This is a genomic window from Candidatus Manganitrophus morganii (assembly GCA_021651055.1).
Classification (GTDB): Bacteria; Nitrospirota; Nitrospiria; order SBBL01; family Manganitrophaceae; genus Manganitrophus; species Manganitrophus morganii.
The window spans coordinates 1,325,573-1,383,243 of record JAJHOH010000001.1 but is presented as its reverse complement, the minus strand read 5'-3'; the positions used below and the strand labels follow the sequence as shown (position 1 = coordinate 1,383,243).

50 protein-coding genes and 1 tRNA gene (2 of these 51 running past the window's edge) are annotated in these 57,671 nt (G+C 57.3%); 17 read left to right on the top strand and 34 right to left on the bottom strand.

From position 1 onward, the window contains the following. The 8 genes from MCM46_06100 to MCM46_06065 form a co-directional block, all read right to left on the bottom strand. Window positions 1–397, bottom strand: the start of a protein-coding gene (locus MCM46_06100) for a hypothetical protein (protein ID MCG3111381.1). The gene continues 1,826 nt to the left of window position 1, outside the view; only the first 397 of its 2,223 coding nucleotides appear in the window; the start codon lies at window positions 395–397; its stop codon lies off the left edge, out of view. Then, window positions 372–671, bottom strand: coding sequence for a hypothetical protein (locus MCM46_06095; protein ID MCG3111380.1), 300 nt, complete (start codon window positions 669–671; stop codon window positions 372–374). The genes MCM46_06100 and MCM46_06095 overlap by 26 nt, the downstream gene beginning before the upstream one ends. Beyond that, entirely contained in the window at window positions 671–1,315 is a 645-nt protein-coding gene (locus tag MCM46_06090; protein MCG3111379.1) for a hypothetical protein, read from the bottom strand. Before MCM46_06090 ends, MCM46_06095 begins: the two co-directional genes overlap by 1 nt. 21 nt (window positions 1,316–1,336) lie before the next feature. Continuing rightward, window positions 1,337–1,969, bottom strand: coding sequence for a transcriptional repressor LexA (lexA, locus tag MCM46_06085; GenBank protein ID MCG3111378.1), 633 nt, complete (start codon window positions 1,967–1,969; stop codon window positions 1,337–1,339). A 136-nt stretch (window positions 1,970–2,105) separates the two neighbouring features. Then, window positions 2,106–2,279, bottom strand: coding sequence for a type II toxin-antitoxin system HicA family toxin (locus tag MCM46_06080; protein ID MCG3111377.1), 174 nt, complete (start codon window positions 2,277–2,279; stop codon window positions 2,106–2,108). Window positions 2,280–2,326: 47 nt separating this feature from the next. Further along, a complete protein-coding gene (locus MCM46_06075) occupies window positions 2,327–2,527 on the bottom strand; it encodes a type II toxin-antitoxin system HicB family antitoxin (GenBank protein MCG3111376.1) in 201 nt (66 codons plus the stop codon). A gap of 129 nt (window positions 2,528–2,656) precedes the next feature. Continuing rightward, a complete protein-coding gene (rsmI, locus tag MCM46_06070) occupies window positions 2,657–3,337 on the bottom strand; it encodes a 16S rRNA (cytidine(1402)-2'-O)-methyltransferase (protein ID MCG3111375.1) in 681 nt (226 codons plus the stop codon). Between the two features lie 14 nt (window positions 3,338–3,351). Then, entirely contained in the window at window positions 3,352–3,936 is a 585-nt protein-coding gene (locus MCM46_06065) for a D-sedoheptulose 7-phosphate isomerase (protein ID MCG3111374.1), read from the bottom strand. A gap of 149 nt (window positions 3,937–4,085) precedes the next feature. Here MCM46_06065 and MCM46_06060 point away from each other — a divergent pair, with 149 nt between their 5' ends. After that, window positions 4,086–5,390, top strand: a complete 1,305-nt coding sequence (locus MCM46_06060) for a UDP-glucose/GDP-mannose dehydrogenase family protein (protein ID MCG3111373.1) — start codon at window positions 4,086–4,088, stop codon at window positions 5,388–5,390. Window positions 5,391–5,442: 52 nt separating this feature from the next. Here the strand turns inward: MCM46_06060 and MCM46_06055 are convergent, their stop codons facing one another. The 4 genes from MCM46_06055 to MCM46_06040 form a co-directional block, all read right to left on the bottom strand. Continuing rightward, entirely contained in the window at window positions 5,443–6,567 is a 1,125-nt protein-coding gene (locus tag MCM46_06055) for a hypothetical protein (GenBank protein ID MCG3111372.1), read from the bottom strand. A 10-nt stretch (window positions 6,568–6,577) separates the two neighbouring features. Continuing rightward, complete coding sequence (locus tag MCM46_06050) at window positions 6,578–7,390, bottom strand: hypothetical protein (GenBank protein ID MCG3111371.1); 813 nt, start codon at window positions 7,388–7,390, stop codon at window positions 6,578–6,580. Between the two features lie 105 nt (window positions 7,391–7,495). Beyond that, complete coding sequence (locus MCM46_06045) at window positions 7,496–8,173, bottom strand: hypothetical protein (protein ID MCG3111370.1); 678 nt, start codon at window positions 8,171–8,173, stop codon at window positions 7,496–7,498. 76 nt (window positions 8,174–8,249) lie between these two features. Next, window positions 8,250–8,621, bottom strand: coding sequence for a hypothetical protein (locus MCM46_06040; protein MCG3111369.1), 372 nt, complete (start codon window positions 8,619–8,621; stop codon window positions 8,250–8,252). Window positions 8,622–8,908: 287 nt separating this feature from the next. On the opposite strand from MCM46_06040, the gene MCM46_06035 reads away from it, so the two are divergent. The 8 genes from MCM46_06035 (at window position 8,909) to MCM46_06000 (ending at window position 19,593) form a co-directional block, all read left to right on the top strand. Further along, window positions 8,909–9,715 (top strand): cytochrome c3 family protein, encoded by an 807-nt coding sequence (locus MCM46_06035; GenBank protein ID MCG3111368.1) that lies wholly within the window; start codon window positions 8,909–8,911, stop codon window positions 9,713–9,715. A gap of 64 nt (window positions 9,716–9,779) precedes the next feature. Beyond that, complete coding sequence (locus MCM46_06030) at window positions 9,780–10,820, top strand: hypothetical protein (GenBank protein ID MCG3111367.1); 1,041 nt, start codon at window positions 9,780–9,782, stop codon at window positions 10,818–10,820. Then, entirely contained in the window at window positions 10,817–12,007 is a 1,191-nt protein-coding gene (locus MCM46_06025; protein MCG3111366.1) for a hypothetical protein, read from the top strand. Before MCM46_06030 ends, MCM46_06025 begins: the two co-directional genes overlap by 4 nt. Before the next feature lie 12 nt (window positions 12,008–12,019). Beyond that, window positions 12,020–12,586: a SurA N-terminal domain-containing protein gene (locus MCM46_06020; protein MCG3111365.1), complete on the top strand. Its 567-nt coding sequence runs from the start codon at window positions 12,020–12,022 to the stop codon at window positions 12,584–12,586. A gap of 84 nt (window positions 12,587–12,670) precedes the next feature. Then, a complete protein-coding gene (locus MCM46_06015; GenBank protein MCG3111364.1) occupies window positions 12,671–14,512 on the top strand; it encodes a hypothetical protein in 1,842 nt (613 codons plus the stop codon). Window positions 14,513–14,538: 26 nt separating this feature from the next. Further along, window positions 14,539–15,603 carry a 6-bladed beta-propeller gene (locus MCM46_06010; GenBank protein ID MCG3111363.1) on the top strand — a complete coding sequence of 355 codons (1,065 nt, stop codon included), beginning with the start codon at window positions 14,539–14,541 and terminating at the stop codon, window positions 15,601–15,603. 114 nt (window positions 15,604–15,717) lie between these two features. Then, a complete protein-coding gene (locus MCM46_06005; GenBank protein MCG3111362.1) occupies window positions 15,718–18,771 on the top strand; it encodes a cytochrome c3 family protein in 3,054 nt (1,017 codons plus the stop codon). A gap of 3 nt (window positions 18,772–18,774) precedes the next feature. Next, window positions 18,775–19,593, top strand: a complete 819-nt coding sequence (locus tag MCM46_06000) for a formylglycine-generating enzyme family protein (protein MCG3111361.1) — start codon at window positions 18,775–18,777, stop codon at window positions 19,591–19,593. 17 nt (window positions 19,594–19,610) lie between these two features. On the opposite strand, the gene MCM46_05995 is transcribed toward MCM46_06000, so the two are convergent. The 16 genes from MCM46_05995 to MCM46_05920 form a co-directional block, all read right to left on the bottom strand. Further along, entirely contained in the window at window positions 19,611–22,850 is a 3,240-nt protein-coding gene (locus tag MCM46_05995; GenBank protein MCG3111360.1) for a beta-propeller fold lactonase family protein, read from the bottom strand. A 15-nt stretch (window positions 22,851–22,865) separates the two neighbouring features. Further along, window positions 22,866–26,462 carry a hypothetical protein gene (locus MCM46_05990; protein ID MCG3111359.1) on the bottom strand — a complete coding sequence of 1,199 codons (3,597 nt, stop codon included), beginning with the start codon at window positions 26,460–26,462 and terminating at the stop codon, window positions 22,866–22,868. 59 nt (window positions 26,463–26,521) lie between these two features. Continuing rightward, complete coding sequence (gene panC / locus MCM46_05985; protein MCG3111358.1) at window positions 26,522–27,388, bottom strand: pantoate--beta-alanine ligase; 867 nt, start codon at window positions 27,386–27,388, stop codon at window positions 26,522–26,524. Window positions 27,389–27,412: 24 nt separating this feature from the next. Then, complete coding sequence (locus tag MCM46_05980) at window positions 27,413–28,048, bottom strand: deoxynucleoside kinase (protein MCG3111357.1); 636 nt, start codon at window positions 28,046–28,048, stop codon at window positions 27,413–27,415. Window positions 28,049–28,085: 37 nt separating this feature from the next. Further along, a complete protein-coding gene (gene folK / locus MCM46_05975; protein MCG3111356.1) occupies window positions 28,086–28,721 on the bottom strand; it encodes a 2-amino-4-hydroxy-6-hydroxymethyldihydropteridine diphosphokinase in 636 nt (211 codons plus the stop codon). Continuing rightward, entirely contained in the window at window positions 28,714–29,895 is a 1,182-nt protein-coding gene (locus tag MCM46_05970) for an LL-diaminopimelate aminotransferase (protein ID MCG3111355.1), read from the bottom strand. Before MCM46_05970 ends, folK begins: the two co-directional genes overlap by 8 nt. Window positions 29,896–29,995: 100 nt before the next feature. Further along, entirely contained in the window at window positions 29,996–30,808 is an 813-nt protein-coding gene (gene dapB / locus MCM46_05965) for a 4-hydroxy-tetrahydrodipicolinate reductase (protein ID MCG3111354.1), read from the bottom strand. Window positions 30,809–30,835: 27 nt separating this feature from the next. After that, window positions 30,836–31,717 carry a 4-hydroxy-tetrahydrodipicolinate synthase gene (gene dapA, locus MCM46_05960; GenBank protein ID MCG3111353.1) on the bottom strand — a complete coding sequence of 294 codons (882 nt, stop codon included), beginning with the start codon at window positions 31,715–31,717 and terminating at the stop codon, window positions 30,836–30,838. Between the two features lie 20 nt (window positions 31,718–31,737). After that, complete coding sequence (gene dapF, locus MCM46_05955; protein ID MCG3111352.1) at window positions 31,738–32,562, bottom strand: diaminopimelate epimerase; 825 nt, start codon at window positions 32,560–32,562, stop codon at window positions 31,738–31,740. Window positions 32,563–32,637: 75 nt separating this feature from the next. Continuing rightward, the gene (locus MCM46_05950) at window positions 32,638–32,958 is read right to left on the bottom strand and encodes a hypothetical protein (GenBank protein MCG3111351.1); all 321 of its coding nucleotides are present in this window, start codon (window positions 32,956–32,958) and stop codon (window positions 32,638–32,640) included. Between the two features lie 121 nt (window positions 32,959–33,079). Next, on the bottom strand, window positions 33,080–34,342 hold the full coding sequence (gene lysA / locus MCM46_05945) for a diaminopimelate decarboxylase (GenBank protein MCG3111350.1): 1,263 nt from the start codon (window positions 34,340–34,342) through the stop codon (window positions 33,080–33,082). Between the two features lie 39 nt (window positions 34,343–34,381). Then, the gene (locus MCM46_05940; protein MCG3111349.1) at window positions 34,382–36,283 is read right to left on the bottom strand and encodes a cobalamin-dependent protein; all 1,902 of its coding nucleotides are present in this window, start codon (window positions 36,281–36,283) and stop codon (window positions 34,382–34,384) included. A gap of 236 nt (window positions 36,284–36,519) precedes the next feature. Next, window positions 36,520–38,001, bottom strand: a complete 1,482-nt coding sequence (gene argH, locus MCM46_05935; GenBank protein MCG3111348.1) for an argininosuccinate lyase — start codon at window positions 37,999–38,001, stop codon at window positions 36,520–36,522. Then, a complete protein-coding gene (locus MCM46_05930) occupies window positions 37,985–39,217 on the bottom strand; it encodes an argininosuccinate synthase (protein ID MCG3111347.1) in 1,233 nt (410 codons plus the stop codon). Before MCM46_05930 ends, argH begins: the two co-directional genes overlap by 17 nt. A 34-nt stretch (window positions 39,218–39,251) precedes the next feature. Further along, window positions 39,252–40,175, bottom strand: a complete 924-nt coding sequence (gene argF, locus MCM46_05925; GenBank protein ID MCG3111346.1) for an ornithine carbamoyltransferase — start codon at window positions 40,173–40,175, stop codon at window positions 39,252–39,254. Further along, entirely contained in the window at window positions 40,162–41,379 is a 1,218-nt protein-coding gene (locus MCM46_05920; protein ID MCG3111345.1) for an acetylornithine transaminase, read from the bottom strand. Before MCM46_05920 ends, argF begins: the two co-directional genes overlap by 14 nt. A gap of 312 nt (window positions 41,380–41,691) precedes the next feature. Here MCM46_05920 and MCM46_05915 point away from each other — a divergent pair, with 312 nt between their 5' ends. Further along, complete coding sequence (locus MCM46_05915; protein MCG3111344.1) at window positions 41,692–44,469, top strand: PKD domain-containing protein; 2,778 nt, start codon at window positions 41,692–41,694, stop codon at window positions 44,467–44,469. Here the strand turns inward: MCM46_05915 and MCM46_05910 are convergent. The 5 genes from MCM46_05910 to MCM46_05890 form a co-directional block, all read right to left on the bottom strand. Then, window positions 44,466–45,128: a YqgE/AlgH family protein gene (locus tag MCM46_05910; protein MCG3111343.1), complete on the bottom strand. Its 663-nt coding sequence runs from the start codon at window positions 45,126–45,128 to the stop codon at window positions 44,466–44,468. The genes MCM46_05915 and MCM46_05910 overlap by 4 nt on opposite strands. 17 nt (window positions 45,129–45,145) lie before the next feature. Beyond that, window positions 45,146–46,372 carry an HDOD domain-containing protein gene (locus MCM46_05905; GenBank protein MCG3111342.1) on the bottom strand — a complete coding sequence of 409 codons (1,227 nt, stop codon included), beginning with the start codon at window positions 46,370–46,372 and terminating at the stop codon, window positions 45,146–45,148. 82 nt (window positions 46,373–46,454) lie between these two features. Beyond that, entirely contained in the window at window positions 46,455–46,778 is a 324-nt protein-coding gene (locus tag MCM46_05900; GenBank protein ID MCG3111341.1) for a hypothetical protein, read from the bottom strand. Next, the gene (locus MCM46_05895; GenBank protein MCG3111340.1) at window positions 46,775–48,787 is read right to left on the bottom strand and encodes a diguanylate cyclase; all 2,013 of its coding nucleotides are present in this window, start codon (window positions 48,785–48,787) and stop codon (window positions 46,775–46,777) included. The genes MCM46_05900 and MCM46_05895 overlap by 4 nt, the downstream gene beginning before the upstream one ends. A gap of 479 nt (window positions 48,788–49,266) precedes the next feature. Then, window positions 49,267–49,343: transfer RNA gene (locus tag MCM46_05890), tRNA-Met, on the bottom strand. A 57-nt stretch (window positions 49,344–49,400) separates the two neighbouring features. Here MCM46_05890 and MCM46_05885 point away from each other — a divergent pair. Continuing rightward, the gene (locus MCM46_05885; protein MCG3111339.1) at window positions 49,401–50,777 is read left to right on the top strand and encodes a glucose-6-phosphate isomerase; all 1,377 of its coding nucleotides are present in this window, start codon (window positions 49,401–49,403) and stop codon (window positions 50,775–50,777) included. Between the two features lie 93 nt (window positions 50,778–50,870). On the opposite strand, the gene MCM46_05880 is transcribed toward MCM46_05885, so the two are convergent. Then, window positions 50,871–51,482: a hypothetical protein gene (locus MCM46_05880; GenBank protein ID MCG3111338.1), complete on the bottom strand. Its 612-nt coding sequence runs from the start codon at window positions 51,480–51,482 to the stop codon at window positions 50,871–50,873. Between the two features lie 280 nt (window positions 51,483–51,762). Between MCM46_05880 and def the strand changes: the two genes are divergently transcribed. The 6 genes from def to MCM46_05850 form a co-directional block, all read left to right on the top strand. Further along, window positions 51,763–52,293, top strand: coding sequence for a peptide deformylase (def, locus tag MCM46_05875; protein ID MCG3111337.1), 531 nt, complete (start codon window positions 51,763–51,765; stop codon window positions 52,291–52,293). 1 nt (window position 52,294) lies between these two features. After that, window positions 52,295–53,254 carry a methionyl-tRNA formyltransferase gene (fmt, locus tag MCM46_05870; GenBank protein MCG3111336.1) on the top strand — a complete coding sequence of 320 codons (960 nt, stop codon included), beginning with the start codon at window positions 52,295–52,297 and terminating at the stop codon, window positions 53,252–53,254. Window positions 53,255–53,266: 12 nt separating this feature from the next. Continuing rightward, window positions 53,267–54,127, top strand: a complete 861-nt coding sequence (gene htpX / locus MCM46_05865; GenBank protein ID MCG3111335.1) for a zinc metalloprotease HtpX — start codon at window positions 53,267–53,269, stop codon at window positions 54,125–54,127. Between the two features lie 82 nt (window positions 54,128–54,209). Beyond that, window positions 54,210–55,505 (top strand): 16S rRNA (cytosine(967)-C(5))-methyltransferase RsmB, encoded by a 1,296-nt coding sequence (rsmB, locus tag MCM46_05860; protein MCG3111334.1) that lies wholly within the window; start codon window positions 54,210–54,212, stop codon window positions 55,503–55,505. A 9-nt stretch (window positions 55,506–55,514) separates the two neighbouring features. After that, a complete protein-coding gene (rpe, locus tag MCM46_05855) occupies window positions 55,515–56,204 on the top strand; it encodes a ribulose-phosphate 3-epimerase (protein ID MCG3111333.1) in 690 nt (229 codons plus the stop codon). Window positions 56,205–56,214: 10 nt separating this feature from the next. Beyond that, window positions 56,215–57,671, top strand: partial view of a phenylalanine--tRNA ligase subunit alpha gene (locus tag MCM46_05850; protein ID MCG3111332.1) — the 5' portion only. The gene runs 115 nt beyond the window's last position; 1,457 of the gene's 1,572 nt are visible here — the first part of the coding sequence; it begins with the start codon at window positions 56,215–56,217; its stop codon lies off the right edge, out of view.

Below are 57,671 nucleotides of genomic sequence, written 5' to 3'. Positions count from 1 at the left end.
CCAGCGGGAAGTGCTTGCGCTCGAAGAAATAGAGCTGCGGGAGGGAGAGATCGCAGTTGTAGAGCGAGATTCCGCTCCCTTCCGGTTTGATGGCGGCGGAGGTGCACCAGCGGACCACCTTCGTAAAGTGGATTGGATTGAAAAGTTTTACCCGTGTGACCGGGATCGTTTTCCCCGAGTAGAACTCAATCCCCACGGCGCGGGTGACCTCCATCGGCAGGTTCAAGCGCGAGAGAAAGGTCAGAAGCGGACGGACAGAGGCGGGAGGGCCGCCGATGTAGAAAGCGGGGGAGAAGGGATCGAGCAGCCGGTGTTTTCTCCCTTGCGCGTCGATGATCCAGACCCGCATCCCCCCGTCGACCGCGTAGACATCAAAGATCCAGCCGGTGATCTTCATCGACCCTCCTTCTATTCAGAAACGCTTCCAGGTGGGAGACCCGCGCTTCAAGCAGCGCATTTTTTTTGTACGACTCGATCAACATCGCCACGATCATCGCTTCAAACGGCGAGCTCTTCGAGGCGTAGCTGCCGGAAGCGACATGGTATTTCGCCGCGCGAAAAAGCGCGTCGAAATATTGCTGGTCCTCCTTGCGCAACGCCCGGTGAAACGACTGCCAAGCGCTCCGTTCCTGCTCGATCAACTGCGTGAAGGTGGAGAGGGTGCGGCCCATCAACACCCCCCGGTTCGTTGCGGCGGACGTTTTTCAATAGCGAGCGTCTCTTCGCGGATGAGGATCGATTGTGCATCGGTGCGGACGGAGAAGAGACGGTCGGCCGCGTTGCGCACCATTGAAAGGAGCGACGCCGACTTGTGCGAAGGCGGGGGAGGGGAGGTCAGCACCACGATCCAGGTTCCTTCCCGGGCCTGCCGCGCCAGGGTTGATACGGTGCGGGAGAGGAGGGTTTTTCTCTCGGTGAAAGAGACCGCTTCATCATAAAAGGTGGCGAGCGGCTCTGCCAGCAGCACCAGACGGGGACGGTGCCGCGCGATTCCAATGCCGAGCTGCCGGGTGATGAGGGAGGTCATCTGATGGCAGGTGGCGGCACGGGAGATAAAAATTGACGAGAGAAAAAGGCGCGGATCGTGTCCGATCCGCTTCGCCAGATTTGTGATCGGATATGGGTTGAAGCAGTTGTCCCCATCGAGAAAGAGGACCCGCTCCGACTGGGCCAGCCGCCAGCCGATCATTTCTGAAGCGAGCGGCCAGAGCGCGGCATCGCCGCAAAAAAAGATCACCCCGCCCGGCATTCTGGAGATGAGGGAGACCGGCGGTCCGGAGAAGAAGGGGGCGTCGATTTCGTAGGTCGTGTCCACAAGCGTGCTCCTCTTCTACGATCAAACGACCGGCCGAATGAGACTGACGACTTTTCCGAGAATCTGAAAGGAGGTGTCTTTCTCGGTGATGACGATCGGATCAAAGTCGGTGTTCTCGGGCTGGAGGATCAGGCTTCTCTTTTTCTTGATCAGCCGCTTCACCGTCGCTTCCCCCTCGACCATCGCAACGACGATCTCGCCGGAATCGGCATCGGCCTGTCGTTTGACCAGGACCAGATCCCCATCCAAGATTCCCGCGTCACGCATGCTCTCTCCTTTGACCTTCAGGAGGAACGTTTCCCTTCCTCGAACGAGCGAAGGATCGACCGTCAGGTGCCCGAGTAAATTCTCCTCGGCCAGAATCGGCTGCCCGGCGGCGACCCGTCCCAAGATCGGGACCGAGCGGCCGGCGCTTTTTGATTGGACGGTCCTTGCTGTCTGCGATTGCGAGATCACTTCCAGCGCCCGGGCTCCCTGGCCTTTTCGCAAATGCCCTTTGCGGATCAGTGCGGCGACATGTTTGAAAGCCCCCCGCGTTCCGACCATCCCGAAGTGGCCTGCGATTTCACGCAAGGAAGGGGGGTAGCCTTTCTGCTCCACCGTTTGCTGGATGAAGGTGAGGATTTCTTGCTGCCGTGCCGTGATGGTATCCATATGAATACCATTCTAGCCGAAGGAATTGGAAAGTGTCAAGCGGAAATTCCGGAAGGGGGTACTACAGCGAAAGACGAGAATATTTGGCGTAGCCATCCATAGAGGATAGAGAAGAACAGAGATTTACGTGGAAATATTAGAACTGATTGAATTCTTCGACGGTGATTCCTGCTTGACGGATCAGTTTTCTTAAGAGGCCCGGCCCGAGCTCATCGTGCTGGGGGATAGAAAGGGTATATTGATTTCCAGGTTTGGTCATCATGACATGAGAGCCGCGTCTGCGGGAGACGATCCATCCTGCGCGTTTCAATTTATTTACCGCCTCAGCCCCCGAACATAGCCTGAGCGCGGGAGACATCAGACAACAACCTCGACCACCCTGGACGGATCGAACTCGCGTTTGGCCTCCATCACCTCCAGCCAACCTTCAATTGCTTCCTTGACATTGGCAATCGCTTCCTCACGCGTCTTTCCTTGAGAGATACATCCCGGCAAGGCCGGAACTTCAGCGACATAATATCCCGCCTCATCCTTCTCAATAACAACATGCAATTTCATTTTCCATTTCTCCTTTGTCTCTACTACAACGGATCTACATCCAGGACGTTTGTATGCTGTTGTCTGTGTCTTGTGTAGACTTTAAATAGAATACCTCAGAATAAAACCTAAGACAAGCATCCAAAGGTTCTATTCCTCCCGGTTCCCCCCCACCACCAGCGTAATCTCCCCCTTCACCGTCTTCTTCCCGATCTTCTCCAATACCTCCGTCACCGTCCCCCGAATGAACTCCTCGAACATCTTGGTGATTTCCCGCGCAACGACAACGGGCCGGTCGCCAAGGATCGTCTTGATTTCTTCAAGCAGCCCGACGATTCGAAACGGCGATTCGTAGAAGATCAACGTCCGCGGATCGGGCTTGAGTTGCTCCAGCCGCCGGGCGCGGGCCCCTTTCTTTTTTGGTAAGAAGCCTTCGAAGACAAATCGGTCGGGGGGAAGGCCGGAAACGGCCAGCGCCGCAAGAGCGGCGGCGGGGCCGGGGATGGGGCTGACGGGGAGGCCGGCGCGGATCGCTTCGCGAATCAAATAAAAACCGGGATCGGAGAGGGTGGGGGTGCCGGCGTCGGAGACGATGGCGATCGAAGCCCCCTCCGCCATTTTGGAAAGGAGAACCGGCGTTTTCTCTTCCTTGTTGAAGTCGTGATAGCTGGTGAGCGTGGTGTGGATGTCGAAATGGGAGAGGAGCTTTTGGGTGTGGCGGGTGTCTTCCGCGGCGATGATCGCGACCTCTTTCAGGATGCGGATCGCCCGGAGGGTGATGTCTTCGAGATTGCCGATCGGGGTGCTGACGACATAGAGCGTTCCCGACATGGAGGGTCCGAGGGTTAGGTGATCTGCTGTTCGAGCAGCAAGCAGAGGAGGTGGCCGATCATGATGTGCGATTCTTGAATCCGGGCGGTGTTCGATGAGGGAACTTTAAGACAAAGATCGGTTTGGGAGGCGAGCTTCCCCCCCTTCTCGCCGGTCAACCCGATCGTCTTCGCCCCCTTCAATTTGGCGGCGGCGATCCCTTCCAGGACGTTGGGAGAATTCCCGCTGGTGCTGATGCCGATGACGACATCGGCCGGCTGGACCCACGCCTCGACCTGCCGGGAGAAAATCTTGTTGTAGCCGTAATCGTTGCCGATGGCGGTGAGGGTCGAGGTGTTCGTCGTCAAAGCGATGGCGGGGAGGGCGCGCCGTTCCCGCTCGAAGCGTCCGACCAACTCCGCCGCGATGTGCTGGGCATCCCCGGCGCTTCCGCCGTTTCCGAAAAGGACAAGTTTTCCGCCGTTGCCATAAGAGGCAACGATCCAGGCCGCCGCTTGGGCGATCTCCGGGATCATGTTCCGGACGATGGCCTCTTTGACCTGGATGCTCTCCAGGATCGTCCGCCGAATGATCTCACCCGACGCTTCGGAAAGTCCCATGCCGACTCCTTTTTATGCATGTCTAAATGGGCTAAGACTACACTTTTCCAGGGGTGGAGTCAACGAACAAGTGGTCAAACATCATCTTTCGTCTTGTCAATTTTCTGTCTTTCTCGTATACTCTTTAGATCAATCACGGAGGAAAGGCGATGAATATTGCGGTTATCGGCTCCGGCTATGTCGGCCTTGTCACCGGGGCCTGTTTTGCGGAGTTCGGCGTCAATGTAACCTGCGTCGATAAGGAAGAAGCGAAGATCGCGGCGCTCAAAAAAGGGATCATCCCGATTTATGAGCCGGGTCTGGAAGAGCTGGTCAAAAAGAACGTTCAGAATAAACGCCTTTCCTTCAGCACCAACACCATCGAGGCGATCCAAGGGGCGCTGGTGATTTTTATCGCCGTCGGGACCCCCGATCGGGGCGACGGATTTGCCGATCTCTCCTATATTGAGACGGTCGCCGAGACGATCGCCGAGCATATGAACGGCTATAAGGTGATCGTGACCAAGAGCACCGTTCCGGTCGGAACCGGAGACCGGCTCCGTTCCATTATCGGCAGCAAGCAGAAGGAACATTTCGACTTCGATATCGTTTCGAATCCGGAGTTTTTGCGGGAGGGATCGGCGATCGAAGATTTCCTCCGTCCCAATCGGGTGGTGATCGGGGCGAACAGCCAGCAGGCGGTCGCGATCATGCGCGATCTTTATCGTCCGCTTTACCTGATCGAAACACCGTTGCTGATCACCGATATCCCGACCGCCGAGATGATCAAGTATGCCTCGAACGCCTTTTTGGCGACGAAGATTTCCTTCATCAATGAAATTGCCAATCTCTGCGAAGGGGTGGGGGCCAATGTCCAGGACGTCGCCAGGGGGATGGGGCTCGACGGCCGGATCGGCTCGAAGTTTTTACACCCCGGACCCGGTTTCGGCGGCTCCTGTTTCCCGAAGGATGTCTCCGCGCTGTCGCAGATTGCGCAGAAGAACGGTTATGAATTCAAAATCGTCAAGGCGGTCATCGAGGTGAATCGGCAGCAGCGGGAAAGAATGATCGCGAAGATCGAAAAGGAAATTGGAAATCTCAAGGGGAAGCAGATTGGGATCCTCGGCCTCTCCTTCAAGCCGAACACGGACGATATGCGGGAGGCCCCCTCCGTCGCGATCATCCGCGCCCTTCAAGAACGGGGAGCCAAAATCATTGCGCATGATCCGGCCGCGATGGAAGAGGCGAAGAAGGTTCTGAAAGAGGTGACCTATGCCGCCGATCCCTATGCGGTGGCCGACGGATCGGATGCGATCATCCTGATGACCGAGTGGAATCCCTTCCGGAACCTCGATCTCGATCAGATCAAGAAGAAGTTAAAAGCCCCCGTTTTCGTCGACCTTCGGAACGTCTATGAGCCGAAAAAAATGGCCGCCCTCGGTTTCAAATACACCAGCGTGGGACGGCCATCCTGATTAAAAGAGGGGCGTCGTTCATGGCGCCCTTCTTTCATTTACTCTTTTTGTATCAATCCCCCCGGTACTGTGCGACCCCTCCAAACGTTCCAAACCATTTGTGGCCCTGGCGATCGATGGCGATCGCATACACGGCGCCTATCCCTTCTTTCTCGGTAAAATTCTTAAATTTCTTGCCGTCGAACCGGCTGACCCCGCCGTCGGTCCCGATCCATAATGTCCCTTTCGCGTCGAACTTGAGAGCATGGATGATATTTCCGGCAAGGCCGTCTTGGACCGTATAGCTCTTCCATTTCTTTCCATCGAACTGGGAGAGCCCCCCGCCGAGGGTTCCGACCCAGAGGCGATTTTGTGAATCGATGACGGAGGAGACGACGTAGTTCGGATTATATTCGAGCGGTTTGTCCCCTCCCTGGTGGTGTTGTGGAACAAACTGTAAATCCGCGACCTCCGGGGGTTTTACCCGGGCGACCTCTGCGCCGACCCCTTCCTTGTTGGTCCAGCTCTTCCAACTCTTGCCGTCGAACCGGCTGACCCCCCCTTCGGTGCCGAACCAAAACGTTCCCTTCTGATCCTGCGCCAAGGTGTAGACCCATTTATCAATCAGCCCGTCGTCGGTTGTGTAGGTCTGAAAAAACGTGCCGTCGAATCGGCTGACCCCTTTCCATGTGGCGACCCACATGGTTCCTTTCGGATCGAAATGAACCCCGTAAACCCAAAGATCGCCCAGCCCTTTGCCGCTGCCGAAGCGGGTCCAGGACGCCTCTCCATACGAAGCGGTGGAGCCGCTGCCGTAGGGGGTATAGGTCGTCCACTGTTTTCCGTCGAACTTGCTCAGTCCTCCGCCGTAGGTTCCGATCCACTTGTTTCCCTTGGGATCGATCGCGACCGTGTGGATGATGTTGGAGAGGAGTCCGTTTTTGGTCGTGTAGGACTTTTGTTCTTCACGGACCAGGTCGTATCGGAGGAGACCGTTCGAGGTTCCCACCCAGAGGACATCCCCCTCTACCGCCAACGCCCGAACGATCGAAAAGAGAGTAAAGTGCGTCCACAATTCTTCAGGGGAAGCATGAGGGTTGGCCTGCGAATAAGCGGGACGGGGAGAAATCGGTTGGAAAGCAAAGGGAATCGAGACGAAGAGAATAAAAAGGAATACTAAGGTGGTTTTCCGACGCATCAAATGAGTCTCATGGAGAATAGTACTGGAAGGTCCGATAGGTTACACCGGTCGGTTCGAGCACGGCTTTGCCCGATCGCGTGATCCATTCCTCGGCCGTCTGGGAGATCCAATTGCCGACCGAATCGAATTTGTAACTGTATTGCTTTTTGAACTTCACCGCTCCGGCCGCGTCGAAGCGGGTCTCCTCGATCACGTTTCCCTTGGCGTCATAACGGTAAACCGTCTTGAAGTCGAGTGTGCTCACGCGGACCTGTTCGTGCGGAAGGCCCTGCATCTGGACGAGGTAAAAATTCTCTTCGGTCTTTCTCCCCTCCGCGTCATAGAGGTAGACCCATTTGAAATCTTTCGTGCTATGGACCTGATGGCGGAACTCTTCGGCGAGGTTTCCGTCTTTGTCGTAGGTATAGGTCGCCTTGGAAAAGAGGACGCCGTTCACCTGGGTGCGGGTCTCTTCGACCCGGTTCTGCGCATGGGTGTAGGTCCATTTAAAAACAGGAAACTCTTTGTGGTCGTATTCGACCCCGTCCGTCAGGTTTCCGTTAACATCATAATTGAAGACCGATTTGAAGTTAAGGGAGACGTCGTCATAGAGTTGATCCTCCTGGATCTTGTTTCCCTTCAGATCGTAGGTGTTGGAGAGCCAGGGGATGCGGGGGCTTTCGATCCATTTCCCTTCCTGGTTGGAGATATTCGTCAGTTCGATGAGGACCGTCTTCACCGGCCCGATCAGGTGCTCTTGCTCTCGGTCCGTTTTCGTGCCGGCCAACGCAGGATCAATCAGGAGGGTGACCAGGGCCAAAGCGATCAGGGAGGTTTTCATCGGTGTTTTATTGAATGTGTCTAAATACATGGCAAGATGGACTTCTTGGGAGGAGACGGAAAGGGGACCTGAAGCGAAGCAGCCGTCAGGTCCCCTTCATCTCTTCTAGCTTTTTGGTTTCACGTGGCAGCGGGTGCAGTTGGCCAGAGGGAAAGCGACCCGGCCGTGGCAGCGTCCGCAGAACTCTCCGTTGACGATCTTCACCATCGAGATCGGATTGCCCCCCTTCTTCATCATGAAAATGCCGGGGTGGCAATTGGCGCAATCCAACCAGAAAGTATGGGGGAAATGAGGGAAGATCACATTCGGCATGGAGCCGATCGCCGGAATTTCGATATCGAACATAAAAGGAGGGGTGGGGGGTTTATTAAGATCGAGCGACTCGTGCGGCTTGATCAGGCTTTCCTGAAAGGCCTTGACCCAGTCGACTTGGCCGGAGGCATCGACCGGAAAGTTCTTCAGGACCACATCTCCATTCGTATTCTCTTGATTGTAAGGGGGGCCCGGTGTGGGAAGTTTGGTCGGGTCTTCAAATTTCGGAAGAGCGGTTGCAGGATGCGGGGCCACCAGGGAAGGTTGTGATGCAAGATCTTTCTCTTGGGCCTGGGCCGGGGCCTGAACCGGAACCGCTTGGGCCGGCGCACCGGCGGCGGCAGGTCCGGCGGGCGGATTCGCCGGTTCACTCTTGGCTTGGCGTATGCAGGCATAGAAGGTGGTGAGGGAAAGGAGTATGAGCAAGCACCCGACAAAGAGATATCTTCTTCGTTCTTTCACCCAAGCCATGAAATCCTCCCCTAAGATTCAAAAATTCTTAATGTAAGGGCGTATTGCAATACGCCCCTGCATTGAAAAACAATATCTACTTTGGAAAGCCTTCCAGAACCCCTGTTGTCATCCCCGGTGTTCCGGAGTGGCAGCGGGCGCATTCGATCGGCTTCCACGAAATCGTTCCGTTGTGGCATTTCCCGCAGAACTGTCCATCAACGATGATCTTCTTCATATCGATATCATTCGAGCCCGCCCGCATTTCAAAAATGGCGGGGTGACAGACCTTACACTTAAATTCCGCGCGATGGTACCAGTGAGGGAAAACAACCGGCGGCATCCCTCGTTTTTCCGCCTTGCTGTTCAGGACCATATCGCCGTAGTAGCCTGACACTTTGTCGCCGCCCCAGAAATATGCCAGCAAAAGGCCTAATCCGAGTATGATGCCGATCCGAACACTTTTCATCTTCCCTCCCTCTCCCATGCCGAAGTGGAATCCAACCGCTTGATTATCACACCGGTTTTCTTTTGTCAACAAATTTTATTCAAACGGTTCAACTAAATGAAAAAGGAAAGCTTTTCATCCCGCGTTCCCGATTTTTTTCTTGACAAAAGTGTAAAAAAAACTATAGTTAGGCATTGGATTTTTCGTATTCGTATCCGCGATCCGCTTTCTCTTAAAGATTTCCTTGTTGACCTCATAAAGATCCGACCTGCCGCATGAGATGGAGACGCTTCGGGAGTCCGTCCAGGATGACTTTTAAGAGAATTCAAATTTTCATCTTGTTGGGAAGCGTCGGCTTTATTCTATTTCTTTCCGCTTCCGCCAAAGGCGGCTCCATCATCCGGTCCCGGCATGACCTCTCCGCGTTGAATTGGCGCGGATATCAGAACGAAACCGGCCCGATGCAGGGAGGGACCTTCGACGATCTGCGCGAGGCGTGTGTCTATTGTCATACCCCTCATAACAGCAGCAGCTATGCCCCCCTCTGGAATCGAGAGCTTCCCCAGGAGCGGGGCTATCAAATGTATTCCAGCCCCAACTTCGATTCGGCCCCGCGGAGGGCGCCCGACGGGATCTCTCTTGCCTGCCTTTCTTGCCACGACGGATCGGTGGCGGTCGATTCGGTTCTCAAGCCGCCGCAATTCCACGACATCGTCGAAACCGGCGGTGATTATCGGATGACCCTGGAGGGAGAGGAGGGGAGTGATGCCTGCTCGAAATGCCACAATCGGTCGGAAGGGGCCTACGGGGGGCTCTCCGGCGCTCATGATGCGACCGTCCGCTACTTCACGAAGGATCTGCGGGACGATCATGCCATCTCGATGGTCTTGCCGAGCGCCGATGTCGACCCGCAGTTCAATCAGCCGACGATTTTGAAGCCGGACGGGGGGCGCATGTTTCCGAACGGAGTTCAGACGTTCGCGGGGGACAAGGTCCAGTGCGCCTCCTGCCATGACATCCACAGTCCGGACGAAAAGAACCTGCAGGGGCGGGATCCCTTTTTGAGGGCCTCCAATCGAGGGAGCGCCCTCTGCTTGACCTGTCACCAGAAATAAAACCGGGGGCCAGGGATCGGGTGTCGGCGGGCGGAGCAAAAATAAAAGCGAAGGGAACGATAAAGTGAAGAGAGTTTTACTGGTTGCTTTAGCGATGTTGATTTTGACCGGATGCGGCGGAAAGGGGAAAGCCCCCGATCGGGACTTGATCTGGCCCGCCCCCCCCGAAACGCCCCGGATCAAGTTCCTCACGAGCATCGATTCTTCGGAAGATGTGGAGAAGAAAGGATGGGGGGAGCGGATCAAAGCGGCCCTCTTCGGCGACTCGGGAGGGGCCAAGCTGGTTAAGCCGTATGGTGTTTCCGCCACGTCGGACGGGCGTATTTACGTCGCCGATTCGGGCTGGAGAAAGATCCTGGTCTTCGACACGCTGCAGGGCCGCTTCTCGATGATCGGCGTCGATGGTCCGGGAGCGCTCGCCGGACCGATGGGGGTGACCGTCGACAAGGAAGGACGGGTCTACGTCACCGATACGATCCTCCGCAAATGTCTCGTCTACGATCAAGAGGGGCGATTTCTCCTGTCGATCGGCGATTTAAATCGTCTGGAGCGGCCGGTCGGGGTGGCGGTGAACGATGCGCTGAAGCAGGTTTATATCGCCGATACCCGGAAGCATCAGATTTTTGTTTATGACTTTGAAGGGAATTTTCTTTTTGAATTCGGAAAGCGGGGAGCGGAGGATGGCGAATTCAACTTCCCGGCGAACCTCTTTGTTGATGCCGCCGGGAAGGTCTATGTCACCGATCTGAATTTCCGGGTCCAGATCTTCGATGCCGCCGGAAAGTTTCTCTCCAAGTTCGGCAATGTCGGGACCGGTTTCGGCCAATTCTCCCTTCCGAAGGGGGTCGGGGTCGACTCGCAGGGACACATTTATGTGGTCGACTCCCGCTTCAACAACGTCCAAATCTTCAGCCCGGAGGGGCAACTCCTCCTCTTCTTCGGCGAGTTCGGAAGCAAGAACGGTCAACTCTGGCTGCCGGCCGGCCTCTCGATCGACGATCAGGACCGGATCTACATCGCCGATCAGTACAATCATCGAATCGATATCTTTCAATATATCGGTCCCACTGAAAAAAATGAGAAACCGGAGGAATCTCCTTCATGACGACGCGTCGCAGCGCCTCTGATCGGCAGAGGATGATCCTGAAACGGATCGGACGCATCTTTCAGGCGGCCAACCGCTTGCTTCCGGCAGGCTTCCCCTCACGAAGGCGGAATTTTATTTTGATCGTCCTGGCGCTGATGGGGACCGCTTTCTCCCTTCTGAATGTGTTCGCATCTGAAGATGTTCGGCATACCAAACATAACCTTGCCGTCAATCCAGATATCGCTGCGAGGGAAGGAAGCGACTTTAAAGCAGGGGAGTTGACCTCGCTTCGCGGGGCGCGAAATCCGGAGGTCCGCGGCGTGGAAGGAGACATCCGCCTGAACGAAGAGGTCTGCATCTTCTGCCATACCCCGCACGGCGCGCAGAGCAATGTCAACGGGCTGGTCGGCCATGCCCCGCTTTGGAATCGCCGTCTCTCCAATCCGATGTCCTTCACCCCCTATACCAGTCCGAATTATGATGCGCAAGATATGCTCGGGACGCCGGGCCGGCCGAAGGGGGTCTCGCTCGCCTGTCTCTCTTGCCATGACGGCGCGGTGGCGTTCGACGCCTTGATCAACAGCTCCGGTTCGGGCGGTTTCTTCCCGAGCAACCGGGTCTTGAGCGGGGCGGGGGGAAGCATCGGGATGACCTTCATGGGACCGGCGGTCGATGCGACCGGCAGCTTCCGCGAGGGGCGCCGGGATGAGACGTCGGGAGGATTCGTCTTCTTTGATGCGTTCGGCGGAGGCCCGAATGCCTCGTTGGGAGCCGAGCCGTTCCCGAACCTGGGGCTCGATCTGCGGGATGATCATCCGGTGAGCATCGAGATTCCCCGGACCGATCCGCAGTTCCGGGAGATTCTAACGAACATCTCTTCCAAAGGAGGACGCATTCCGGGAAGCGGGAGCGTAATGTGGATCGATCGGAATCCGAACGGCGCCTTCCTGCCGTTGGACAAGCGCGATCGGATTCGGGCCTATCCCTCCGACCCGGGCCGTCCCGATGCGCCGTACATCGAGTGCGCCTCCTGTCACAATCCGCATGAGGCGAGCCGTCCCGGCGGGCAACCGGCCCTTTCGGAGCCGGTCAACCCTCAAACGGTCAACAACAATCTTTTTTTAAGGATGGCTTCGATGCCGGGGGCCAACTCACAAGATCGGAATGCCGGGAGCCTGGTCTGTTTGAGCTGTCATAAGAAGTAAGGAAAGTCGGAAGTGAGAAGAGAGGAGATCGGAATCGGGCGAGAGAAATCAGAACTCAGAACAGGGAAGCTCCTAAAGCCGTTCTTCTGGATTCTGTCTTCCGGATTCTGTCTTCTTTTCCTCCCGCAGGTTTTGCTTGCGGATGACGCCGCGCCGGTCGCGGAGGTCAACCAGGTTCCGATTACGGCAGACTCGGTCGAAGAAGGGGTCCGGAATTATCTTCGCCAGATCGGCCACAAAGAACTTTCCCCTCCGAGGATGATGAGCCTACGCAAAGAAGTGCTGGGGCGGCTCATCGACGAGGAGTTGATTTACCAGGAAGCGCTGAAGCAGGGGGAGAAGATTGCTCCCGAGGAGATCGAAGCGGAGGTGGACCGGATCCGAAAGCGGTTCGCCGCCGAGGACGATTTCAACGCGGCGTTGGTCCGAGAGGGACTCACCCTCGAAGAGGTCAGACAGGGGGTGCGTCGGTTTATTTTGGTTCGGAAAATGTGGAATGAAATTTCTCCGTCCGACGAGGCGGGGAAAAAGAATTGGTTGGAAGGGGTTCGGAAGAAATCAGAAATTAAAATTTATTAAATAACGGCGGGTTATTTACCGTCGATTGTCGAAGGCGATCGAAGGATCGCCTGTGGGGAACGCCTGGGGGGAGGAACGCTCCGTTTGGAGAAGAAACGCTGTCTTTGGACCGGAATGCTCATATTGCTCTTCCTCCCGACGCTTTTCTACCCCTCCCGGGCGGACGGACGGCTCCTTAATTTAGGAGGGAGCGTCGATTTATCCTATGGGCACATTCGGACGACGCAGGAAGAGGACGTCGCGGAGACCGATTTTCTGCAGCAGCGTTACAACCTTCATAATTTCGGAGAGATTATCGATCCCCGAATCGGGACGTTCTCCCTCAGCGGCACGTTCCTCAGCCAGGACACCGAGACGAACGGCAATTTCACCGATCAGAATTTCAACTTCACCGATTATTCTCTTGGGTTGAATCTCTTTCCATATATCTCTCCCTTCAGCTTTTACGCCCAACGGGTCACCCGCTCCAACCAGCTCGATACCGTTGTGAAAGATACGATCACCACCTACGGGGCGAATTGGTCTCTTTCGATTCCCCGGTTGCCGCGCCTTGCCCTCTCCTACAACCAATCGGAGCTGAAGGCGAACGATCGCGACCGCCTTCCGGATACCGTCAGCCGGTACTTCAACGCGGAATCGAGCGGCCGGATCGGGGAGACGACGGTGATCGGCCGTTATCAATACAATCAAACCGATGTGGCGCGGATCGACGGGGAGGTCGATTCGATCGACGGCCATGCGGTGAACCTGAATACCGAGAGCCGTCTTGCTTCCGCCCTTTCGTTGAGCACTTTTGCGCGGTATGCCGACGTCGGCGGAACGAATGCGCCGGGGCTCACCTTCGCCCAGGAGCGGGCCGTCGGCGCTTCCGTCTTCTACACGCCGAGTGTTTTTTGGGACACCCACGCGCGGGTCGAATATGCCGAGACACCCGATACGATCGACTTCAACCGGCTGAATGCTTTCTGGAGCGCGTCGATCCGGCCGACCGAGCTCCTCGACATGGTGACGAGCCTCCGGTATTTCCAGTTTGAAGTGAACGGGACGACGACCTCTTCTCCGTTTGCCGACTATGTCCTCAACTACCGTCCCTTCTTCGGGCTGAGCACCGGTTTGGGGGCCTCGGTCGGAATGACCGAGACCGAGGGGAATGGAGCCGAGCTCTCTTCTCTCTATCAGCGGTATCGGGGTTATGCCAATTACACCCGGTCGGTCGAGATCCTCCGCTACAGCGCCAGCTACGCTTTGAGCTACGGGACCGCCGATACTTCCCGGGCGAATTTGGCAGGTCCCCAGGAAGACGACCTCCGTGATTTGATGAACACCCTTACGCTGGGGGTTGAAAATACCCAGATCCGAATCATCCATATCGCCCTGGCGTATACCTTCAACGATATCAATCGGGACGGTCCGACCGTACAGGAAGAGGACGACCAGCGCGCTCACACCTTCCAGCTCAACGTCGACAGCAGCTACTTCCGCGGGGTGATTTTCAGGGACGACAGCCTCTTTCTCCAGGGCTCGGCGAGCCTCACCCGGATCGAGGGCTTCGGGCCGACGGGAACCTCTTTGCTCTACGATGCGCGTGGAAGCTACTATTTCCTCGGCGGCGGGCTTCTCGCGGCGGGGTGGACCCGGCAGGATTATCCGGAAGGTTTTTACTTGGACTCGGATATTTTCTATGAAGAGATCCAATGGAGCTTCTATCTCGGAAATACCAATCTCACGCTGGGGGCCCGCGACAGCCACCAACGGGGAGACGGAAACAGCTCGCTTGATCGGGATACGCTCGAGTTCACCACCGTGCTGGCTTATCAGATCGGGAAGTTCCTCTTCAATCTCGACCATCGCTGGGCCAATGACCGCTCGGCGGGGGTCACTTACCGAAGCGAGACGATTTTTGCAAGAGCGACGAGGGTGTTTTAAGAAACGGGAGGCGTGAGGCGGTAGGGGTGAGGGGGAAAAGATTAAAATCAAGAGGAGCGCTTCGAAACCCTCTGATCGGGATCATCCTGTTGGGATTGGTCGCTTGCGCGGGGGCGCCTGTCGAGAAGCCGCCGGCGATTTTTTGGCCGGAGCCCCCCGATCCGCCGAAGATTACATTTGTTCAAAACCTCACGCAGCCGAAAGATGTCGGGGTGAAGCCCTCTTGGTTTAAAAAAGTGATTCATTTTTTGTTCGGGGAGCGGCAAGCCCCCTACGTGATTCGCCCCTCCGGTGTGACGGTGGATGAAGAGGGGGGGGTCTATATCGGCGATACCGGGTTGCAGGTGGTCCATTATTTCAACGGGAAGAACCATGAATACCGGCAGTATTTCCGGCTTCCGGAGCCGTATGGGCGGTTGAAGAATCCGATCGGTGTGGCAATCGACGGATCGAAGCGGCTTTACGTCACCGATGCCGATCTCAACCGGGTCTTCGTCTACGATCAGGAAGGAGAGCCGGTCCGGATCATCGGCCGGGAGGGGGAGATGGAGCGGATCTCCGGAATCGCGATCGATCGGTCGCGCGAGCGGCTCTATGTCGTCGATACGATGGGTCATCGGATCCTGGTATACAGCCTCGAGGGGGAGAAGCAGGGAGAGATCGGAAAGCGAGGGGTCGGAAACGGCGAGCTGAATTTCCCGACCTACGCCACCGTCGATCACGACGGCCGGCTCTACGTCTCCGACTCGCTGAATTTCAGGGTTCAGGTGTTCGATGCAGAGGGGCAATTCCAATCGCAGATCGGGAGCCTGGGGGCGACGCTGGGACAATTTTCCCGGCCGAAGGGGATCGCGGTGGACGGGGCGAACCATCTTTACGTCGTCGATACCCTTTATGATAATGTCCAGATCTTCAATTCGTCGGGAGAGCTTCTCCTTCATTTTGGAAGGTCGGGGGTGGAGCCGGGCTTCTTCTGGCTCCCCTCCGGAATCGCCGTCGATCGGGAAGGAAAAATTTACGTCGCCGATTCGTACAACCAGCGGGTCCAGGTGTTTCAGCTGCTGGAGGATAAGGTTGTCCCATCGAGTTGAGTTGAGATCGATCATCTGTTTGTAGGGGCGACGCATGCGTCGCCCGACATCAATTCCGTTGACAAAGAAACAAACGATCATTAAGATGATCGCCGGAACGGAGAAAGAGGTTTAATGAGGGGAAAGTTTAGATCAAGTATCGGCGTTTGGGGATTATCGATCGTCCTCCTCATCACATTGGGGACGGTCGCCCTGTCGCTCCTCGGCATTCCTTTCCGCTCTCCTTCCTCCGCCCAGCCGACCTCCGAGCCGTTCAACGAAGATGTCAGCAACACGAAACATAACCTCTCGGCGAATCCGGTTCCGAATCCAACCCTCTTCCAGGAGCTCTTCGATCCCGATATGGAGCGGAACATTAAGTCGGTCGACGGTCCCCAGGGGACGACCGAGGTCTGCGTCTTCTGCCACACCCCGCACGGCGCCAGCCAGGAGGGGGTGAAGATCCGGGCGCCGATCTGGAACCGGAACCTCTCCCCGGCCCATTATCAGATGTACGATCAGGTCTGGAGCAAGTCGTTCGAGGCGAAGCCGAACGATCCCGGCCGCCCGACCGGCTACTCGCGGCTCTGCCTCTCCTGCCACGACGGAACGATCGCCCTCGGCAGCTTGATCAATAAGCCGGGGAGCGGAGGATTCGATCCGGACGGCCGCACTCCGATCGAGATGGAATACCCGACCGGCCAGACGCCGGCCGGACCTCCCGGGAGTATCCCGGTCGGCGACGGCGCGACGCAGCAGGCGACCCGCGTTTTGGGCCGGGACCTTCGGAACGATCATCCGATCTCGATGCGGTTCGACACCGAGCTGTTGTCGAAAGACCACGAGTTCGTCGATCCCGGCCCGCCGATCCGGCGTCCCTTCACCCAGAGCACGCCGACGCCGCTCTCTCCCCTTCGGAGGGCGACGGGGAACAGCGTCGATGTTTTTGATTCCGTCCAGTGCACCTCTTGCCACAATCCGCACCAGGTCGATTTCCCCAAATTCCTTCGGGCCAACCGTCTTCAGTCATTGACCTTCGCCACGACCCAGGCGGCGAAACAGCCCGGTCTGCCCGGCACATCGGCGCCGCCGCAGGGAGGGGGGGCGATCATCTGCCTCTTCTGCCACGACAAACCGGGATGGCCTTATAATGAGGCCGATCTCAATTCACATTTCGGCGACCGCCAGACGGGACAATTCGATGATTCGCGGCTGAAGCCGGGGGCAACCAACCTTCACAACAACGAAACGCCCGCCGTCGCCGAGCGCGCCTGCCTTATTTGCCATGATCCGCATACCCGCCAGGGAGCGGTCCGGATCATGCGGGAAGGGGTCGATCATTTCGGCAACGTGGCGATCGAGCAGACCTGCTTCCAGTGCCATCAGCCGCAGGAGACGTCGATCCTCCAGGCGCCGACCCGCGCCCCCGACATCATGACCCAGTTCTTTAAAGACAGGGAAGGGAACGGCAGTCACGGGGTTTCGCCGACCGGGAGCGCGATGGACCTGAACCTGGCCCTCGGACATCAGCCTGTTTTCGTCGATCTGCCGACCGAAGGGGTCCAGCTGGGAAGCGACAACCGGCTTCCCTCTTTCTTCGGCGGCCCTTTTTCCGAGCCGGCCAACAACAAGATTCTCACCGAGAACGCCCCGCCGACCCCCGACACTTCCCATGTCGAATGCGTCGATTGCCACAACATGCATCGGGTCACCCGGCGGAATCGGTTCCAAGGGATGCCGGGGGTCACGATCCGGAGCGGCATCGTCGCATCGACCTTGAAGTCGGTCGATGAGCGTCGCGAGCCGTACATCTATGAAGTCTGCCTCCGCTGCCACGGGAACACCTTCAACAACCATGTCCGGGAGGCCCTCTTTACCGCGGTCGGCACCGGCAAGGTCGTCCAGGCGCGCGGCAACAGCCCGGTCAATCCGGCGCTCGGCGTCAACGCGCATGGGAGCAACAAGCGGAAGGAGTTCGATCCGACCTCCGTCCCCTTCTATCTAGAGAACTTCCGTATTCAGCCGGCCGATCCGCTGGAGCGACTGATCCCTGATAGGAATCCACCCCGATTTAATCATTCGTTTCACCCGGTCTTTCAACCGGGGAGAAACCAGTCGGGGGTCTTGAACAATTACACACTCAACATGTCGGTTCCGACGCAGCAGGGACAGTTCCTCGGAAGAATGGGACTCAGCCGGGAGAAGACAATCCATTGCACCGACTGCCACAACACCGATCTTTTCGGGACCTACCTGGGGGGGGCGCTTCCTTTGAATCGGATCTTCGGCGCCTTTGGATTCCCGTCGTTGACCAGCTGTTGGGACGGCAGTCAAAACGTGAGCTGTCCTGACTACCCCGGGCCGATTACCTTCGACGATACACGGGGGACCGCTTACCGGCGGCCGACCGATGTTCCTCCCGATATTCCGGTGAATCCGGAAGCGACCCGAACGGCGAGCCTCAATGATCCGAACACGGCCCAGGGGCCGCATGGATCGATCTATAAGAGGATCTTGCGGGCCAACTATGACACGAAGGTGGGGACATCCGAAACGGCGTTGATCGGCGACACGGTCACAAACGTCGGCCGCGGCAACGCGAGGAATACCTATAATCCTCAGAATTTCGCCCTCTGCTACAACTGCCATGCCGAGGCGGCGTTCATCACCCCCGCCTGGACCGATTCCGGAACGGGAGTGGAGAACTGTCGTAGGGATCCTGTCACCAACGCATTCATCCCTCCCGCGGCGCGGCTGACGAATTTCTATCGCTGCGGAACCAACAATGTCGATGGACAAAATTCAGGGGGCAACCTTCACATGCTTCACCTGGTAGGGCGGACGAATGCCCGCTGCCATGAATGCCACAACAACGTCCACAGCAATGTGGAGGCCGGAAACACCCTCTATGTTGGTTTGAATGATCCCACTTTTGTTCAAGAGAACCCGGGCCACAACCTCGATACCCATCTCATCAACTTCCAGCCGAATATAAAAGGGAGTACAGAACTTGGGAGGTTTGAAGATCAGCCGATGTGGGGATTTGGTCGCATGGTCAACGGGCCGGGAAGCCCCTTTGACGATTATCAAAGCCAAGGTCATCGCGGTCCCGGTTGCAACCTCCGGTGTCACGGATTTAACATGAGGCACAATTATGATGCCCACTCCGTCATCAACGGCCAGAAGTAGATAATGTCTTTTGTCAGAAAGTTGATTTTCCTCTTTCTCCTCCTCTCTATTCCAATTGCGCTCTTTATCTCCTTTTTCTCCGGTCAGCAGGAAGTTCCTCCCGAAATGGTCCTCATCCCCGCCGGGGAGTTCATCATGGGGAGCAATGAGGTCGACACCTCCGGCAACAACCAGGCGGAATTCGGAAATAAGAAGCCGTGGTATCTCGATGAACATCCCGAGCGAAGGATCTTCGTCGCCGACTTTCTGATAGACCGATACGAGGTGACGAACCAGGAATATGCGGCGTTTGTCGAACAGCGCCAGCGACGGCCGCCTCCCTCCTGGAAAGAGGGGCGTTTTCCCGGCGGGCAGGCGAACTTTCCGGTGACCGACGTCAACTGGTTCGAGGCCGAGGATTATTGCGAATGGATGGGAAAGCGTCTTCCGACCGAGGCGGAGTGGGAGAAGGCGGCGCGGGGGCCGCACGGCTACCTCTACGTCTGGGGAAATCAATTCGATGCAACGAAGGCCAACGTCAGCGCCGGCGGCCACGGCGGCATTACTCCGGTGGGCCGGTGGAAAGAGGACCGAAGCTTTTATGGTGTTTTTGATCTGAACGGAAACGTCATGGAGTGGGTCGCCGACTGGTACAAGCAATATCCGGGGGGCGATCATCAGAGCCCCGATTTCGGAGAGCTATTCAAGATCGCCAAAGGCGACGCCTTCGGCGAGTCAGGTCACTATTCCCTTCCTATTTTTTCCCGTCTTCCCTTCCGGCAAAACGTCGCGCCGACCGACCGCTTTCCCTTTCTGGGGTTTCGCTGCGCAAAAAACGGATAATCGGCGGGGCATTCTCTCTAGCGGGCCGTATCGACCGCCAAGCCGACCGGCTGATTGAGGCCTGTGTTGATCCCAGTGATCGTTTTGTGCGCGGCTTCCCCGTCGGCTCGGCTGGCGTCTGTGAAGATGTGGACCGCGTCCGCTTCCCGATTGGCCACATAGAGAAGATCCCCCTCCGCGTCGAGGAAGAGGAAGGAGGGGGTTTGCATGAAATTCCCGGAGAGGGTACGGGCGGGGGCGCTGTCTCCGTCCAGACTCGAAGCGTTCTCGAAGACCAAAATTTCCGACGTCCCCTCATTCAAAACATAGAGAATGTCCCGCTCCGGATCGATCGCAACGCCGATCGGCTCATCGATCCCGGTGGCGGCCCCGCCGATCTCCGCGTCCGGACTGACCTCTCCATTCAGATCCTCCACATTCTTGAAGACCAATACCGAATTGTTTCCATGATTGGCGACGAAAAGGGTTTGTCGTCCTAAATCGACGGCCAGGCCCCGCGGGCTATTGAGGCGATCGCTCGTGATGACCTGGTTGGGGACCGCGTTGAAGCTGAAATTGCTGGCGGCGTGGAAGACGAGGAGGCTGTTGCACGGCGCGGCGGGATCGGCGCAATCGGTTCCGGCGTTCGCGACATAAAGGCGGTCTTGATCCGAATCGACGAAAAGCCCGGCCGGGTTGTTCAGCTTGGTATCGGGACAGGAAGAGGCCTCGGGGTTATAGATCGGGCTGCAAGGGGTCTGGGGAAGGCGGAGGGCCAACAGGCCGGACGCGGTCTCTCCGGGGTAAGGCGAAGTCAATGTCAGGGTGGTATCCGAGTAGATCGTCGAAACGATCAATGCGTTCTCCCCGATTTTGATGTGGTCGCCGGGGGCTAAATCGGTGGTAAAGGAAGTTCCGGTTCCGGTCACGATCACGCTTCCTTCCGTGACGGAAAAAGTGCCGTCGAATGGCATCTTCCCATCAGACCTGCTTGCGTGGGTAAAAAGGAAGAGCGAGTCGTCCGAAGTGATCGTCGGATTTCCCTGGTTGGCGACGTAGACGAGGTCCCGTCTTGGATCGACGGCCACGGCCGAGGGGCCGATCAATTGATTTTCCCCGCCGCTCCAAACCTGGCCCGGAGCAAAATTCCCCTCCGCGCTGAAGAGGAGGAAGGCGCCCCGCGCGCATTGGTTCTGGGGGAGGGTGCAGGTCGGGTCGATCGGCTCGCCGAGGAAGAGCCGCTCTCCCCCCCGGCTGGTGTCGACCCAGAGCGCGCCGGTAATTTGGGGATCAAGAGAGGGGGGAAAAGAGATTTCCGTGTCGTCTCCGACCAGTTTCCGGTTGGGTTCAATCTCTCCGTCGAGGGTGCTGGCAGTGTCGAAGATATAGACGGAATTGTTTCCCCGATTGATGATAAAGAGCCGGTCTTTGGCCACGTTCATGAAGGGGGCGGTCGGCGCGTTCAACCGGTCCTCTGAAGCCAAGGTAGAAGAGGAGGTCATCACTCGGTCGGGCGGGGTGTTCCCCTGTTTTCCGCTGGCGTCATCGAAGGCGAGAATGTTATTGCTCTGGGTGTTGACCGCATAGAGGATATCCCGATCCGGATCGACGAAAAGTCCGAAAGGGCGGACAAGCTGGGTCTGCAATCCGACCAGCGTCCGAGGGGTGGGGTCGAGGGTGTCCAGGTCGTAGACGACGACGCCGTTGTTCGTGTCGTTCGCCACGTAGGCAAGGCCCCTCCCTTCGTCGACCGACATCGACAGGGGGCCGTTGAGACCGGTGGTGAAGGTGGCGACCGGAGCAGGGAGCGCAACGTTTCCGGTCGGGGGGCTGGGAATGACGGCGTCGAGGTCATAGACACGAAGCTCATTGATGGACGGCAGAAGAAGGAGAAGACGATTTCTCGTTTTGTCGACATAGATCGCCCGGGGGAACAAAATGCCGCTTGCGAGGATCCCCCAGCTCGGGGGGGTGTTGTTCAGGGAGGTTTCACTGACATTGTCCCAAACGGCGATCATCGGGGAGCTGGCGCCGCCGAGGAAGGAGCGGAGGTTGAGGACGTAGAGCCGGTCCTCCTCGTTGTCGTAGGAAAAGGAGATCGGCCATTCCAGCCGGGTGGCGGAGCCGGTGTTGATTTTTGTCGGCGGAATATTCCCCTCCATCCCGAACAGCAGGACTGCGTTGTCCAATGTGTTCGAGACGTAGATCCGGTCGAGCTGGGAATCGACCGCGATGTCGGTTGCGTCGGTGAGCCCCGTTTCGTCGCCGGTGATGATCCGGCTCGGGGAGACGTCGCAGACGGCGCAGTTGGCGAACGGATCGGAGAAGATGAGCAGGGCGCTGTCGCCGTCTGCCGTGTGGTCGTTGTTGACGACGTAGATCAAATTCTGGTCGATGTCGACATCGATTCCGATCGGAAACACGAGAAGGGTGTTCGAACCGGTCAGCGTCCGATCTGGGGAGGTCTGACCCGCCCGGGTGGAGGCATTTTCATAGACCAGAACCGCTGCCTGGTCCTCGCTTTGAACGACGTAAAGCCGGTCGTTCGTGCTGTCGATGAAGATCCCTAAAGGAGATTGAATCGATGAAATCGTCCGGGTCGGCGGAAGATTTCCTTGAGTCGATGATTGAGAGGCATTTTCGTAGACCAGGATCGAGTTGGCTCCCTCGTTCGAGATGTAAAGGATGTCTCGCGCCGGGTCTACTGCGAGCTCCCCCGGAGCGTCGAGCAAGGTCGAAGTGCTTGAGAGGACTTGGCAGGGGGGGAGATCGCCGTCGAGAAGACCGGTTTCCGAGCAGCTCGCGTGAAAGACCAGAATGGATGCGTTCCCTTCATTCGCGACATAAAGCCGCTGCCGTGTCGCGTCGTAGGCGACGCCGCCGGGAAGGCGGAGTCCGGTTTGCGGCCCCGAAATCACCCGGTCCGCCGAGGCCAAGCCGTCAGGCAGTTCGAGCGTGCTTGCATTCTCATAAATGAGGATGGCGTTCTGGCCGGTGTTGGCGACGTAAAGGGTGTCTGTCGTTTGATCCAAAAAAAGGCCGGTCGGTTCGGCGATGGTTTCCGGAAAGTGGCGGTCAGGGGAGAGATCTCCCTCGGCGGTCGAGGCGTTGTCAAAGGCGAGAAGGCTTCCCGTTCCGTTGTTGGCGACGTAGAGATTCCCATCGCCGCGCGGCAGGTCCGGCGCTTCCTGAGTCTGACCGGAGCCGTTACTGTTGCCACTGCACCCCTGAAACCCTCCTGCGCCAAGAAGGACAAGGAGGAGCATTATCCAGCGCACGTATCTCAATTCGGATTACCTCGTGGTGTCGACGGAAAGCGCGACCGGCTGGTTCAGGCCAGTGGTGTTTCCGGCGAGCGTTGTGTGATGGGCTTCCCCTTCAGCCGAGCTCGCCTCAGTAAAGATGTAGACCATGTTCGCCCCTTGATCGGCCACGTAGAGCAGGTCATTTTGCGGATCGAGAAAAAGGGAGGAGGGTTGAACCATGAACCCCCCTGAGATGACCCGGACCGGGGAGGGAATGACGCTTCCGCTGAGTGTGGAGAGTTGGTCGAATACCTTAATTTCCAACGTTTCCTGATCGAGGACATATAACAGCTCGTTCGCCGCGTCCACGGCGACCGCCACCGGCTGGCCCAGCCCGCCGATTTCGGCGTCGAATGCGACCGAACCGTTCAGCGCCTCCAGGTTTCTGAAAATCAAGACGGAATCCCCCCCGGCATTTGCGATATAGAGAACTCTTCGGTCCAGGTCGACGGCCAAGCCTCGCGGCGTATCGAGCGCGTCGTTGGACAGGATCTGATCGGGGGTGACCGGGCCGGCTGCATCTGCCAGGTCGCCGGCGTTGTCAAAAATTAAAACGGCGTTGCAAGGGGGGTCTGTGTTGATACAGATCCGCCTGGAAGCGACAATCCCGGTGGCGGTCGTTCCCGTGTAGGGGGCGGACAGGGTCAGAGAGGTATTGGAGCCGACGGCAGAGACGGTAAAAAGTGTTGTCCCGATACTTATCGTATCGCCGGGCGCCAGCTCCGTCGAAAAGAGGGTTCCGGCGCCGGTCACAAAATCGGACCCTTCGATCACGACGATCGTGCCTGTCAGGGGAACGTCGTTGCTGGTGTTGGAGATGTAAAGCCGGTCTTGAACGGGATCGACGAAGAGTCCGGCCGGATTATTGAGCGCCGGGATCGATACAGACAGCGGAGGATCGCCATCCGTATTGACACGGCTCGCCTCCGTCAGGATGGATAGGGTGTCGTCTCCGGTGACCGCCGGATCTCCCTGGCTCGCCATATAGAGGACGTCTCCGTCGAGGGCGATTGCAGATGGCCCGAAAAAGGGCGCCCCTCCTCCCGACCAGATGCGGCTTGGAGCGAGATTTCCCTCTCTGCTGAAGATGAGAAAAGCGCCGCGTAAGGCAACACAGGCGACCGAGCTGTCCGGACAGGTGGGGTCTCTCGGCTGACCGACGAAAAGTGTTTCATTTCCCCCGCTCGTATCGACGAGCAGGGCGCCGGTGATGTCGGTTCCGTCCCCGCTGGGCCCTCCGAGGAAGAAAAGAGAGGTAGCGCTGCCGGCGATTTTCCGATCGGGGTCCAGCGCGCCGTCCCGGCCGCTGGCGTTGTCGTAGATATAGATGGAATTGTTCCCCCGATTAATTAGATAGAGGCGATCGTCGTCCATGTTTACGGCGGGAGCGGTCGGGGTGCTCAGGATTTCGTCCGCTGCGGCGCCGCCGGGAGAGGAAATGACCCGGTCCGGGGAAATGTTCCCATTTGTCGTGCTGGCATCATGGAAGGCCAAGATCGCATTGACATTGCTTCCGGCCGAACCGGTGTTCGTCACATAAAGGATGTCCCGTTCCGTATCGATGGAGACGCCGAAGGGGCGGTTCAATCCTGTCGCCGCCCCGCCGATCACCCGGACGGGGGCGGTCAGACTTAAATCGTCCAGATCGTAGACGACGATCCGGTTCCCGGTCGGTTGGGCCGTTGGACAATTGGACTGCGGGCTGGCGTCGCAGTCGTTTACGATGTAAACGAAGCCGCGCTCCTCATCAACCGCCATCGCCTTGGGCCGGTGGAGCCCCTCGGCGGTGGCGAAGGTTTTCGTCGGCGCGGGGAGGGTGAGCGCCGTTGTCGTGGGAGCCGAATCGAGCGGAAAATTAGGAATGGTATCGATGTCGTAGATCTGAAGTTCAGGGTCGGTGATGTTCCCGCTCAGAATAATCAGCAGGCCCCGGGTCCGGTCGAGGTAAACCGCGCGGGGGCGTTGAATATCGGAGGCCGGGGCGGTGATCGTCCAGCTCGGCGCATTGTTCAAAAAGAACCGGCTGCTGATATCATCGTAAACGGTGATATTCGGAGTATTCGGAATGACCGATGTCGAATTGAAGTTGGCGACATAGAGGCGGTCCATCGTACTGTCATAGAAGAAAGAGATCGGCTGCTGCAGCTGGGTGTTCCCTCCCGAATTGATCTTGGCGGGGGCCACGTCCCCTTCCAGGGAGAAGACAAGGATGTTGTTGGCGGTCGGGTTCGAAAGATAGACCAGATCTCTCTCCATATCGACCGCGACGCCGACGGGGTTCGTCAGGGTGGTCTCGTTGTCTCCGGTGACATCCCCGCCGATCCGCCAATCGGGGGAGATATTGCAGCTGTTGAGAGCGGCGGTGACGGGGCAGCGTTCGGTATCGTCGGCGTCTTTCAGGCTAAAGACGAGGAGGGCCGTACTGCTGGTGCTCTTGCCGCCGGTCACGTTGACGTTGTTTGTATTGTTGTTGTTGACGACGTAAATCCGCGATCGGGCGACATCCACCTCGATTCCCGCCGGGTTCGTCATCTGGGTCGTGGCGCATTCCGGGGGGGCGGAGACGTCGTTGCATTCCGGGGGGAGCGCGCTGAAATCGGTGGTCAAGATTCGCTCCGGCGCGGTGCCGCATAGCGATGGATTCGATGTGCAGGCGGCGGGAGTGTTCCCTTTGAGGCTCGCCGTCTCGTAGATGAAGATCGCCGGCAGGTTCCCCCCTGATTTGACCACGTAGAGCCGGTCGTCGGCGTTGTCGATGAAGAGACCGAAAGGGAGCTGCAACATGCTCTCTGCTTGGCCGGCGTCGGGATGAGAAGTGATGACCCGGCTTGGTGTGACGTCTCCTTGGGTCGTCTGCTGGGAAATATTGTCGAAGGCCAAGATCGAATTTCCCCCCATGTTTGAGACGTATAAGATATCTCGCGGGGTCTGAACGGTGCCGGTATCCAAGGCGAGCGCTCTGGGGTAGTCGAGCAACGTCGAAGTCCCTGAGATCGTCCGGCAGGGGGCGATGTCTCCATCTAGAGCGGACGGGGCGCCGGGACAGTTTTCATCGAAAATGAGAATTCTGTAATCGTCCGTGTTGGCGACATAAAGCTGTCCGTTCTGAGGGCGATAGATGACCGCGAAGGGACGATGCAACCCGGTGTTCGGTCCTGAGATCGTGCGGGTTGCGGCGGCCAAGCCAAGCGACGGGTTCAGCGTGCTGGCATTCTCATAAATCAGGATGGCATTCTGACCCGCGTTGGCGACGTAAAGGGTATCGGTGGTCGGGTCGAGAAAGATCCCGGCGGGCCCGGTCACCCCTTCGGGGAAGCGTCGTCCGGGGGAGACATTTCCCTGCGGGAGAACAGATTGGAGATTGTTTGCAGCGTTTTGGGGAGGATCAAAGGCCAGCAGGCTTCCATCGCCTGCATTAACGACGTAGAGGGTGCTCCCTTTGCTCTCTCTGGAGGAGGAGACCGTCTTCTTTTCGGTGACATCGCCGCAGCCGCCGAGGCTGTTCACCGATAGAAAAAAAAGAAGCAATATCCCGAGGAACGAATACAATTTGATCGGCTTGTCGCTTCGACGGCTTTTTTTCATACGTCGCCATTATTTGAAAAAAAAGGGATTCTGTCAAGCTAAAAAACGCGACAAAACAGTCAAATGCGAATGAGAAGGTTATCGATCAGGCGGACCGATCCGATTTTGACCGCCAGGAGGAACACCGCCTCTTTTTGGATCTTCTCGACCGGCTCCAGGGACGCCGGATCGCAGAGGGCGATGTAATCGATTTGGGCGAGCGGCTCGGATTGAATCAGCGCTTTGAGCTCTTGGAGAAGGGGCCGGCTTTCATGAATTCCCTGCCGGACACGCCTCTCCGCCTGCTTGAGGGCTCTGAATAAAATGGGCGCCGCCGCCCGCTCGGCGGGGGAGAGACGCTGGTTGCGGGAGCTCATTGCCAGGCCGTCTTTTTCCCGAACCGTCGGAAGGATTCGAATCGAAACGGGAAAATGAAGGTCCTTCACCATCTGACGAAGGACACGGGTCTGCTGGTAGTCCTTCTGGCCGAAATAGGCCCGGTCGGGCTGGACGACCTGAAGGAGTTTGGCGACAATGGTCGCGACACCGCGGAAATGACCCGGCCGAACGGCTCCTTCCCAGCGCCGGGTGATTTCTTCCACATCGACAAAAGTCCGGTAGGGGGAGGGGTAGATCTCCTCCGCGGTCGGTGTCCAGAGGAGATCGACCCCCGCCTCTTGAGCCATCTTCCGGTCCGAAGGAACCGAGCGAGGGTAGGCGGTGAAGTCCTCCTTGGGTCCGAATTGAAGGGGATTCACAAAAAGGGAGACGACGACGAAATCGCATTCGCGTTTGGCCCGGCGCATGAGGGCCAAATGCCCTTCGTGAAAGGCCCCCATCGTCGGGACAAACCCGATCCGCTTCTTGCCGCATAAGGGCGCCAGGATTTTCTGAACGGCTTTGATGTTGGAGAGGGTTCTCATTTTCGAAGGGTAGGGACGACGCATGCGTCGCCGCTACAGGCGATCTCCCTATCGTGTCGGATGGTAATATTCCTTGCCGCGCCGCATCTGTTTGACTTGGGTGACCAGATCGGTCAGATCGGCTCGATTCCGGACAAAGTCGATGTCGCTGGTTTCGACCACCAGGAGGGGGCTCTCATCATAATGGAAGAAAAAACGGTTGTACGCATCGTTCAGGGCGCGGAGATACTCCGGCCGGATCTCCTTCTCATAAGGCCTCCCTCGCTGTTGAATCCGATCGATGAGCGCATCGGTATGCGCCTGCAGAAAGATGACCAGGTCGGGCTTCGGAATATGGGGGTTCAAGATCTTGTAGATCTGCTCATAGAGGACCAGCTCCTCTTCGCGCAAGTTCATATAGGCGAAGATCCGGTCTTTGGGGAAGAAGTAGTCGGTGATGGTCGTTTCGGCATAGAGGCTCTGTTGGACGAGCTCCTCCAGCTGGCGGGCCCGGGAGAGGAGGAAAAAAAGCTGGGTCTGGAAGGCCCACTTCTCCGGGTCGTCATAGAACTGGGGAAGAAATGGATTCTCTTCCGCTTTTTCCAAAAGAAGGTCGGCCTTCAGCTCCTGCGCCAGGAGCTGCGCAAGGGTCGTTTTCCCGACCCCGATGGCCCCTTCGATCACAATTAGTCTGTTTGAACCCATCTTGCCTCAGCCTGTTTTTTAAATAAATGGGCGAATCTCAGGACGGTCCGTTCGACACCAGGGGGATTTTCTCCCATCCCGGCGCGGCGATTCTTTCAATCTTTGTAGAGACGTCCCGCCGGGACGTCTCTACATTCAAACGGCGGAGGGTCTCCGCGACGGAGGTATGAAGTGCCGGGTGGATGAAATCGGGTGCGATTTCAGTCAAGGGGACCAGGACAAAAGCGCGATTCGAAATGGCCGGGTGAGGGATCTGAAGTCCGGGCGCATTCAAGATCTGATCGTGATAGAAAAGAAGGTCGAGATCGATCGTACGGGGTCCCTTGGGAATGAGAATTGTTTTCCCTAATTGCCGTTCGATCTCCTGGCACTCCTTCAAGAGAGCGTCCGGGGAAAGGGAGGTCTCGACCGCAACGACGGCATTGTAAAATCGATCTTGTTCGAGGTAGTCGACCGGGTCTGTCTCGTAAAGGGAGGAGATCTTCTTAATCCGGATGCCCGGCGTTGATCCAAGCCGGCGGACCGCCTCGCGACAGGAGGCGAGCCGATCGCCGAGGTTCGAACCGATGCCGATAAAAGCGGGGGTCAGAGGTCGGAGGTCGGGGAGCGGTTTTAAAATGGGTTTCTTTTTCCCTGACCCCTGGCCCCTGGCCCCCGGTTCCCTTTTACCCACGGATTCCCGATTTTTCCATTCGGTCGAGCGCCTCTTCAAGCCGCTCCGTCCCAACGGTGAGGGTCATCCGGATATAACCTTCTCCGGCATCGCCGAATCCCTTGCCGGGGGTCGTGACGATCGCCGTCTTCGACAAAAGAAGGGCGGTGAAATCGGCGGAGGCGACCCCCGCGGGGGTCGGAATCCAGACGTAGAAGCTGGCGGGGGGCGGGGTTACTTTAAAGCCGAGTTTCTGAAGGCCCGGGATCAGGGTGTCCCGCCGTTCCTGGTAGATCTTCCGAATCGTTTCCACGACGCCATCTTCCATCTCCAACGCGGCAATTCCCGCTTCTTGAACCGCCTGGAAGACGCCGGAATCGAGGTTGCTCTTGATCTTTCCCAGCCCGGCTAGAACGTCCCGGTTTCCGACGACGAACCCGATCCGCCAACCGGTCATGTTGTAGGTCTTGGAGAGGGAGTGGAATTCCACCCCGACCTCCTTGGCCCCTTCGACCTCCAGGAAGCTGGGGGGGCGATTTCCGTCGTAGAACATTTCGGAGTAGGCGGCGTCGTGGGCGACGATGATGTTGTAGCGCTTGGCAAACTCGACGACGGCGCTGAAGAACCCCCGATCGGCGGTCGCGGCGGTGGGGTTATTCGGCGAGTTGATGAAGAGAATCTTGGCCGCCTTGGCCACCTCGGTTGGAATGGAGGCCAGGTCGGGGAGAAATCCCCGTTCGGCTTTCAACGGGATAAAATAAGACTTCCCGCCGGCAAATAAGGTTCCGGCATGATAGACCGGATAGCCGGGGCTCGTCATCAGGGCGACATCGCCCGGGTTGATGAAGGCGAGCGGGAAATGGCCGATCCCTTCCTTCGATCCGATCAGGGTCAACACTTCGCTCTCGGGATCGAGGGTGACATTAAAACGCCGCTTGTACCAGTTGGAAACGGCCTTGCGGAAGGGGAGCATTCCTTCATAAGAGGGGTATTGGTGGTTCCGCGGGTCCTCCGCCGCCTTTTGAAGGCGATGGATGATCGGGGCGGGGGTCGGTAAATCCGGGTCGCCGATCCCGAGGTTGATGATATCTTTCCCCTGGCGGATCGCCTCTTGTTTCATCTTGTCGATTGCCGCAAAGAGGTATGGGGGGAGATGTTTGATCCGCTCTGCCATCTGAACTTCTATCTGCTTCACGAGGTCTCCTTCTAAAGACAAAGGGTGTAGGGGGTAGGGTGCAGGGTGTAGTTAGGGACGAGAGGCGGTTTTATTTTCCCTACACCCTATACGCTACACCCTACACCCTTTTATTTTTCAGATTCAAAACGTCCATCATGTCGTAAAGCCCGGGGGGTTGTTGGGCCACCCAGCGGGCGGCCAGCAGCGCGCCCCTCGCGAAATTATTTCGGCTGTGGGCCCGATGGGTCATCTCGATCCGCTCGCCGGGGCCGGCGAAAATGACGGTATGGTCTCCGACCACATCTCCGCCGCGCAACGTTTGGATGCCGATCTCGCCGCTGGGACGCGGGCCGATGTTCCCCTGCCGGGAGAAGCGGCCGACCTGAGAGAGGGGGCTTTTCCGCGCGCGGGCCAATACGTCTCCCATCCGAAGGGCGGTTCCGCTCGGGGCGTCTCTTTTCTGCCGGTGATGCATTTCGACGATCTCGATGTCGTACGCCTCGCCCAGCGCTTCCGCCGCTTCCGCGAGCAGTTTAAAGAGAAGATTGACGCCGACGCTCATATTCGGAGAGAGGACGATTGCGATCTTTTCGGCGGCCTTTGCGATTTTTTTCTCTTCGTCATTCAAGAAACCGGTTGTCCCGATCACCATCGGTTTTCCCTTGGACATCGCTTCTTGTAGGATGGCCAATGTGTTTTGGGGCGAGGTGAAGTCGATGACCGCCTCTCCCGCCGGAATCGCCTTCTTGATCTGATCGGTGAGGGAAACCTTCCATTTCCCGACGCCGATCAGCTCCCCTGCATCTCTCCCGATCGCCGGGTGGCCTTTCTTTTCCAGCGCCGCGCCGAGTTCCAGATCTTCTTCGTGATAAAGACTATCGAGAATGGCCCGACCCATTCGACCCGCCGCACCCGAAATGATGAGTTTCATCTCCCTCCTTATTGTAGGGGACAAGGTTCACATCTTCTTAAGAAGTCCGTACCGCTTCAGCGCCGCTTTCAGTTTCTTGAGGTTTTCGTCCGACATGTGCCAGAGGGGAAGACGGACCTCGTCGGCGCATTTTCCCATCAAGGCCAGGGCGGCTTTGACGGGGATCGGGTTTGTTTCGACAAACATCACCTGATGCAGCGGGTAGAGCTGGTCGTGCAGCTTTTTCGCCCGGCCGTAATCGCCCCGCGCGGCGGCTTCGATCATCTGGGCCATGTCGGCGGGGGCGATGTTGGCCGTGACGGAGATGACCCCCTTGCCGCCGACCGCCATCGTCGGCAGCGCGGTGAAATCATCCCCCGAGAGGATCACGAGCCGTTCGCCGCAGAGCTGGACGAGGTCGCTGATCTGTTGGAGCGAGCCGGTTCCCTCTTTCATCCCGATGATGTTGTCGAATTCCATCAGCCGGGCCACGGTCGCCGGAAGCATGTTGACTCCGGTTCGTCCAGGAATGTTGTAGAGGACCAAGGGGAGATCGACCGCCTTTGCAACGGCTTTATAATGTTGATAAAGCCCTTCCTGGGTCGGCTTATTGTAATAGGGGGTGATCAGAAGAGCGCCGGCGGCGCCGGCCGCTTTGGCGTGCCGGGTGAAAGCGATCGCCTCTTCGGTGCTGTTCGATCCGGTCCCGGCGATCACTGGAATCCGCCCGCCGGCCATCTTCACCGCCAGCTCCACGACCCGTTTGTGTTCCTCGTGGGAGAGGGTGGCCGATTCCCCCGTCGTCCCGCACGGGACAATCCCGTGTGTCCCCGAACGGAGATGAAAATCGATCAACTCGCCGAATGCTTTTTCATCGACCTTCCCCTTTTTAAAAGGGGTCACAATGGCGACGATGGAGCCGTGAAACATGGGATACCTCGTTTTAATCTTTATAAAAGTGCTTCTTCCAAAAGTTCTCCCTTGTAGACGATCCGCGCGTCTCCTTCAAGGGTGATGTTTTTAAATGTCCGGCCTTCCTGGGTGAAATCGACCCCCAAGCGGATTCCGCCTCGCGTCAGGAGGGAAACGGGGGGGGCTGTTTTTTGGAGGGCGGTCGTGATAAGCGCGGCCGCAATCGCCCCGGTCCCGCAGGCAAGGGTCTCGTCTTCCACTCCCCGTTCGTACGTCCGGATCTTCAGATTCTGCCGGTCGGTCACGCTGATGAAATTGGCATTGGTGCCGCGCGGCGCGAAGAGAGAATGATGGCGGGTTGCGCGACCTAAGCCGATCACATCGACCGCATCCACATCCTCCACAAAGTAGACGACATGCGGCACGCCGGTGTTCGCGAAGTGGCCGGTATGGCTCTTTCCGTCGATCTCAATCTTCAGATCCAGCCGCAGGTCGGTCGGATCGGGGAGCCGGACGCGGACACGGTCGCCGATCACTTCGGCCTGGACGATGCCGGCGAGGGTTTCGATCGTATGTTTCGCCGAGGCGATTTTGTTTAGATAAGCAAACCGCGCAACACAGCGGCTGCCGTTGCCGCACATCTCCACCTCCCCGCCGTCGGCGTTGAGGTAGTGCCATTTGTAATCGGCCTTTGTCGACGGCTCGATCAGGATGACCCCGTCGGCGCCGACCGAGAGGCCCCGGCGGCAGACCCGGAAAACGAAATGTTTCATCTCCTGCGGATCGATCAAGGGGGTCCGGTGATCGATCACGATAAAGTCGTTCCCGCTGCCGCTGATTTTCCAGAAAGGAATCGGTTTCATTGATTTGTGTCTCTATATTTGTAGGGGCGACCTTTGTGATTGCCCAGGGGGCGAATACAAGATTCGCCCCTACGTTTAATCGGTGGAACCCGGTTTGGCCTTCTTCTCCCCGATGAGCGCCAACAACCCCTTCGCTTCTTCGTCCGTGATTTTGTCGTCGGTCATGATCGCCTGGATCCGGTTGCTGACTTCCAGCAGATCGGCGTCGCTGATCTGCTCGGCCTTGGCATTGTCATAAAACCGGTAGACCGTTTCGCGAACCTGCTCGGCCTCTTCCAGCGTATACTCCGAGGGGAGCAGCGCCACCAGCGCCTTATTGATGACAAACTTCTTAAACGTGAAATTATGAATTTCACGTCCCTTGACCGCCAACACGGTCATAAAAACGATCACCACCGCGCTCACAATAAGGAGAGTGAGGAAAAAACCTCTCCCCTGCTTGCGGGGTTTCCGTGTGGTTGCGGTCCTGCTTTCCAGGGGAAGAGTCCCTTCCGAGGGGTGGGAGGGATTGTTATGACTACCCAAAATCTAAAAACTCCGGGATCCGCTCGCCGCGGATCAAATCGTCCATGCTTTCGCGTTCGCGTATTGTAGCATATTTGTCGCCGTGTACAAGGACCTCGGCCGATCGGGGCCGGGCGTTGTAATTCGACGCCATCGAGAAGCCGTACGCCCCCGCGCTCAAGACCGCCAGGAGCTCCTCCGGCGCGACCTGCGGGAGGGTTCTCTCCTGCGCCAGAAAGTCGCCCGACTCGCAGATGGGCCCGACCACGTCGACGGTTGCGTTCCGCCGCTTCTTTTTGACCACCGGCACGATCTCATGATAGGCCTCATAGAGGCTCGGACGAATCAGGTCGTTCATTCCGGCATCGACAATGACAAAGTTTTTGGTCTCCCCCTCTTTCGTATAAATCACCCGGGTGATCAGCGCCCCGGCATTCCCGACCAGTGAGCGGCCCGGTTCCAAAATAATGGTGCAGCCGCTCTCTTTCAGCAGGGGAAGGATCGCCGCGGCGAGCTCCTTCGGGAGGGGGGGCTTTTCGGCATCGTAGGTGATTCCGAGCCCGCCGCCGATATCCCAGTATTTGATCTCCATGCCGCGCCCACGCAGCTCTTCGATTAATTTTGAAATCCGCTTAAGGGCATCGACGAACGGTTTGATCTGCGTCAGCTGCGAGCCGATGTGGGAATGGATTCCGACCACCTCGATATTCGAAAGACGCGAAGCGAGCTGATACTGCTCGACCGCCCGGGTGATCTCGATCCCGAACTTGCTCTTCTTCAACCCGGTGGAGATATAGGGGTGGGTCTTCGGATTAATGTCGGGATTGACCCGAAGCGCGACCGGCGCCTTGGTTCCCAAGGATTTGGCGACTTCGTCCAGAGCGGTCAGCTCTTGTGCCGATTCGACATTGAACATCAAGATTCCGGCGCGTAGCGCGGCCGCCATCTCCTTGCGGGTTTTGCCGACCCCGGCGAAGACCATCTTTTTCGGATCGACCCCGGCGGCCAGGGCCCGGTGAAGCTCCCCTTCCGAGACGATATCGATCCCGCCCCCTTCTTTGGCGAAGAGGCGAAGGATGGCGAGGTTGGCGTTGGCTTTCATTGCAAAGGCGATTAAGTGCGGAACCTTGGCAAAGGCCTTCTGATACGCGAGGAAGTGCCGGCGCAACGTGTTGTGGCTGTAGACGTAGAGCGGGGTGCCGACCTTCTCGGCCAGCGCCTCGATCGAAACATCTTCGCAGTAGAGTTTTCCCTTCTTGAAACGAAAATCGTGCATGATTCAATCCTAAAAATTGATCTGTTTGTAGGGGCTGCCCTACATTTCCATGTCCAACGCAAGCAGCGCCGGGTCGGCCGACTGCTGGAACGACTTTTTCAGGTTCATGAACTTCACATTGGCGGCGGCGGCGATCTTCGTAAGAAACTGGGGATCGGCCAGGGTCGAAAAGGCGGCCGGCGTCGCATGTTGCAGGTGTTCGAAATTGAGAACGATATCGACCTTCGCCCGCTCCGTCGCCTGAAGGATTCGCTTCTTCAGCTCCTTTGCATTCAACCGATCGAGCGTCCCTTCCAGGTTGACCCGAAGCTCGCGGAGCGTCTCCGTTTTCTGAGCCCGGATCTGGAGGAAGCGGTCGATCCGGCCGGAGACCTGTCCGGAAACCTCCTGGACCTTTTCCCGCAGCGAGTTTAAGGCGTTGGGGATCAGGTTCTCGGTCTCAACGCTCGGCAGTCTGGTTTGCAGGTTCTGGATCACCTGAGAGAGGGGGGAGATGCTTCCCTTCGGGGATGTCCGCTTGATGATGCTCCGGAAGGCCATGTTCATCATCCATCGCGCGAGCAGCCGCTGGTTGGTGTAGAAGAGACGCCGCATGATCGAGTCATGCGAGTAGAACCGATGATTGGCCCAATAAAACCCTTCTTGAAGGGTCTCTATCGACATCCGTTTCGGTTTGAAGACAACATGTTTCCCGTCGTATTTTTCCCACTCGTTGTGAAGGATTCTCCCCTCGGCCTTCATCCGGTCGAAGAGCGGGGTTCCCGGAAGCGGCGTCAGAATATTAAAGTAAGCAAGCTCCATGTTGTTTTGGATCAGGAAGTCGACCGTTTTCTCGAAGACCGTATCATCGTCATGGTCGAATCCGAAGATCACCCCCGGATTGAGCATGATCCCGTTATCATGGAAACATTTGATCTGCCGCTCGTACTGCTCGACCCGGTTGAACGGCTTGTTCGTCTCGTCGATGCTCTCCGCGAAGATCGACTCCATCCCAACGAACATGGCCACACAACCCGAATCGGCGGCGAGCTTCACCATGTCGGGCTCATCCCCCAGAAAGAGGGTGCACTGCGCCCCCCACTTGATATCGAGCGCCTTCAGCGCCGTCCAGAGCTCCTTGCAGTACGTCCGGTTCGAATTATGGAGATCATCGACGAAGGCGAAGAAAGTTCCGTCTTCAATCCCGGAGTAGAATCGGATCGAGGTTTTAAAACGCTCGAAGATCGGTCCCTTCAGCATTTTGTCGACGATCTTGCTCTGCCGCCATTCTTTGACACGCTGCATCTCTGCAATCACTTCGGGAACCGGCCGCCGGCGGGTGGTTTTCCCGTTGAAGGGAGAAACCGAGCAGAATTCGCATTCAAAGTGGCAGCCGCGGGTCGTCATCAAGCACTGGCCGGTCATGTAGGCGTCTTGTTTTAGCAACTCCAGCCGGGTTTGGCGATACCCTTCCATCGCCGGAAAACTTTCCATTCGATAAAACTTTTGAAGCTTTCCCTCCTCGAAGTCTTGAAGGAGTTTCGGCCAGAGATCCTCGGCCTCGCCGATGACGACGCTGTCGGCATATCGGGCCGCTTCCTCCGGCATATAACTTGGATGCACCCCTCCGAGGACGACGGTGATTCCCTTGGCGCGGAAGCGCTTGGCAATCTCATACGCGCGCGGGGCATAACAGGTCATCGCCGAGATACCGACCAGATCGACCTGGACATTATAATCGATGACCTCGACGCTCTCGTCGACGATTTGAATGTCCCAATGGGAGGGGGTATAGGCGGCCAGACTCGGGAGGCTCAGCTTCGGAAACCAGAGGACCTGGCGCTCTCTGGGGGCCATTCGATAGATGTTGTTTTCCGGATAGGGTTCGATAAATAAAATCTTCTTCCGCTGCTTCGCAACCGGCCTTTTATTCGCGGCTTTTCCGAGCTGTATCAACTGCATGGTACCTCCTTGCGTCTCGCTTCAGTAAAACACAGGTGGATTATGAGGGGCTGGATTCCGGGTTGTTCTTAGGGGTCGATCGATCTTGGCCGGGTTCTTCATCCGGCGCAACGGGATTCCCCTTTCTACCACAAGCCGATAGAAATAGAAAGCATAAAAAAAAGACCAAAATGTAGTATAACGGCTTTCGAATCACGGTTCAATTCCTCTTTTTCGGGAGTTTTACCGGGTTTTTGTTACCCTTTCAGCTTTCGTTTTATCTTTCGGATTTCGGCTTCGATCGATTGAGGAGCGGTCCCGCCGACCCCTCCCTTTCGTTGCAAAGAGCCGGTCAACGAAAAACATTCGAAAACATCCCCCGCGAAGAGGGGAGAAAAAGTCTGAAGCTCGGCCAGGGTCCACCCTTCCATCGGCCTGCCCTCTTCCAGGCTCTGGCGGACGATCTTCCCGGCGACCTTGTGCGCCTGCCGGAAGGGGAGCCCCTTCGGAACGAGGTAATCGGCGAGATCGGTGGCGAGGAGAAAACCCTCCTGGGTCGCCTCCAGCATCCGCTCTTTTCTGAAAGAGACCTGCCGGACCAAGTCGGCCAGCAGCCGGACGGCGCTTTTAACCGTGTCGACCGTGTTAAAGAGCGGCTCTTTGTCTTCCTGAAGGTCCCGATTGTAAGAAAGCGGAAGCCCCTTGAGGAGGGTCAGCAGGGCCAGGAGCGACCCATACACCCGCCCGGTCTTCCCCCGAATCAGTTCCAGCACGTCGGGATTTTTCTTCTGCGGCATCATGCTGCTTCCGGTGCAGAACCGGTCGGGGAGATCGATAAATCGGAATTCGGAAGAGGCCCAGAGGATCCAATCTTCCGCCCATCGGGAGAGGTGCATCATTAAGATCGACGCCGCCGAGAGAAATTCCACGATGAAATCGCGATCACTGACCGTATCGAGGCTGTTGGCGGTGACCTCGGAGAAGCCGAGCGCACGCGCAACGACCTCCCGATTGATCCCGAAGCTGTTCCCGGCGAGGGCCCCGGCGCCGAGCGGCATCTGGTCGATCCGCTTCAGACAGTCGATCAACCGGCCCCGGTCCCGCTCCAACATCTCATAATAGGCAAGCAGTTGGTGCGCCAGCGAAATCGGCTGGGCCCGCTGCAAGTGGGTGTAGCCGGGGAGGACCGTGCCGATGTGGGACTCGGCCTGTGCGACCAGGGCGCGTTGAACGGACCGGATCAATTCGAGCAGCGTTCGGGTCTCCTCCCGAAGATAGAGACGAAGGTCGAGCGCGATTTGATCGTTTCGGCTCCGGCCGGTGTGAAGTTTCCCCCCGACCTCGCCGACCTTTTCCACCAGCCGCCGCTCGATGTGCATATGGATATCTTCATCGGCCGCGGCCGCCTGGAGTCGATCCCCCTCCGCCGCGATCTCCGCTTCGATTTCTTTAAGGCCGCGAATCAGGGTGTCCCGCTCCCCCTCGGTGAGCAGCCCGGCCCGGCCGAGCGCTTCCGTATGGGCGATGCTCCCCTGAATGTCATACCGGTAGAGACGCCGGTCGAACGAGAACGACGAGGTAAACCGCTCCACCTCCGGATCGGTCGCCTCGGTAAACCGCCCTTCCCAGGCCTTTGTAAAAGCAGGGGAGGCGGGAGGCGAGAGGGGGGAGGCGTCGGAACCGGACGGTTTTTTGCTCCGCGGTTTCTCGGTTCCCTTTTTTTTACTTTTTCTTGCCATGCGGGTTTTTCGATCCTTTTCGACCCATCGCCATCAGCTTCAGCCGGAGGGCGTTGAGGCGGATGAAGCCTTCGGCGTCTTTAGGAATGTAGACGGTGTCTTTCTCGAACGTCGAGATCTCCTGGCGGTAGAGAGAGCGGGGCGATTTCCGGCCGGCGACCGTCACGCTTCCTTTATACAGCTTCAGGCGCGCCGTCCCGGTGACCCCTTCCTGCGCCCCGTCGATCAGACGCTGGAGGAGTTCCCGCTCCGGGGAGAACCAGTAGCCGTAGTAGACCAGCCGGGCATACTGCGGGATGAGGCTGTCGCGCAGATGAAGCACTTCCCGGTCGAGGGTGAGCGATTCGATCGCCCGATGCGCCGCGTGAAGAAGGGTCCCGCCGGGGGTCTCATAAACCCCGCGCGATTTGATTCCGACATATCTATTCTCAACCAGATCGACCCGCCCCACGCCATGTTCGCCGCCGATCCGGTTCAGCTCGCCGATCAACTTGGCGGGGGAGTATTTCTTCCCGTCGATGCTGACCGGATTGCCGTCGACGAACCCGATTTCAAGATAGTGCGGTTCATCCGGCGCCTTCCGAGGTGAGGTCGTGAAGGTAAACATCGACTCCGGCGGCTCCGCCCAAGGATCTTCCAAAATCCCCCCTTCGTAGCTGACATGGAAGAGGTTGCGATCGATGCTGTAGGGCTTCTCCAGCGTCGCCGTCACCGGAATCCCATGTTGATGAGAGTAGGCGATCAGCTCCGAGCGCGATTTGAATTCCCAGTCGCGCCAGGGGGCGATGATCTGGATCGAAGGGTCGATCGAAAGGTAGGTCAGCTCAAAGCGAACCTGGTCGTTCCCTTTTCCGGTCGCGCCGTGGGAGACCGCATCGGCTTTTTCTTTCTTGGCGACCTCCATCTGTCCCTTGGCGATCAGCGGGCGGGCAATGGAAGTTCCGAGGAGATACGATCCCTCATAAACGGCGTTGGCCCGGAGCATCGGGAAGAGATATTCCTTTGCGAAGATCTCCTTCAGATCGGTGATGACGACCTTGCTCGCCCCGGTTTTCTTTGCCTTCTCGGCGACGGCGGCGAGCTCTTCCCCCTGGCCGACATCGGCGCAGAAGGCGATCACCTCACACTGATACCGCTCGATCAACCACCGGATGATGACGGAGGTATCCAGCCCTCCCGAGTAAGCCAGCACGACTTTCTTTATTTTCTTCTCCATCGTCCCTTTCCTAAAACGAATCACTCAACTTCTATTATCCGACCCACCGCTCTAAAATCGCCTCCTGCATCGGGAGGCGGTTGTCGGCCTGATCGAAGATGACCGAGTGCGGCCCTTCCATCACCTCGGCGGTGATCTCTTCTCCGCGATGGGCGGGGAGACAATGCATCACCAGGACGTCGGGCTTTGCCTGGGCCACCAGTTTCTGGTTGATCTGGTATGGCTTGAACGTTCTGACCCGCGCCTGTTTTTCCTTTTCCTGGCCCATCGATACCCACACGTCGGTGTAGAGAATGTCGGCTCCCTCGGCGGCTTTTACCGGATCATGAATGACCTCAACGTTCCCGCCGTTCTTTCGAGCGACCTCCTCTGTTTCCTTCACGATGTTACGATGCGGCAGGAACTTTTTCGGGCAAGCAATCACGACCTTCATTCCCACCTTCGCCCCGCCTTCCATCAAGGAGTGGGCGATGTTGTTGCCGTCGCCGATGTAGGCGAGCTTGAGTCCTTTCAACTTCCCCCGCTTTTCAAGGATGGTGAGGAGGTCGGAGAGGATCTGGCAGGGGTGGTGAAGATCGGTCAGACCGTTGATGACCGGGATCGACGCGTTTCGGGCCCAATCTTCGAGCTTCTCCTGCTCATAGGTCCGGATGACCAAGCCGTCGAGATAGCCGGAGAGAACCCGCGCCGTATCGCCGATCGTCTCGCCCCGTTTGATCTGAATATCGTCGAACGAGAGGAAAATCGGGTGCCCCCCGAGCCGCGTGACCGCGACTTCGAAGGAGACGCGTGTCCGCGTCGAGGATTTCTCAAAGAGAAGTCCGACCGACCGCCCCACCAAAGGGAGCGATTCCTTCGACGCGCGCGAGCGATTTTTATAATACTGCGCCCGTCGGAGGAGCCACTCGATCTGCTCCACCGAGAGGGAGGCAAGGCTTAAGAGATCACGCTTCGGCATGGGAAAGCTCCGTGAGAATGTCGGTCAGCAAAGCAATCATCCGATCGATCTCGGTCCGGCGAATGGTCAAGGGGGGAACGAACCGGAGGGTCTGATCGGAGGTTCTGTTGAGGAGAAGCCCTTGCGCCATCGCTTTGTTGATGACATCGATGGCCGGAATCGTCAGATCGATGGCGACGATCAGCCCCACGCCCCGGACTTCTTTGATGACCGACGTCTTCCGCTGAAGCTGGGTGAGCTTCTTCATTAGATAAGCCCCTTTGTCGCGGACCCCTTTGAGAAAGGCCCCCTGCGCCACCTGTTTGATCACGGCGACCCCCGCGGCGCAGACCAATGGGTTTCCACCGAAGGTCGAGGCGTGGCTTCCGGGGGTGAATGACGCGGCGACCTCCGCGCCGGCGAGCATCGCCCCGATCGGAACCCCCCCGCCGAGACCTTTCGCCAGGGTCATGATGTCGGGGACGATCCCTTCGTATTCATAGGCAAAGAGCCGTCCGGTCCGTCCGATGCCGGTCTGGACTTCATCGAGGATCAGTAGAAGGCGGTGCCGGTCGCAGATCTCTCGGACTTTCGTCAAATAGCCTTTCGGGGGGACCCGAACCCCCCCCTCTCCCTGGATCGGTTCGAGGAGGATGGCGGCGGTTTGCGGCGTGATCGCCTTCTCCATCGCCTCCGGATCTCCGTAGGGGACATGCCGAAAGCCGGGGAGGAGCGGATCGAACCCTTTCTGATATTTTTCCTGCCCGGTGGCGGTCACCGTGGCAAGCGTCCTCCCATGGAAGGCGCCCTGCGCCGCGATGATCTCGAATCGGGAAGGGTCGCGCTTTTCTTTGGCAAACTTTCGGGCGAGCTTGATCGCCGCTTCATTCGCCTCCGCGCCGCTGTTGCAGAAGAAGACCTTGTCGGCAAACGAATGGGTGACGAGGAGCTTGGCCAATTCGATCTGCGGGAGGTTGTAGTAGAGGTTTGAGACGTGGAGAAGCTGTGCCGCCTGCTTTTGAATCGCCTTCACCAGGCGGGGATCGCAATGGCCGAGACTGTCGACCGCAATCCCGCTGACGAAATCGAGATAGCGATTTCCATCCACATCGACGACCGTCGCCCCTTTTCCCTGCTTTAAAACGAGAGGAAAGCGGGCATAGGTCGACATCAAATACCGGTCGCCCTCTTTCATCCACGATGAAGTTGTTGATCGCTTTTTCAAGGAGCTTGCTCCCCTCGGCAAAATAGGAAAATTCTTATATAACACAGAGTTCCCGCTGGAAGCAATAAATATTGAGAGATTGCGGTGAAGGATGCCGGCCTTTCACTCCGGCATCCCTTGCCGGAAGCGGTACGGAAATTGCTCAAAGCCTCCTTCGGGATGATCGTCGGATTCGAATGACGGGCTCTTCACAGCGCGATTCGGTAAGAGAGGCGGTGGACCGCCGATTTCAACGATCAGATGCGCGGGTAAGTGCTTGCAACCTTTTGACAAGATTTTGCGAATTCAAACCTTACTGTAGGGAGACTCGGAATGAAACGGCGCTGGTGCGGTTTTTTTCTCTTCTTTTTGATGCTGGGGTGGGTGGCCGCGGCGGGTGCGCAGACGCCGCTCTTCTCGGATGACTTCAACCGGACCGGAAGCAACCTGGGACCGAATTGGTCGGCCGTCGTCGGAAGCTTCTCGACCGATGGGACGCAGGCGGTCTCCCAGTCGGCCCAGAACTGGGCGAAGGTGACCGCCGCCATCGGAACCGACGATTACCAGGTCGAAGCGCGCATCACGCCGCCGGCCGGGAGCAATTATACCGGTCTGGTGGCCCGGGGGGATGCCGCTTTCTTCTACAAGGATCTCTACGCCGTCCAAATCGATGCCGTCAGTCAGAAGGTAACCCTTTATCGCCGGAACGCCGGGACCTGGACCTTGCTGAGAGGGGGGGCGGCCCCGGGGGGGATCGTTGCAGGAACGTCTTACCTATTGGCGATGAAGGTCTCCGGAAGCAATCCCGTTCAACTGGAAATTCTTTTCCAGGGAGCCCTTCTTTTTTCCTACAGCGACAGTGCCGCAAACCGCATTCTGAACGGCGCGCCCGGAATTCAGAACTATAACAGTGGCGTGAGATATGATCATTTCGTCGTTTCTTCATTGACCCCTCCGACCGGCAATCAGCCGCCGGTCGCCTCTTTTTCGGCCGGCCCCACCTCGGGGAGTGCGCCGTTAGCTGTTTCCTTTAATGCCTCGGCCTCCTCCGATCCGGATGGCTCGATCGCGACCTTTTCTTGGAATTTTGGCGATGGAACGACCGGGAGCGGTGTGACCACCGGGCATACTTATCAGACCGCCGGAACTTTCACCGCGACACTGACGGTAACCGACAACAGCGGCGCCCAGAACAGCACGACGAGGACGATCTCGGTCCAATCCACGGGAGGGGGGGGAGGAGAGACGATCCTCTTCGAAGACAACTTCAACCGGACCGGAAGCACCCTGGGGACAAACTGGCGGCTCGACGGGGGAAGCTTCTCGACCGACGGGACGATGGCCGTTTCGGGCGGGTCGGCCAACTGGGCGGGGGTAACGACGTCAATCGGCACCTCGGACTACGCCGTTGAGTCGATTCTGATCGTTCCGGCGGGGAGTTTCTACTCCGGGATCGCCGCGCGGGGAAAGAGCACCGCGGTCAACAGCGACAACTACAACCTTCAGATCAGCACCCAAGGCACCGTCAATCTCTACCGCCGAAACGCCGGCGCCTGGACGCTCCTTAGGTCGATCGCTGCGCCCGGCGGGATCGTGGCGGGGACCCCTTACAAACTTAAACTAAAGGTGAGCGGCGCGAACCCAACGAACCTGGAGGTCTCATTTCAGGATGCCCTTCTCTTCACCTATGCCGACAATTCCACCGGCCAGCTCTTTTCGGGCCAGCCGGGGATCTCCAATTACAATGCCGGGGTGAAATACGACCACTTCCGCGTGATGGGGCTCGGCAGCGGCGGCGGCAATCAGAGCCCGGTCGCCCGATTCACCTGCACGCCGAGCAGCGGGACCGGGCCGCTGACGACGACTTGTGATGCGTCGGCGTCGTCCGATCCGGACGGGTCGATCGCCAGCTTCTCCTGGAGCTTCGGCGATGGAACGACCGGGAGCGGTGTGACCACCGGCCATACTTATCAGAACAGCGGCAGTTATACGGTCACATTGGTTGTGACCGACACAATGGGAGGGCGGGGGACGGCGAGCGGAACGATCACCGTTAATCCGGCCGCGGGAACAGGGTGGACCGCTTCCAGGGTGCCCGGTGATTTAAAGGGGGTCCACTTCGTCGATCGAAACATCGGCTGGGCCACCGGAATGGATCTGGGAATCTTTAAGACAACCGATGGCGGGAAGAGCTGGACGAAGCAGACGAACATCGTCTGGAAGAGCACCCCGCCGGAGATCCTCCCCGATGTGTATGACGTTTTCTTTATCAATAATCAGGTCGGCTGGGCCGCCGGATGGCCGGAGCTAATTCTGGGGACCACCGACGGCGGGGCGACCTGGCGGGAGCAGCACCTCAACCGCGCTTATACCACCCCGACGAATTACTGTGAGGCGTTTGACGCGGCTGGGACCTGTCTGAGGAAAAAAGGGCCGTACATGCGCCGCGTCCGCTTTGCCGATGCGTCGAACGGCTGGGTCGTTGGCCGATACGGCTACATCTTTAGGACGACCAACGGCGGGACGACCTGGACGTTCATCCGGCAGAACTGGCCGCTGCCGGTTCCCTGTCCGCCACGGACCGCGTACACCCCTCATTGGTTTGGGCTTGATGTGGTGAGCACGAATGAAATCTGGATCTCCGGCGGGATGGACGACGGGACCGGCTGTCCCGGTTGGAACCGGGTGATCGTTCACTCGAACGATGGGGGGGCGACCTGGATTTATCAAAACGAGCTGCCTGAATTCGGCGGCCTCGGCGGGAGCGGCCGGTACCACGATCTACATCTGATCGGCAATCTTGGCTGGGCGGTCGGCGAGATCGGGGCGATCCTTCGGACGACCGATCATGGGGCGACCTGGAGACAGGTGACGAACACCGGGGCCGGAAACATCTCGCTCTGGGGCTTGGCCTTCCCCGACCCGCAGCATATCTGGATCGCCGGCACCGGCGGTCTAATTCTTCATAGCGCCGACGGCGGAACCACCTGGGTGAAGCAGAACAGCAACACGGCGAATCGGCTTCACCGGGTTTCGTTTGTGGATGCTTTCTTCGGCTGGGCGGCGGGACATCTGGGGATAATTACCAGGACAACGAGCGGCGGGCGCTAATTTGACGTCAGGGTCGGGGCGACACATGCGTCGCCCCGGCAGTCTTTAACCATCTGTTGTGAAGATCGCCGGAACATCTCTTCCCAGATCGAGGCGGTCTCCTCCTGGAAGAGGAGATCGGCATCTCCCGGGAGGACCCGCCAGTCGCCGCGGTCGATTTCACCTTGAAGCTGACCGGACGCCCAGCCGGCGTAGCCTGAATAAACCCGAAAAGGATCCTTCAAGTCTTCCCGCGTGATGAGATCGGTGAGGGTTTCAACCGGGGGGGCAACGTAGACCTTCTCAAAAATCGGAACGGCCGCTTCCGGCGGCCTCTCGGTCCGCAAGAGGAGGATCGTCACTTCCCGCTGGACCGGTCCTCCGATAAAAATCGTCTCAGATCGTTTTTCAAATTCCTGGGTCTTCGGAAAGGCGCGTGAGAGCGGCGTCCGTGTCGGCCGGTTGATGACCACCCCGACGCTCCCTCCCGGTCCGTGCTGCGTGATCAGCACGACCGTCTTGGAAAAATTCGGGTCGAGCAGCCGGAGATCGGCGACGAGGAAGACCCCTTTCTTGATTTTCGTTTGTTGCCGCGCAGCGAGAAGGGAGGGGGGCGTCGCCGTGACGAAGAGCGTCGAGAGCAGAAGGGATAAAGAGATCATCCGATACCAGCTAGACATGTCCTTTTTCTCTTGGGTCAGCCGACTATCTGCGCGGCTGAAAAGCTCTCGCTGGCCCACTCCAATGCCTTTCGATAGAGCGGGGGGATTTTTTCTTCATCGATCTTTTTCCGGGCGGCCAGCTCCGAGAATCGATTCCACTCCCCCTGTTCGTAGGAGCGCATCAATTCATAAATATCGCCCAGCGGCCCTTTTTCTCCCATCAGGGCGGCCTTGATATCTTCGGCGATCGGCATCTCGACGAGGATGTCGAGAAGCGGCCGGTCGACGATGGCGTCGATCAAGGAGAACATTCCCATCAGAAAGAGATCCTGTGCGCGTTCGGAGAGGCGGACCATCGGCGCCAGCTCCTCCATGTATCTTCCCCTCAAGATCGCTTGAAAGACCAACTCGTTCGGTTTGTCTTTCGCCATACTCGAGAGGGAGATGAACGAAGCCCAACGCTTGAAATCGCTCTCGCCCAACATGACGAGCGCATGTTTGATCGAGCGAATTTCGACCCGCCAGCCGAAAAAGGCGGAGTTGATATAACGTAGAAGTTTGTATGAGAGCGACATCTCCATCTTCATGATCTCTTCGACCTTTTCGTAATTGAGGTCGGGCCGATGGATTTCCTGGAGGATTCGAAGGTAATTGACTTTGAAGCCGGGAATCTCCTTCCCTGAAATAATGGTCGGCTTGCTGAAGAAAAAGCCTTGAAAATAGCTGTATCCCATCTCCATCGCTTCTTGAAGCGTCTCGCGTGTTTCCACCTTTTCCGCCGCAAGGTGGATCCCCCGGGGAGCATATCGTTCGATCAGCCGCTTCTGCTCATCTTTCTTCGTCGTCAAGAAGTCGATCTTGAGAATATCGGCCATTTCCACCAGCGGCTTGTATCGCTCCTCGTCGATGAAGTCATCGAGGGCGATCAGGTATCCCGCTTGCTTCAATTTTCGGCAGGCGGCGATGACCTCCCGATCGGGCTCGACCGTTTCCAAGATCTCAACCACCGCCATTTCCCGGGGGAGCAGGGCGATGTAGCCGTTGACGAGCATCCCACGGCTGGTGTTGATGAAGGCTTTTTTCCCTCCCGTGATGGTATCGATTCCAAAGGTAAAGAAGGTGTCGAGGGCGACTTTGCTCGAGGCGTGTTCAACATCGGGGTGGTTGAAAATGTTTTCAAGGCTGGACCGGAAGAGGAGTTCGTATGCGTAGACCTGCTGTTGCCGGTCGAAAATCGGCTGGCGGGCGATAAAGATTTCCACCGCTTACCTCCAGGATCGTTTCAAGGGATACCATGGAACCGGAGAGGGGTCAAGCCTTAAGTAGGATCGACCCTCCCGCTTTCTAGCCCCCCTCAATTCGAAAGGCGGGTGGGGAAATTCCTTCATGCCGGCATTGGGGGCATCGGCTGGGACTCGAAAATTTTCGACGATCGGAAAAGGTGAACTGACATTGATTACAAAAAGAAGGGGCGATGATCAGCCGCTTCGGCGGCCGCACGCTCTTCGCCACGTGCTCCAGATGTCCGAGGATCTCTTTCTCGGTGGCGCGCAGGCGCTTCGAGAGGTCGCGCGCGGTCATCATCCGGCTTTCCAATTCGACCATGATTTTTTTCCGGAGGGTCTCCGAGGCGGGACGGTTGGACGAGGGGAGGTTTCGATCGGTCATCGAACGGCCTCCGGCGGAGGAGGGGATAGGATTGCTTGCGGCTTTCCGAACAGAAAACCTTGCGCAAAATGAATCTCCATCTCCCGCACGATGCTCAATTCCTCTTCGGTTTCAATCCCCTCGGCAATGATTCCGGAGGGCTCATGATTCCGCAGCGCCCCCACCAACTCTTTGAGAAACTGGCGGAACACCTTTGATTCGACCGCCTGGAGGATGGCCGATCGGTCGATTTTGATGTAGTCGGGAACGAGCTGGGAGATAAAGGGAAGGGAGACAAAACCAGCTCCGAAATCATCCATGGCAAATTTAAATCCTTGTTCTTTCCAGCTTCGAGCGATTTGCAGGCGTTGGTCGATATTATGGAGGGCCTCCGATTCGGAGATCTCCAAAATGACTTCGACGTCTGGGGGTTTGGAAATCAGGCCAACCTGATCGAGGAGGTTGAAATCGACATTGATGAAGACGCGCTGCAGCCGGAGCCGTTGCGCCGCCTTGAGCTGCAATTGAAAACAGATCCGTTTTAACTCGCTCAACTGGCCGATCGCCTGATACTTTTTGAAAAGCTCGGCGATGCTGAGCTTCCCCTGAGGATCGCGGCTGAGCGCTTCATACCCGATGATCCGATGGGAGGAGATCTCGATCACCGGTTGAAAGACGGTCGTCACCGCGTTTTCATCCAGATCATACTCTTTGTCCCCGATGTGGATCTTGTCTCCCCCCTTTTTGGCGATGTAGAGGGAGCGGTCGGCCATGCTGATCAATTCGTCGACCGTCCGGCCGTGCTCGGGATAAAGGGAGATACCGATGCTGACGTCGAGGGGAATATCCGCTTCATTCCCAATTTTGAGAATTCCTTCCCTGATCCGGTTGGCCGCCGTGAGAACCCCGTCACGGGTTGCTTTCGAAAGGACCACCACGATCTCATCTCCTCCCCAACGGAAGATTAAATCGATGCCGCGTGTGGAGTCAAGGATGCTTAACGCCACCGCCTTCAACATGCGATCGCCGACCTGATGGCCCAAGGTGTCGTTCAGCACTTTAAAGAAATCGAGGTCGCACATTAAAATCGCGACGGGGTATTTCTCCCGGTTCGCCCGTGCGATTTCATCTTCGGCCCGCTGGTCGAAGTAGCGCCGGTTGTAGAGGCCGGTGAGGGAGTCCCGGATGGCTTGCTCCTGCAGCGCCTTCTCGTTCCGCCGGCGCTCGGTGATATCGCGGAAGCTCCAGACGCGGCCGCTGGTCTTCTCGATCTGTTGCGGCTTGGAATAACGCTCGAAGATTTTTCCATCTTTGAATTCAAGGATATCGTAACTTTCCGCCTCCGGTTGAGCATAAAGCTCCCGGATCTTGGCGATGAACTGTTCCGGTTCCTTCAATTGCCCGAGGACATAGTTGATGGATTGGTTATCGTCTTGGGAAGCGATAATCTCGGGGGGGATCTGCCACATATCGACGAATTTTCGGTTAAATGTTCTGATTTTTCCCGTCTGGTCGACCACGAGGAGTCCGTCGGTGGTCGACTCCAAGGCGGCGTTCACCAATGAAAGAGCGGTCTTCAGCTCCTCTTCTTTTTGTATTCGATCGGGCATTTTATTTTCAAGATCTTTGCCGGTCGTTTCAACTGTTCCAGCATGCTCCGAGATCGATTGCTCCATCTTTCTGAGAAGCTGTCGATTTTCTTCTTTCGTTGCCTCTGCCCGATGTCGCGCCGATCCCCATGCGACTGAAAGAGAGGTGATTAAAAAGGCTTTGAAGAAGAACCACTCGGATGTTGGAAGAGGGTCGCTTGGGGGGGGGAGACCTCCGTGAAGAAGCATGGATGAAAAGGAGGCAAGGAGACCCGGTCCGACCCCTCCGTACCAGGTGCTGACGATGGTGGTTGCGGAGAAAAGAAGGAAGGAAACCTCTCGACCGATCAGAGGGATCAAAGTCGTTTTGAGAGGAAAGGAAATGGCAACGACGGCAAGAGCAAAGCCGTAGCGATAGACCGAATTTTTACAAGTTGTCATCTTTGTTGAGCGAACTTAAGTCGCCAATTGTTTTTTTAAGTATATCGGCTAAAGCTGTTTCGTCAAGAAAGGAGGGAAGAGGCGCTGCTGATGGAAAAATTTATTACAAGCAATTGACTGCTTAAAAAACAAGTTTTTGATCGATCAAAGGGGGGAAAAAATGGAAGTGAACTGGCCGTATGGAGCGGTTCTGATTCCACGAGTAAGATCTCCTCAATGTGAATTAGATCGACTCTTTCCTTCAATCTTTATGACAAATTGCGCTTTTTCGTTGAATCCTGTGAAACATTATTCTATAGTGATGCGCAACTAAGGAAGGTATGGTCATCGTGACGGGATCTGGTGTAAAAGCGAAAACGGGAATGAATAATGCGACACGTTGATGATCCCCTTGTTCCTTATTTCGGTCTCAGGAAACAAAAAAGGTTAGCTTTTCAGCTAACCTTTATATCAATAAATCTAAGTTTTGGCGGTTTAGTTGGTTGCGGGGGCCGGATTTGAACCGACGACCTTCGGGTTATGAGCCCGACGAGCTACCAGACTGCTCCACCCCGCAACTGCATCCTAACAGATGGGGATAGTGAAGTCAAGGTTGAATCTCTGAGGAGGAGACATGAAGCGCGTTCCATCCCTGACATTCGATTTCAAAAACATGATGACCGATCAGATCGGACCGGTGCACGGCATGGGAGAAGAGGAATGCGCGCGCGCCTTCCCTTTGTTGGATGATGTTTACCGCACATTCCGGGAGAGTCGAAACAAAGGGAATCTGGCGTTCCTGGATCTCCCCTATCAACCGACGGAGAAGATCAAGACACTCGCCAAAAAAGTCCAAGGCCGGTTCGAAAATTTTGTTCTTCTTGGAATCGGCGGATCGGCGCTGGGGCCGATCGCCATCCAACAGGCGCTCCATTCCCCCTATTATAATCTCCTCTCGAAAAAAGAACGGGGCGGGCCGAGAATGTTCTTCCTCGACAATGTCGATCCGACCGAAGTCGCCTCTCTTCTTGAGGTGCTCGATCCCTCCAAGACCGCGGTCAATGTGGTAACGAAGTCGGGGGGGACAATCGAAACGCTGGCGCAGTTCCTGATCGTTCAAAAGTGGATTTATAAGAAGGTTGGGAAGGAGAAGGGAGCGGCCCATTTCATCGTCACTACCGATCCCAAAAAGGGAACGCTGCGTGAAATCGCACAAAAGGAAGGATTCGCAACCCTCGACATTCCGGAGCAGGTCGGTGGCCGGTTTTCCGTCTTAACGCCGGTGGGGCTCTTCCCGGCGGCGGTTTCCGGGATCGATATTGATCTGATGCTGCAAGGGGCGGCCGATCTGGATCAAGAGTTTCAAAAAGTTCCTCCCCACGAAAACGCCGCGGTTTGGGGGGCCTTCGTGCATCATTGGGCTTACTTGATCAAGCGGAGGAATATCCTGGTGTTGATGCCCTACTCGGAGGCGTTGGTGGGAGTGGCTCAGTGGTTTGTACAGCTCTGGGCGGAAAGCTTAGGAAAGGAAAAAGATATCAGCGGCAAGAGAATTTCCGTCGGACAGACCCCGGTGGTCGCGGTCGGGGCCACCGATCAACACTCTCAGCTTCAACTCTATATGGAAGGGCCGGTTGATAAGACCATTCAGTTTCTCATCGTCGGATCGTTCGGGAAGGATCTTCCCTTTCCGACGGTTCGGTCCGACACCCCGATCGGGCTGCTTGCGGGTCACACGTTGGGAAGTCTTTTGAAGATCGAACAGCGCGCGATTGAAGCGTCGCTTGTGGAGTCGGGCCGGCCGAATTGTAAACTCATCGTCCCGGAGATCAACCCCTATTATTTAGGGGCTCTTTTTTATTTCTTTGAATTTCAGACCGCTTTTGCAGGGAAGCTCTACGGAATCAATCCATTCGATCAGCCGGGTGTGGAGGCGGGGAAAAGGATCATTCATAAATTGTTGAAGGAAGAAGGACAGAACCGCACCAAAGAGACCTCCAAGCGACGTTGAGCCGGGGCTCTGTTCGTCTGCCGCGCTCGCCGACGGTACAGCGGCGCGGCAGACATAAGGCGAACGGATTCAGACGCTTCGTTGACGGAAAACCTATTTTATCTTCTTCGGATCTTGATAGATCATCAGATGGGCGTAAGGGGTTCCATCCCACATCACATAGGCGCCGAGCTTGTTCGGCATGGATGGAATTCCGGATGTTTTCGAATCCAACGGCCATAGGAGCATCCAGTGGGGAGGCTCCTCGATGGGTGTCGCCCCCGCTTCATTTTTCATGAGAATCTTTCCGTCCTTTTCAAAATGCCAACCCCCGCGCGCCATGTAAGCGACACCCGGTGCGGTATTGGTCGGGTTGGGCGCCCCGCTCATCAGGTCATTGATCCATTTGCCCGATTGCTCATCGTAACAAATGGGGTCAGGCACCGGCATTCCATCGACATCGGGGATACAAGTAAAGCCGTTGGTTCCTTTCTTGGCTTCAACCATTTTGCCGTCCGCGCCCGGCACCATGACCGTCGCGTCCATTGAGATATGAACGGGTGCGGCGCTCAGCGCCAGCTTGATCAACTGTTTTTGAGACATCTCCTTGATTCCCTTCTTTTCCTTCTTCCCTTTCCCCTTTCCCTTCTCTGCAGCATCGAGAGAGAGGGTGAAACTGAGAGCAAATACGATCATACCGACTGTAACGAGAACGCGCTTCATCATTTTCCCTCCTTTGTGGTTTTGGGTGGTAAGCAGGTATCGATTTAGGTGCCTCGTTCTCCAGGCGCGAGCGCCGATTCAGAAGGCGCACGGCTGAAATTTATTTTCCTGTGGAATACGATGGGATATTATCTGAGCACGTAGGTAATCGCAAGCAAAATATTAACTTAGTAATATATATGTAATTCATCTTTTAAGCAGATCGCCGGTCGAAGCTCTGAGATAGGGCTTGATTAGGCCTCAGCGAGCCGGTATAATTTTTATTTCGGATGGATGGGAGTTCATGATGGCTGTTCTGGAAATTGTGAAATATCCGGCCACGGTTCTGCTTCAGCGTGCCGAAGAGGTTCGAGAGGTCGACGGCGCGCTTCAAAAGCAAATCGACAAGATGATCGAGACCCTCTATGCCGCGCCCGGTCTCGGGCTGGCCGCCCCTCAGGTAGGCGATTCCCGCCGTTTTTTTGTTTACGATCTCTCGGTTCAAGAGGAAGAGCCGGTTGCCCGCAAAGGACCGCTGGTTGTTCTCAATCCGGAGATTTTGGAGATGGAAGGGGAAGAGGTTTCCGATGAGGGTTGCCTTTCCATTCCGGGCTATCATGAAAAGGTGAAACGGGCCTATCGTGTCCTTCTCCGGGGTCTTGACCGGGATGGGAAAGAGATCCGTCTCGAAGGAGAAGGGCTCCTCGCCCGGCTCTTTCAGCATGAGGTGGACCACATCAACGGCGTTCTGATGGTCGACCGCTTTAGTAGCCTTAAAAAAGATATCTTCTTCCGCAAGTTTAAAAAAATGCTGAAGCAGGGAGAGTCCTTTTGAGATGCCCGCACCGAACCCAAAGCGGCTGCGCGCTGTTTTCATGGGGACTCCCGACTTTGCCCTCCCCACGTTCGAGGCGCTCGCCGAGTCTGAAGAGATTATTACCGTCGTCACTCAGCCTGATCGTCCGAAGGGACGCGGCGAGATCTTAACCCCTCCTCCGATTAAAATGGCCGCTCTCAAGCGGTCGATCCCGGTTTTACAACCGGAGCGGATTCGAAAAGATCCCGCTTTCATCCAACATCTCTCTCAGCTCGCACCCGATGTCATCATTGTCGTCGCCTTCGGCCAGATTCTTCCGGAGTCGGTGTTGAAGATCCCGCGATTCGGCTGCATCAACGTCCATGCGTCTCTCTTGCCGAAGTACCGCGGGGCGGCGCCGATTCAGTGGGCGATCATCCGGGGAGAGCGGGAAACCGGGGTGACGACGATGCAGATGGACCCCGGGATGGATACCGGACCGATGTTGCTTCGGCGTTCTGTCCCGATCGAGCCGAGCGATACGGCGGCGACCCTTTCTCCGCGCCTGGCGAAGATCGGCGCGTCGGTCTTGATCGAAACCCTCTCTATTTTGAAGGAGGGGAAGCTCGCTCCGATTACGCAAGATCATTCGCAGGCGACTCTGGCGCCCCTTCTTAAAAAAGAAGACGGCTTCATCCGTTGGGAGGAGAGCGCCAAGGCGATCTCCCATCGGGCAAGAGGGGTCGATCCCTGGCCGGGAATGACGACCTTCTATCAGGGAAAACGATGGAAGATCACAAAACTTCATGTCGGAAGCCGGGAGGGAGAATGGGGCCGGCCGGGTGAAATCATCCGTCTTTCCGAGAAAGGACTTGAAGTGGCGGCGGGGATGGGTTATATCTTAATCAATGAATTGCAGCCGGAAGGGGGTCGGAGGATGACCGCTCAGGAGTATGCGGCGGGCCATCCGATCCAAGAACGGACTGTTCTGCACCAATAAGGAGGAATCTACGTGAACGCATTGAAAACAACCTTTTTCCTGACCCTATTAACGGTCCTGCTTGTGTTTGCGGGGAAGGCGTTGGGCGGAAATCAAGGGATGGTTCTGGCGTTTGGTTTTGCCCTGGTCATGAATGGAGTCAGCTACTGGTTTTCGGATAAAATCGTTCTGAAAATGTATCGTGCTCAACCGGTCACCGAGGCCGACGCGCCGCAGCTTTATAATATCGTGGCCGATCTGGCGATGCGCGCGAAGATGCCGATGCCGAAGGTCTACCTCATCGACAATCCGACCCCGAATGCTTTTGCGACCGGCCGCAACCCAAGCCATGCCGCGGTGGCGGTGACCACCGGGATCATGCGGATTCTGAATCGGGAAGAGTTAACCGGTGTCTTGGCGCATGAGCTTTCCCACGTTCGGCATCGCGATATTCTTATCTCCACCGTGGCCGCGACAGTAGCCGGGGCCATCTCCATGATCGCCAACATGGCGCAGTGGGCGATGATCTTCGGCGGTTTCGGCGGCCGGTCGGATGATCGCGAAGGGGGGATGAGCGGATTGGGGGCGATCGTCATGATTATCTTGGCGCCGATCGCGGCGATGATGATCCAAATGGCGGTCTCCCGTTCCAGGGAGTTCGAAGCCGATGCCGGGGGCGCGAAGCTTTGCGGCAATCCGCTTTGGCTGGCCGAGGCGTTGCGGAAGTTGCACATCGGTGTTCAGCGGGTTCCGATGGATGCCAACCCGGCGACCGCGCACATGTTCATCGTCAGCCCCTTGCGAGGGGGCGGGATGATGTCGCTTTTCTCGACCCATCCTCCGATGGAGGAGCGGATTGCTCGGCTGGAAGCCATGGTCTACGGCCGACGATAAGGGTAAATCGATCATTTCGAAACAAAGACTCATACGTTCCAATAAGAAGCCCCCGGCCGCCCGGCCGGGGGCTTTGTTTCTCTTGGCTGAATCGGAATCGAGACAGGAAGATCTCAGTGCACTGATCGACCGTTATTTAACCGCCTATCCGATGGAGCGGCGCGATCGGGCGCTGTTGACCGAGCTGGTCTACGGCATCCTCCGCCAGCGAGGCTATCTCGACTGGCAGATCGATCATTTCTCCAAAGTCAAAAAAATCCACCCGGCGATTCGGAACATCCTTCGACTCGGGCTGTACCAGCTTCTGTTTCTTGACAAGATTCCTCCTTCCGCAGCAGTGAACACTTCGGTAGAGCTGGCGAAGGAGGAAGAGGGGATCGCCGCCTCCCGGCTGGTCAACGGTCTCCTACGAAACATCCTCCGACAGAAAGATCATCTCCCTGCGCCCGATCCGAAAGGCGATCCGGTCACGTTTATTTCGGTCGCCACCTCCCACCCGGATTGGATGGTCCGCCGATGGCTCGCACATTGGGGCCGGGAAAAAACATTCCAGTTCTGCCAATCCAATAACGAAGTCCCACCGACCACGCTTCGAACCAATGTCTTAAAGATTGGAAGAGAAGACCTGGTGAAGCGGCTGGAGGCGGAAGGGGCGACGGTCACCCTCTCAACGCTTTCTCCCCATACACTTTTTGTTCGAGGTATTTCTGTCTCCTCCCTTCCTTCTTATCGGGAGGGGCTTTTTTATGTTCAGGACGAAGGGGCACAATTGATCTCCGATCTGGTCGATCCGCAACCGGGAGAGAGCCTCCTCGATTTTTGTGCCGCGCCGGGAGGCAAGACGACCCATCTGGCCGAGTTAGCGGGCGGGCGGGCACGCGTGACGGCGACCGATATCAATGCCGATCGGCTTCATTTCATTCGGGAGAATCTCAGCCGTCTGCAGACACCCGGTATTGAGATAGAAACGCTCGCTCAGGCAACAGCCGCTGAACGGCGTTACGATCGCATTCTAATTGATGCCCCCTGTTCGGCCCTTGGAATTCTGCGGCGGATTCCCGAAGGGAAGTGGCGGAAGAAGCCGTCGATCATCCCCGACTATGCCAAGGAGCAGCGGCAGATTCTGGAGCAGGCGTTGAATCATCTAAAAGTCGGCGGCCGATTGATCTATGCAACCTGCTCCACCGAGCCGGAAGAAAATGAAGAGCAGACGGCGGCCTTTGAAGCGGCCCATCCGGAGCTAAAGAGAGAAGATCCCCGGGAGAGTCTTCCCGAAGGTGCCCGGAAGTATGTTGATGAGCGGAATCATTTTACAACGCGCTTCAATTCGGATAAAATGGACCAGTTTTTTGCCGTCCGTTGGATCCGCATCGCGTAGGAGAAAAAGATGACACCATCCGGTCGATCCGGTTCTGGAAACAAGGGAAGGAAGATCGCGCCGTCGATCTTATCGGCCGACTTCTCGCGGCTGGGGGAAGAGATCAAGGCAGTTGATGCGGCGGGGGCCGACTGGATTCATATCGATGTGATGGACGGCCGGTTCGTCCCGAATCTGACGGTCGGGCCGTTGATCGTCGAGGCGGCAAAAAAGGTGACGGCGCTCCCGCTCGATGTCCATTTAATGATCGTAGAGCCGGATCACCTGATCCCGGAGTTCATCAAAGAAGGAGCCACTTCGGTCACGGTCCATGTGGAAGCCTGTCCGCATCTTCACCGGACGATTCAGCTGATCAAGCAGCAAGGGGCGCGCGCGGGGGTTTCGTTGAATCCGGCGACCCCGATTTCGGCGATCGAAGAGATCATCGACGAGATCGATCTTCTCCTACTCATGTCGGTGAATCCCGGCTTCGGAGGTCAGAAGTTTATCCCGAAGGTTCTCGATAAAATTCGGGCCGCTCGGAAAATGATCGATGCGCGAGGACTCGCGGTTGATCTGGAAGTCGACGGCGGAATCAAGGCGACCAACGCGCGTCAGCTCGCCGAGGCGGGGGTCGATGTCTTCGTCGCCGGTTCTGCGATTTTTGAGAGCGAGGACTATCGAGCGACGATCCGTCAATTTCGCGAAGAGATTACATAAAGGGTGATGTGTGGAAGAGAATGAAATTTTAAAGCTGGCGGAGAGTCTCCATCCCCTTGAGCGGAAGGTCCTGCCCATTTTTCAGGGGCAGGAGCGCCTGGGTGAAGAAGAGATTCTTCGGAGAGAGCCTCTGCTGCAGCCCTCTCAACTATCGATGGCGCTCGGATGGCTCCTTTCAAAAGAAGTAATCAAGGTGATTGAGGAGCAGCGGCAGGAGCTGGTTTCGTTGACCGAGGTCGGCCGATCATATGCCGCGCAGAAGAACCCGGCGCTCCGAATGGCCGACGAGATCCGCTCGCGGGGCCAGGTTCCGATCCGGGAGCTTCAGCAGCGGACCGACATGGAGCCGGATGAGAAGAGCGGGGCGATCGGTGCCTTGAAAGAGACCGGCGCGGTCCGTGTGGTGCCCGGCGGACTGCTGGAGATCGCCGACCCCTCCAAGCTTGCAGAGTTCGAGCAACTTCAGGCAGTGATTGGGCGACTCTCTCAGACCTTCGAAGAATCGGAGATGACGGCCCTCTCTTCTGAAGACCAAGCGACGATTGCGGCCTATCATCGGAAGCGGGGGAAGTCGAAGGGGATTTTCCGGGTCAATGAGCGGATCACCCGGATTTATGCGCCGACGGAGCGTTTTGGCCCGCTCTATGAGCGGAGCCAATCGGTGGGGGGGGCCGAAGAAGTCGGTACCCTCACCCCCGAAATGCTGAAAGAGGGGAGTTGGAGGGGGAAAAAATTCAGAAAATATAATATCCAGCTTCCCCCTCCCCGAATCGTCGGCGGCCGGAAGCATCCTTATCGAAGCTTCCTCGATCAGGTCAAACAGAAGTTCATCTCGATGGGGTTCGAAGAGATGCGCGGCCCGCTGGTGGAGAGCGAGTTCTGGGACATGGACGCCCTCTACATGCCGCAGTTCCATCCGGCGCGGGAAATCCACGACGTCTACTTTGTTGAAGGGATCGACAAGCGTATTCCGGAGAAGGTGGTCGCGCGGGTGGCTGCCGCTCATCGAAACGGCGGGGAGACAGGCTCGCGGGGCTGGCGTTATCCCTTCGATGTGCAGCGGACCCGGCGATTGGTCCTCCGGAGCCAGGGAACGGCGGTGTCGGCCCGGACGCTGGGGGGGAAACCGAAGATTCCTGGAAAGTACTTCTCCATCGCCCGTTGTTTCCGGTACGATCAGGTCGATGCGACCCACGCCCCCGACTTCTTCCAAGTGGAGGGGATCGTTCTGGGACAGGAGATTCATTTCCGCACCCTGCTCGGGCTGCTCACCCTTTTTGCGAAAGAGGTGGCGCGGGCGGAGGAGATCAAGTTTCTCCCGGCCTACTTCCCCTTCACGGAACCGTCGGTCGAAATGCATGTCCGGCATCCGAAGCTCGGCTGGATGGAGTTGGGTGGGGCGGGACTTTTCCGTCCGGAGGTAACGAACCCGCTGGGGGTCGACGTTCCGGTGATTGCCTGGGGGCT

Excerpts from the sequence above, each read along its gene's own strand:
- rpe (MCG3111333.1), top strand. The coding sequence starts at position 55,515 with ATGACACCATCCGGTCGATCCGGTTCTGGAAACAAGGGAAGGAAGATC.
- MCM46_06060 (MCG3111373.1), top strand. The coding sequence starts at position 4,086 with ATGAATATTGCGGTTATCGGCTCCGGCTATGTCGGCCTTGTCACCGGG.
- MCM46_06005 (MCG3111362.1), top strand. The coding sequence starts at position 15,718 with ATGAGGGGAAAGTTTAGATCAAGTATCGGCGTTTGGGGATTATCGATC.
- MCM46_06065 (MCG3111374.1), bottom strand. The coding sequence starts at position 3,936 with ATGGGACTTTCCGAAGCGTCGGGTGAGATCATTCGGCGGACGATCCTG.
- MCM46_05895 (MCG3111340.1), bottom strand. The coding sequence starts at position 48,787 with ATGACAACTTGTAAAAATTCGGTCTATCGCTACGGCTTTGCTCTTGCC.
- panC (MCG3111358.1), bottom strand. The coding sequence starts at position 27,388 with ATGCGTCGTCCCTACCCTTCGAAAATGAGAACCCTCTCCAACATCAAA.
- fmt (MCG3111336.1), top strand. The coding sequence starts at position 52,295 with ATGCCCGCACCGAACCCAAAGCGGCTGCGCGCTGTTTTCATGGGGACT.
- MCM46_05980 (MCG3111357.1), bottom strand. The coding sequence starts at position 28,048 with ATGGGTTCAAACAGACTAATTGTGATCGAAGGGGCCATCGGGGTCGGG.
- rsmI (MCG3111375.1), bottom strand. The coding sequence starts at position 3,337 with ATGTCGGGAACGCTCTATGTCGTCAGCACCCCGATCGGCAATCTCGAA.
- MCM46_05930 (MCG3111347.1), bottom strand. The coding sequence starts at position 39,217 with ATGGAGAAGAAAATAAAGAAAGTCGTGCTGGCTTACTCGGGAGGGCTG.
- argF (MCG3111346.1), bottom strand. The coding sequence starts at position 40,175 with ATGCCGAAGCGTGATCTCTTAAGCCTTGCCTCCCTCTCGGTGGAGCAG.
- argH (MCG3111348.1), bottom strand. The coding sequence starts at position 38,001 with ATGGCAAGAAAAAGTAAAAAAAAGGGAACCGAGAAACCGCGGAGCAAA.
- MCM46_05915 (MCG3111344.1), top strand. The coding sequence starts at position 41,692 with ATGAAACGGCGCTGGTGCGGTTTTTTTCTCTTCTTTTTGATGCTGGGG.
- MCM46_05900 (MCG3111341.1), bottom strand. The coding sequence starts at position 46,778 with ATGACCGATCGAAACCTCCCCTCGTCCAACCGTCCCGCCTCGGAGACC.
- dapB (MCG3111354.1), bottom strand. The coding sequence starts at position 30,808 with ATGAAACTCATCATTTCGGGTGCGGCGGGTCGAATGGGTCGGGCCATT.
- MCM46_06045 (MCG3111370.1), bottom strand. The coding sequence starts at position 8,173 with ATGGCTTGGGTGAAAGAACGAAGAAGATATCTCTTTGTCGGGTGCTTG.
- MCM46_06000 (MCG3111361.1), top strand. The coding sequence starts at position 18,775 with ATGTCTTTTGTCAGAAAGTTGATTTTCCTCTTTCTCCTCCTCTCTATT.
- lexA (MCG3111378.1), bottom strand. The coding sequence starts at position 1,969 with ATGGATACCATCACGGCACGGCAGCAAGAAATCCTCACCTTCATCCAG.
- MCM46_06035 (MCG3111368.1), top strand. The coding sequence starts at position 8,909 with ATGACTTTTAAGAGAATTCAAATTTTCATCTTGTTGGGAAGCGTCGGC.
- MCM46_06075 (MCG3111376.1), bottom strand. The coding sequence starts at position 2,527 with ATGAAATTGCATGTTGTTATTGAGAAGGATGAGGCGGGATATTATGTC.
- lysA (MCG3111350.1), bottom strand. The coding sequence starts at position 34,342 with ATGCACGATTTTCGTTTCAAGAAGGGAAAACTCTACTGCGAAGATGTT.
- MCM46_06040 (MCG3111369.1), bottom strand. The coding sequence starts at position 8,621 with ATGAAAAGTGTTCGGATCGGCATCATACTCGGATTAGGCCTTTTGCTG.
- MCM46_05885 (MCG3111339.1), top strand. The coding sequence starts at position 49,401 with ATGAAGCGCGTTCCATCCCTGACATTCGATTTCAAAAACATGATGACC.
- MCM46_06095 (MCG3111380.1), bottom strand. The coding sequence starts at position 671 with ATGGGCCGCACCCTCTCCACCTTCACGCAGTTGATCGAGCAGGAACGG.
- def (MCG3111337.1), top strand. The coding sequence starts at position 51,763 with ATGATGGCTGTTCTGGAAATTGTGAAATATCCGGCCACGGTTCTGCTT.
- MCM46_06025 (MCG3111366.1), top strand. The coding sequence starts at position 10,817 with ATGACGACGCGTCGCAGCGCCTCTGATCGGCAGAGGATGATCCTGAAA.
- dapF (MCG3111352.1), bottom strand. The coding sequence starts at position 32,562 with ATGAAACCGATTCCTTTCTGGAAAATCAGCGGCAGCGGGAACGACTTT.
- dapA (MCG3111353.1), bottom strand. The coding sequence starts at position 31,717 with ATGTTTCACGGCTCCATCGTCGCCATTGTGACCCCTTTTAAAAAGGGG.
- MCM46_06055 (MCG3111372.1), bottom strand. The coding sequence starts at position 6,567 with ATGCGTCGGAAAACCACCTTAGTATTCCTTTTTATTCTCTTCGTCTCG.
- MCM46_05910 (MCG3111343.1), bottom strand. The coding sequence starts at position 45,128 with ATGTCTAGCTGGTATCGGATGATCTCTTTATCCCTTCTGCTCTCGACG.
- MCM46_05880 (MCG3111338.1), bottom strand. The coding sequence starts at position 51,482 with ATGATGAAGCGCGTTCTCGTTACAGTCGGTATGATCGTATTTGCTCTC.
- MCM46_05940 (MCG3111349.1), bottom strand. The coding sequence starts at position 36,283 with ATGCAGTTGATACAGCTCGGAAAAGCCGCGAATAAAAGGCCGGTTGCG.
- MCM46_06050 (MCG3111371.1), bottom strand. The coding sequence starts at position 7,390 with ATGAAAACCTCCCTGATCGCTTTGGCCCTGGTCACCCTCCTGATTGAT.
- MCM46_05990 (MCG3111359.1), bottom strand. The coding sequence starts at position 26,462 with ATGAAAAAAAGCCGTCGAAGCGACAAGCCGATCAAATTGTATTCGTTC.